This window comes from Dyadobacter sp. CECT 9275 (assembly GCF_907164905.1).
GTDB lineage: Bacteria > Bacteroidota > Bacteroidia > Cytophagales > Spirosomataceae > Dyadobacter > Dyadobacter helix.
Window position 1 is genome coordinate 979,384 of the sequence record NZ_CAJRAF010000001.1, and the last position, 57,671, is coordinate 1,037,054.

Below are 57,671 nucleotides of genomic sequence, written 5' to 3' on the forward strand. Positions count from 1 at the left end.
TGGGTGTGCCGTTTAACATTGCCAGTTATGCCCTGCTCACGATGATGATAGCCCAGGAATGTGAACTGGACCTTGGGGACTTCATCTGGACAGGAGGTGATACGCATATCTATCTTAACCATCTCGATCAGGTGGAGTTGCAGCTGAGCAGGGAGCCAAGGCCTCTTCCGGTAATGAAAATAAACGAGGCGGTAAAAAGTATCTTCGACTTTAAATTTGAGGATTTTGAATTGGTAAATTATAACCCATGGCCTGGAATTAAGGCGCCGGTGGCAGTTTAGTATTACAAAAAGGCTTTCTGCCTGACTATCCTATGAGTATCCAGTATGTGCTCGAAATAATCGGTACCTTCTCTTTTGCTATATCAGGTGCCCTTGCGGTGAGAGACCAGAAACACCAGGACTGGTTTAGTGCTACTTTTACGGCTTTTATATCCTCCATAGGAGGAGGAACGCTCCGCGATATTTTGCTCGATAGTTATCCGCTGGTGTGGGTAAGGGATATTGCGATTATTTATGCGATTGTTGCGGGAGTTATAACCACTTTTGTTTTCTACAGATATCTGATCAGGCTCAGGAAAACACTTTTCTTTTTCGATACCTGGGGAATTGCGCTTTTTACCATTGTAGGTACCGAAAAGGCTCTGCATCTGGGTGTACGGCCTGAAATAGCTGCTATTATGGGCGTTTTTTCTGCTGTGATGGGAGGGGTGATCCGGGATGTGATGACCAATGAAATCCCTATCATTTACCGGAAGGAAGTATATGCTACGGCCTGTCTGGCCGGTGCTTGCTGTTATCTTCTGCTGGATAAGGTGGGTGTTGAAAGAAATACCGCTTTTATAGCGGCTTCACTTGTGATTATAGTTCTGCGCATTTTGGCGGTACGCTATCAGTGGAGTGTTCCCAGGTTTTTTAGATAAAAGCGAGCGGGTTGTTTTAACATCTCCCGCCCGCTTTTAGTCTCTATTTCTTTTTCTTTCCTTTTGCTCCCGACACTGCCGGTTTGTCCGACGCTATTTTTGCCTGAAACTCGGCAATCCCTTTTTCAATCTGCCCTTTAAAAAAGCTGTAAGAGGCTTCTCCTGAAGAGGCTCCCAACGCAAGCGCTCTTTGCGCTACCGGCAAGGCTTCTGCATTTTTGCCAAGTTTACCCAATATCTGTGCTTTCAGCCACAAGTTAGAAAACGACTCTTTCAGGCCGATCGCTTTGTCGACCAGTGCAAGGGCTTGTGGCAAGTCCTTGCCTTTTGAAGCCAAATAACCCGCTGTACTTTGTAATACGGCTACATCCTCAGGTTTTTCAGCTACTGCTTTATTCAGGGCGGTTAGGGTCAGGTCCTGGGTGTTGACAAGCAACGGAACCGAAACAGAAACCGAAGACCATGAAAGGATGAAATTGGCGGTACTATCAGTAATATTTGAAAAACGGATATCGAACGTTTCGTTAAATTCCGCAGACTGAGGAGCCACTGAAATCCTGGCCACGTCATCTGCCTGTTTGTAAGTCTCAGTTCCCTGCGTATAATTTTTATTTAAAATTACAGTCCAGGCTCCTCCGGATGGAATAGATAAAAGTGCATATTTGCCGGCAGGAACGGTGCGCCCTCCAAAAATGAACTCGGTACTGGATTCAAAAGTGGTAGGCATATTGGCTCCTGTACGCCATAATTGATTATAGGGAGCGAGCAAGGAGTTGTCGCCGAAAACGGTTCTTCCTTTAAGACTGGGACGGGAATATTTTACAGTGAAATCGGTTACGCCGACGGTCTGCATAATACTGGCACCCGGGCTTAGCTGAGGCGTACGCTGTGCGATGGAGGTTACGGCTAGTCCGGTTATCAAAGCAATGGAAAACAGGTATTTTTTCATTTTGTGAAGTAATGAATTTGGGTTGTGTATTTAAACAGCAGTGAAATTAGAATGAAAATGTCAGATAGCCTACAATGAATAGAAACAGTTTGATTTCGATGCTCCTGGCGTACACGCCGACGGAAGGAGAGGAAGCGCGGATGTATGATGATACACTAGACTTTATTGTCAATCATGAATCCTGTTTCGAGCGGACACTTGCGGTGGGTCACGTTACGGCCTCGGGGTGGGTCGTCTCTCCCGGGCGCGACAAGGCACTATTGATGCATCACCGCAAGCTGGACCGCTGGTTTCAGCCCGGAGGGCATTGTGATGGAGACGCCGATGTAATGAGGGTGGCCGAAAAGGAAGTGAGGGAAGAAACGGGCCTGCTTTTTTTTAAGCTGGTCCGTCCCGCTGTCTTTGACTTGGATGTACATCAGATTCCTGCTAACCCGAAAGATCAGGCACATTACCATTACGATATCCGTTTTCTTTTCGAGGCCGATCCGGATGCATTGCTGGCCGTTAACGGCGAGGCTAAATCACTGGAATGGATTGCGCTGGATCAGATTGCCGGCTACAATAATTCTGAATCCATTATGAGGATGGTGAGGAAAAGCAGTTTGTAGTTTTGGTTGAATAGGGCAATGATGAGGCAGTGGGCGGTTTGCTGTTTAGACGTTTATTTTTTTACAAACCGGACCACGCGTATTGCTTTCCCGATACCAACTTCCAAAAGATAGAGTCCGCTGCCGGTTGCTGGTGTGCTAATGGTAGTTTCTTCTGTAAGGATCCCCTCGGACACGGACACCATAGTACCCGCTTGATCCCTTACTCTGAATGTTGCTCTTCTGCCTGTTAAAGTAACGGGTACTTTCAGTATGATGTTACCGGAAACCGGATTGGGAGCAATTATCATGGAGCCCAGAAGGTCTGGTTCGGTTCCGAGTAGAGTATAATCTTTTTGTATAACTTCTTCGGCGGCTACAATGCCTGGCACACCATAACCCAGAAAGAAATCCGGTTTAGGGGCTTGGTTTCCTGATTTTTTGAGGACATCAATAATCTGTCCTGCGTTTAGCGACGGATGGGCCTGCCAGAGAATGGCGGCCAGGCCAGCTATCTGAGGCGAAGCAAAGGAAGTGCCGCTTGCTGTAGATGCCGATCCGGTACCCAAATTATTGCCGACCACCGTTCCGGCTCCAACGGCAGCAACATCAGGTTTGATCAATCCGACGGCATTGGGACCTATGGAACTGAGAGGAGCATAACTTTTATCATAATTGCAAGCTCCCACAGTTAATACCGAATCTACATCTGCCGGTGCAGTGATATATCTCCATTGATTATTGCCTTCATTTCCGGCGGCATTTACCACCAATATCCCTGCGCGACAGGCAAACTTCGCTGCTCTTGAAATGATGGTGGTTTTACCATCCATGTCCTGATAGGTATGGTTGTAGGCAGGTGTATTAAATTCGTTTTCAAATTCAAAATATCCCAGCGACGTGTTGATGACATCAACCCCCAGGCTATCGGCCCTTTCTGCGGCGATAAGCCAGGTTACTTCTTCGTAAGGGGTTTCGGTAGCGTTGTTTTCGGTGCGGTACAGCACATAGGCCGCTTTGTAAGAAACACCCACCAAACTGCCTGGCTGATAGGCTGCCATGGTGGAAAGTACTGCGTTGCCGTGCCAGTGGTCGTCATAAACATCATTGTTTCTGGCAATAAAGTCATACGTCTCAATGACCCTTTTCTCATCATATAAATGTTTGAGATACCCAAGCTCGTTGCTACGATTAAAACCAGCATCGAATACCCCTATGAGCATGCCTTCTCCATGAAATCCCTTTTTGTGCAGTACATCTGCACCGAGCATCACCAGTTGGTTACGCATGGCGCCATAATCCAGGTCTTCGGTCGTTCCGAACTTGTTTGCGGAAGCCTTTATCCGGCCTACTCCAAGCGCATTGGCAGACGAAACAGGATTATTAAGCTCGGTGCTTTTATAAAAGGAAAGTTTTTTAATGCTCTCCAGCTGTGTATCGGATGCTTCAACGACGACGCCGTTAAACCAGCGTGAGGAGTAAATAACCTTTCCGCCCGTCTGATTCACAGCGGCAATGTAAGACGGGTTCACGGGCAGGTCATTAACCGTGACGGATATATTCTGTTTGGTACGCCTTAAAACGGCTCTTTCTGATAAAAATTCCAATGGTTTGGAAACTGAAAACGGCGTATTTGCTTTGTCTTTAAACAAGACAAAATAACGTGGATGTGCCTGGGCATAAATACCGGGGCTTTTCAGAATGAAAATTGAAATAGAGAAAAGTAAAACGTATTTTTTCATTTTCCGTAACTTTTAAGTGTGCTTATTTCTTCCCAACCCGAATTGATAATCCCTTTTCCTACGCAGTCCGGGGTATTGCAATATTGAACAAATGTCCTTTCTCTTCGGATCAGCCCAATTCCTTTGGCGAATACCTCCACATATCTGCGTTTAGATACTAATGTTGAATCGTTCTGCCTTACAATGGTAACCGTTTCGGGAAAATTTTCCTTTATCGTATGATACGCAATTCCAACGCCCGTGGTTTCAAAAAAACGTTCTCCTTTTGAATTATATTGGTTTCCATCCCAGACATTATGATCTGCAAGCGGAAATATCATCCTCACAATAATATCACCGTTTTCGTGTCCTAAAATCTCATCCGTAGTTTTCCATATTGTAGCAATGGAATCCGTATTCCATTGCTGGGCTTTTTGAGTTGCGAATTCAACTTTGTAAATGATCTGGCCGGTTACATCTTTGAAGGAATCGCCAATCATTTCGCGCTGAAGATACTGAATTGATTGCGGATCCTGTCCGATGGCATATATTTTTTTGGTGACATCAAATTCACCATATATTCCCGACTGAATTGGGAAGTACTCATAGCCAATCTGTGGAGCAGGGACTTTATTGGAAGTACAGCCTAACCCTAAAATAACGATTCCTGTAAATAAAATGGGTATAATCAATTTCATAAACAGTCGGGCTTTTGCAGGTTAAAAATAATACCGGATAATATTTAAAACGATCAGGCCAGCTCCCCTATTTCTTTCTTTTTACCTCCGAGATAAGGAGATTTCAGCAGGGTCTCGATACTGGTAAAGGGGACTGCGGTTTTCTGGTATCCGTAACTGTCCGCAAGGCACTGCGTTTTATTATCTCCCAAGGAAATGTCGATATCGTTCATCGTAAACTGCGAGGGATGCTCGTAACCGGCAGCATTCGTAATCTCGACAATTTCTTTTGAAAGTGTTTTTACATAATTATGAAAACGTTCACTTTTTAACGTCGGGTCAATACCGGCTTCCAGCCATTTGTTGTTTGTCGCAATTCCTGTGGGGCAGCGGTTGGTATGGCATGATTGGGCCTGTATGCAGCCGATAGCCAGCATGGCCTCCCGGGCTACATTAATGATATCCGCTCCCATGGCAAAAGCCATAATGGCCTGGTCGGGCAGGCCTAATTTCCCGGAGGCTATAAAAGTAATTTTGTCGCTAAGATTTCGCTTCTGAAATATTTTATAAACTGTGGTAAAGGCATGTACCAGTGGCAGGGCAACGTGGTCTGCAAAGGAAGGTGGCGCTGCACCGGTACCGCCCTCTCCTCCATCTATTGTTATGAAATCGGGCCCGGTTCCGGATTCTGCCATAAGGTCCGCGAGTTCTTCCCACATATCGGTTTTGCCAACCGCCGATTTAATACCCACTGGTAAGCCAGTAGCTTCTGCCATTTTTTCGATAAAAGTGATCATCCCCTTCACGTCCGAAAAGGCGCTGTGATAGGGAGGCGACACCACGTCTTTCCCCATCGGAACGTGGCGTATGGCTGCAATTTCAGCTGTGATTTTGCTGGCCGGCAATACGCCTCCTTTTCCTGGTTTGGCGCCCTGTGAAAGTTTAAGTTCGATCATCCTTACAAAAGGATTTTCTTCGCACATCCTGACGAGCTTTTCCATTACAAAATTTCCGTCGTCATCTCTCACACCGAAATAGGAAGTTCCCATGTTGAAAACCACATCCGCCCCGAATTTGTGGTAAGGCGAAAGCCCCCCTTCTCCGGTATTGTGATAATTACCAAACAGAAAAGATCCTTTATTTAACGATTCGATTGCCCGGGCCGAGAGAGAACCAAAGCTCATAGCACTCACATTCACCACGGAGCGAGGCTGAAAAGGCCGTTTCCGATGATGGTATGCACCAATGACCTTGGCGGAGGGGATGGTGTAATGCTCGGCACTGTTTCCGTTAACCGCATGATGGGGGTGTGTGGCTGGAAGCCTGAATGGTAGCATGGCGGGTTTTATAAAAACATAACCAGCCTGCTGAATATCCTGGTCTGTCCCAAAACCCTGGTAGTTATTTTCCTTTTTGGAAGAAGCATATATCCATGAACGCTGTCTGCGGTTGAAAGGAAGTTCTTCGCGATTGTTGGCAACAATATACTGCCTGAGTTCGGGACCTATCATTTCGATCATATATCTGAAATGTCCTACGATCGGGAAGTTGTGCAGAATCGTATGTTTCCTTTGTAAAATATCACGCAGGGCGATGAGTGCAAGCAAGAGTACCACGATGTACACCCATACAGGTATATAGGAAAGAATGGTAATCAAAATCATAGTTCCTTTTTTATGTTGACGACGTGTACTTAGAAATTCCCAGGATCATTACAAATTTTTCGTGATAAGGCACAGAACGTTATGTAATTACAAATCCTGTTGCCTAGTACATACCATACTGGCCTATTCCTGTTTAAATCATCCTTCACTCACCTCTTCCCAGGAGGTAACCTTGGCCAGGTCGTTCCAGTAACCTGGGTATGACTTCACCACCACTCCGGGTTCTTCAATAGTGATCGGATAAATCATTCCAACCGGGGCAAATGCCATAGCCATCCGGTGGTCATCATAGGTATGAATGGAAGGGATGGCGTCCGGCCTTTCCGCAACTTTTCTAACCTGGTAAAGATGATTCGTTTCAATTTCCACGAGCTCAGCTCCCAGTTTTTTCAGTTCCTGCTGCAAGGCAAAAATCCTGTCGGTTTCTTTGATCTTAAGACTTTCCACACCTGTCATCGACAGAGGGATATCTTTTAATGCGCAGCATACGGCAACGGTCTGCGCAAGGTCGGGACAATCGGTAAAGTCCCAGCTCAGGGAAGTTTGTGGAGATATCTTTTTGAGTTTTACACCTCTTTCCGTAAATGTACTTTCAACGCCAAGCACAGCCATGATTTCAGCGATGGCGCTGTCTCCTTGCAGGGAATCCTCCTTTAAGCCAAGTAGTTCCACTTCGGCGTCATCCGCCAGGGCCACAATGCTATACCAGTAGCTTGCCCCTGACCAGTCGGATTCTATGGCATAGGGCTTGGGCTGATACTGGTGCGGAGGAATATGAAGTGTATTGGTTTCCCAGGATGCTTCATAGGTAATTCCGAAGTAGGCCATTTGTTTCAGTGTCATTTCAATATAGGGTCGCGAACCCACCTCGCCTTCCAGCTTAATGGTTATTCCCGATGGGAGAGCAGGGGCAATCAGCAAAAGGGCCGAGATGTACTGGCTGCTCACATTTCCCTTGATACTCACCTCATTTTTGCCCGAGTAATTGAAACCACTTAATTTTAAGGGCGGGTATCCCTCATTTTTTTCGTAGGTAATATCAGCGCCCAGGATACGCAGCGCATCCACCAGGATACCAATCGGTCGCTCGCACATGCGAGGCGTGCCGGTCATTATTTTGTTCTGGCCGGTTACAGCAAAATACGCTGTTAAAAACCGCATGGTTGTTCCTGCGTCAATCACATCGGCGATGGTATCCTCTGAATGCAGCAAACGAAGCATTGTTTGGGAATCTCTGGCTTCAGATACATTCGAAAGTTCACTTTGGAAGCCGGTCAGTGCATTAATGATCAATGCCCGGTTACATTCACTTTTTGAAGCTGCGAGTTTGATTTCGGCACGAACAGGGTTTTGGGGCGGATGTACAAGAATGGATTTCACTGTAATAAATTCGTAATCTTTAAAATAAATAAATTGGGAGATCTGCGTTGGGGTTCAGGAGCTCCGGTTAATAAGTTTCCAAAACCTTGAGTTTATTTTTCCCGTTAATTTTGAGAGAAGAGAATGATAGTTTGTAACAGATGAAGCCGGCAGCTATAAACGCTCCTCCAACCGCAATGGAAGAAGCGTCGGTGGTGAATCTTTTGTTATCAATACCACGGTTGAAAAAATCTGCACCTATATAAATCAGTCCCGCCAGAGGCAGTAACGGCGCAGCTTGTGTAACAAAAGGGATTCTTCTGGATACTTTCAGAAGCCTTACCTCTTTTAGTGGTATTTCCTGATATTCGGTTCTGCCTACGGCATCATTAACCGTGACGATTGTAAAGGAGGAATCGGTGACGGAGGCAATGGTTTCATTAAAACGGATGGTTTCGTTTTTCATCCTGAACTTGATCTGATCACCAGGAAAAAACCGGTATCGGTGGAAACCTCCTATCGTAGGTGACGCATCTAATACAAGGTATTTCTGGCCTGGCTGCGAAATGATACGGTTGGCATTGCTATTTTTTTGAAAGAGTTCTTCGCTGGAAAGCGCCTTGGTTCGGTCGTAATGATCCTGGGCCAGAAGCGGGGATACCCTGAGAAGAAATAGGGTGGCAATTATCAGTACTTGTTTCATATCGGAAAAGAATACGTCAAAGATAGGGAATCATTCTTTAAACGGGCACAACTGATGTATTGTTGCTCCTTTTACTCTCTTCGTACGGATTCCCCGGGAAAGCCATTTTTCTCTTTTTTCCGCTGCTCACCGTTTCTGTCCCGATTCGGTGATATAGTGGCAGTGGTTAGCCCTCTGTTAAGCTTTATTGTAGGTGTAAATTGCTGTAAATCTGAGTCTTATTTTGTTTTGTAACTATTGTCTGCCCACTGGCTGTCCGGTAAAAAAATAAAGATCCGCTCTGAAGGAAACCGGAGCGGATCTTTATTTTTAATAATTTTCTAATGAAATCGTTTATGCTGCCGATCAAATATTTCAGGCGTTTTCAACAGCTGTTTTTGGCTTACGGCCACGTGGTTTGCCGGTATATGCGGGCTTTACAATAGAATCACTTAAATCAAGCTCGTATCCGTTTACACCATCCTCATAATCAAATGTGGATATTGTAAATGTGTATTTATTGTCGGCGAAATCAATTCCTCCTTTTTTAAGTATTATTGCTAATGGAATCACGTAACCTCTTCCGCTGCGGATTAATTCAAAAACTCCGCCTTCGTCCGATGAAGTGGGTATCAGGTATAGCGATTTTAGTTTTCTTTTACCTTCCTGGCTGCCAATTTTAAATTTGGTGGTTTCAGGATCCAGGCCGAGCTGTTCAAGGGTTTTTAACGGAAGAACCAATTTCCCTGTGCCGGAAATATAGCCTGTTGGCTTCGGTTGTTCTGCTACCTTTTCTGTTTTTTCACTGTTCTCTTCAGGAGAGAAAAATCTGATGGCTTTAATTTTCATAAAATATTAATGGGTTTTGATTGGGTTGCTTTTGACAAACTTACGAAATAATTATTGATTCAATAAAATAGAATTAGGATTTTAATATCTGCGCATATTAAAAAACTGTAAATCACTATATTTTAATATTTTAAATTAATGATATTTTAATTAGTTCAAACAAATAAGGAATACTTTTCGCGTAGCTATATTGCTCATAAAGTAGCATTTGATTCAGTAATCAAAAGAGGAGGTTTCCTGTTTTATTTTACCAATTATAATATCTATTTATGTTCCTCCACGGTTAATTATAATATATTATCAGAATATCTCTCACGGGTTTAATGGGGAATTAAAGATGTACATCGTTAAATGATCCTCGTTCTGTTGGAAGCATAATTTAATCGAGCAAACCGCAGGGAAGCAAAAAGGAAAAGTTATGAATGTTTATAATAGTTGTTAATTGGTTACATATTTTTTACTGCCGGTAATTATTCGGGATACGTAAAATAATGGTGGGAATATTATTTAAGCCAGAGGGCATAACAATCCCTGGCCCTGACTAATAACGTCGAGCCATTACATTTGAAGGTGGTTAAATCCGAAATGGGGAAATGCAGGTTTGGGACGATTGAGTGAGCTTCTTTTTTAGTCTTCCTTTTGATTTTCTTCTGGAACTTCCTCTCTGGATACTTTCATAGAAACTCCGCCGGAAACCAGCATTTTCATGATGTCCGTAGAAAGAGCATCTATCGGAGTAACATTGTCTTTGGGAACAATGTATAATTCGCCGGAAAGCGCGTAGGAGAATGGCATATAAACCGCCACATGATCTGCAATGTGAAGCTGGCTGAGATCCGACTGGGTTATGAATCCTATCTTTTTGATTCCCGTATCTTTATACATGGTCACCAAAACCGGCTGGTTGAATTTCTTTTTGTCACCAACAAAAGCAAGGATCAGGTCTTTGATGGAATAGTAGATCAGGCTGACCAGCGGGATGCGGCGCATGATACTTTCTGTAAATCTGAAAAAAGATTGCGGAACAATGGTGGAGAAGAAAAACCCCAGCAAAATAATCCCTCCCAGGATGATCAGTACCCCGAGGCCGGGAAGGTAAACTGTCTGCTGATCTGATATGGGAATATTGATCGGAATAATATTGTCCAGAAACTCAATGGCACTCCAGATAATCAGTAGGGTAACATACAATGGTGCCACCAGCACAAGCCCTCTGATGAAGTAACTGAGCAGCCTTTTTAGAAATCTGTTTCTGAGTTCCATTACTGATAGTGTGAAACTGGTATTGTTAAATTAATGCTGAGTAAACTTACGTATATGCTACGGATTTTTAACGGATTTGGTTCATAAATTGTGCAATAGATAAGAGTCTTTTTATAACAAATCGCATATCCTTTCCGTCAGATATTGTAAGCTGAGAATTGAATACGGATATTTGCACTTCTTCCGGTGCTGAATATAATTTAAAATGTAACCGGAGATAATCAATCAAAGGGAATTACTGACCATATATGTACCAGGCCGGATATTTAAAGGAATTTACAGAAAGTGTTTTTTTAGCCATCGGATGTAATCCGGCGGATGCCGAGTTGGCCGCCAGGGTTTTGATCAGTGCCGACTTGCGCGGGGTGGATTCTCATGGGATAGCGAGGCTGGCCGGGTATGTGAGGTTATACGATAACGGAAGGCTTAATCCGAACCCGGATATTAAAATTGTGTACGAGACACCAAGTACGGCCGTGGTGGACGGAGATAAGGGCCTGGGCCTGGTGGTAGCACCCAAGGCCATGGAAATAGCGATGGAAAAGGCCGAAAAGGTGGGCTCCGGCTGGGTTTCGGTCCGTAACTCCAACCATTTTGGAATTGCGGGCTATCATGCGATGCTGGCTCTGCAGAAAGATATGATCGGGTGGACGATGACGAACGCCGCCCCACTGGTAACCCCCACTTTTTCACTTGATAAAATGTTGGGTACTAATCCTATTGCCGTAGCTGTTCCTGCCAGTGAAGAGCCTCCGTTTGTGGCGGACTTTGCCTCTACGGCAGTGGCTTACGGGAAATTTGAAATACTTCAGCGAAAAGGATTGCCAGCGCCATTGGGGTGGGCCCAGGACGCGGATGGAAATGTAACAACGGATTCTAATACGGTTAAAAGCGGCGGTGGTTTGCTGCCGCTGGGCTCAGACCGGGAGCATGGCAGTCATAAAGGATACGGGCTCGGGGCAATTGTAGATATCTTTTCCGGGGTTTTATCCGGTGCTAATTTCGGGCCCTGGGTACCTCCGTTTGCAACTGCGGGCTTTATGTCGGCACAGGAAGGTGTGGGGCTGGGTACCGGGCATTTTCTTGGAGCTATGCGGGTGGATGGCTTCAGGCCCGCGGCAGATTTTAAAAGTGATATGGATAAATGGATCAGGGCTTTCCGAGGGGCACGTGCGGTGGAAGGACAGCAAGTACTTATTCCGGGTGATCCTGAACGGGAAATGGAAGAGATAAGATCAAAAGAGGGAATTGACTTACTTCAGCCCGTTGTTTTGTCGCTCAATGAGCTTGCGAAACGTTTCGGTATTGCCTTTAAACCAGAACTTTAAAGTAGGAAAACGGATAGATCCGGTATATAAAATTAAGATAGATAGTAATATACAGCAACTGGCTGGGAAACAAAAAACAGATTTTCATGTCTCGAAATTTCAAAATAGGAGTGTTTATCACCCTGGCGATCCTCACAACAACATTTACCTTTTATTTCTGGCAAATTTTCAAAACGCCTAATATCCAGGTGGACAAGCAAACAAGCTTTGCCTTGCTGATTCCCGAGGGAGGTACCTACGAACAAGTTTTGGATTCTCTCAATAAACATGATGTCATTACGGATCAGATATCTTTCCGGTTTCTGGCCAAGTTTCTCAAATATCCCGAGAAAGTGAAGGCCGGGCGTTACGTATTGAAGCCAAATACGAGCAACTACAATGCGATCAAAAAGCTGGTATCTGGAAGTCAGGATGCGGTAAAACTTACCTTTAATAACATCAGGCTGAAGGATGACCTGATCAGGAGAATCGGAAATAAATTTGAGTTTGGAGAAGATGCATTCCGTAAAGCACTAAACGATCCGGAGGTTTGCAGAAAATATGGCCTCGATACTTTAACCATCGTATCCATGTTTTTGCCAAATACCTATGAGGTTTTCTGGACCACCGGAACAGAAAAATTCCTGGACCGCATGCACAGCGAATACAAAAAGTACTGGAATGAACAACGTCTGGCCAAAGCTGCGGCCATTGGGCTGACGCCCGTGCAAGTCTCCGTTCTGGCGAGTATTGTGGAAGAAGAACAGGCCAGAAAGGTGGATGAAAGGCCAAAAGTAGCCGGCCTGTATATCAATCGCCTGCATGCCGGCATGCCATTACAGGCTGATCCGACCATAAAATTTGCATTACAGGATTTTGCCATAAAAAGGATACTGAACGATCAGCTCAGGATCAGCTCACCTTATAATACTTATGTGAACACGGGTTTGCCTCCTGGCCCTATTCGGGTGGCCGACTTCAAATCGCTGGATGCAGTTTTAGATTACGAAAAGCATGATTACATCTATATGTGTGCCAAGGCAGATCTGTCTGGATATCATGCATTTGCTACCAATTATGCGGATCATCTGAATAATGCCAGAATGTACCAGGCTGAGCTGAACCGTCTGAAAATCATGAAATAGCCTGCGCCTTAGGGTTCCAGAAGGCAGTTAAAAATCTGAATGAACATGTTTACATATGAAGTAAAGGGGATCAGGGTTCGTTATGCAGATACCGATCAGATGGGTTATGTGTATTACGGGAACTATGCCCGTTATTATGAAATTGGAAGGGTAGAGGCACTCCGAAGCCTGGGTTATCATTACAAAGCTATGGAGGACGAAGGTGTCATGATGCCGGTTTATGAAAACCGATCCAAATATCTCAAACCGGCTCGTTATGATGACGAACTGACGATTAAGGTCACTATTCCGAAGCTTCCCTCGGCCCGAGTTGTTTTTCAGTATGAGATCAGTAATCAGGAAGGCGTTCTACTGAATTCAGGGGAAACCACACTGGTGTTTCAGCGCCGCGACAACGGGAAACTTTGTTTTGCTCCGGAGCCATTACTGGAAAAACTAAGGTCCTACTATCACCAATAATTCCCGTTATGGTTGAAAACCTTTTGAAAAGCCGCCAGGTCAGGCAATTTATCCAATGGCTGAAACAAACCAGTTTTTTAAGAGGAACCGTATCCCTTTATGACATTCTGATCAACATTGTAAGGAGCAACAGAAAATTTGATATTGACCAGCGGGCATCGGCCGTGGCTTACAATTTCACGCTGGCGTCTTTTCCTGCCGTCATTTTCTTGTTTACCCTTATCCCGTACATACCGGTTGCCGATCTGGATAAGCAGATTATGGAATTGTTGCGGGATATCATTCCTCAGGGTATTTACAAAGAGGTGAATCATACCATACTGGATATTGTCAGCAGGCCCCGCAAGGGTATTCTTTCGCTGGGTTTTATTTTTGCGATGATTGCTTCCACCAATGGGATGATGTCCCTAATGAAATCATTTGATATGATATTCGGAGAAAGGACGGGACGCGGATTTTTGAAAACCAGGGCGGTAGCCACCATGCTGACGTTACTTCTGGTCGCAGTAATTTTTGTTTCCGTAATTTTGCTGGTGGTCGGCGATGCTGTCATGAGCTTCGTCAGTAACTGGAGCATCATTAAAGACAGCACACTGATCGTCATCCTGAATGTTTCGAGATATGCGGTCAGTTTTGGAGCGATGATGCTGGCAATTTCACTCATTTATCGTTTCGCTCCTACCAATGGACGGGATTTTTCCTTTGTGAACGCAGGGGCCATGGTTGCTACCATTCTCATACTTGTTTCAACTTTTGGTTTTTCTTTTTACCTGTCCAATTTCAGTTCCTATAATAAATTGTACGGTTCCATAGGCACGCTGATAGCGCTGATGATCTGGCTTTATTTGTTGGCCTTTCTGCTCATATTGGGCTTTGAGATCAATGCCAGCATCTCCACGGAGAAAAATAAGGTCAGAAAGGCGGCTCATTAAAGTACCGTATAATAAATTGGATGATACAACTGGATAGGTGTTCTCTAAATTTGTGACTACAGGTGTAGAACTTCGTATAAAAGATACGTCGTCAAATTGGCGCAACTGTGTTAACAGAGAACGAAAAATGAGTGAAGGAAGGCCCCTGGTCACCGTGATTCTGACAACCTATAATCAGGCTGAATTTGTAGGAGAAACACTGCTGTCCGTTATAGGTCAGTCATATCCCCATATACAGCTGATCATTATCGACAATGCAAGCCAGGATGGTACAGTGGCTAAAATAGAAGCCTTTTTGGAAGAGCATCCGGTAGCAGGTTTTACCCGGAATTCGTCCAACGCGGGTTTGTGCAAGGCGTTTAACACGGGCCTCGCATCCGCAGAGGGCAAATATGTCATAGATTTGTCAGGGGACGATATCATGCTTCCGGACCGTATTGAAAAACAGGTTGCGGCCTTTGAGAAACTGCCTGATCACTTCGTGGTTGTTTTTTCCAACGCGCGCTATCTAAGTGCTGCCGGGGAGGTACTCCATCATCATTATCAGACAGGAAAGGACGGGAAAGCCGTCGGTTTTGTGCCTCAAGGGGATGTTTATAAACAGGTACTTGAGAAATATTTCATCTGCACCCCCACCATGATGATGCGCACGCACATTCTCAGACAGATTGGCGGATATGACGAGACACTCAGTTTTGAGGATTTTGATTTCTGGGTGCGTACCTCGGTTAAATATTATTATCACTATGTTGATGAGGTACTGACCTACAAGCGGATCACGCCAAATTCACTGGGAACGCAGGTGATCTGCAAGGGCAGCGGAATACTTGATTCCTGTTATACCGTTTGTAATAAAGCCTACGATCTCAACCGTGACCAGGAGGAATTTGACCTTTTGGCGCACCGGATCCGGTCGTTCATCCGAAAGTGCTGGTACGCTCAGGAATTTGAACTCGCAATAAAATTCAGGAGACTGCTCAACTACATTGAAAATCCTGGTTTACAAACCGAACTGATCGTTTTTTTGTGCAGGCTGCATATACCGATCAATGGCCTGTATCGTTTTTATCTGAGAAACATTCAAAAAACAGGACATTCCCGAAAGGATTTGGCGTTTAGGTTTGTTAGTACAGAAAGTTAAATTTCTAATGTCAGCTGAATTTATCAGAATTTACCCGGAAAATCCGGACGAAAGAAGGCTTAGGCAGGTTGTAGAATGCCTGAAAGACGGAGGCCTGGTCATTTATCCCACCGATACGGTTTATGGCCTTGGCTGCGATATTTACAATACCCGGGCCGTTGAAAAAATTGCCAGGATCAAAGGAATAAAACCTCAGAAAAACGACTTCTCTTTCATTTGCTACGATCTCAGCCACATTGCCGATTACGCACGTGTGAGCAACAGTGCTTTTAAGGTGATGAAAAAGGTGCTTCCAGGACCCTATACCTTCATTCTGGACGCAACCAACAATGTTCCGAAACTGTTAAATACCAATAAAAAAACAGTCGGTATCCGGGTCCCGGATAATAATATTCCCAGGCTTATAGTCAAGCAGTTAGGCAACCCGATCGTAACAACTTCCATTAAAGACGATGATGAGGTTATCGAATATTCTACGGATCCGGAACTGATCTACGAAAAATTTCAACACCAGGTAGATATTGTCATTGACGGAGGGTACGGAGGGAATATCGGCTCAACAATTGTGCTTGCCAATTCGGACGAATTTGAGATCATCCGGGAGGGACTGGGTGATACAAGTGTTTTTCTCTGATACTTAAATTGTAATGATCGGAGTTGCGATTGCATTTAACTATTGAGGCTAAATAATTGTTATTAATTTTTTGATAATATCATAACCCTTCGCCATATTTGATAGTGACGGATACAATCAATGATACCGACAGGCTGAAAGAAGTGCAGATTGAGCTGCAGTATCTTCCCTGCCTGGAATACTTTGCCTGCCTCTTAAATTTTGACAGGATCTGGATAGATACGGAGGAGAGGTATATAAAGCAGACATACCGCAACCGGTGTAATGTACTGACTACGAATAAAATTGATACCCTAACTGTGCCTGTGATCAAGTATCAGCAGGGGGCACTGACCAAAGATATTAAAATTGACTACGGGCAGGATTGGGTGAGAAGGCACTGGGGATGTTTACAGTCGGCATACGGGCGATCTCCTTTTTTTGAATACTACTCAACGGAATTTGAAGCTGTATATGCCAGAAAACCGGCATATCTCGTGGACCTTAATTATGATTTATTGACAATTTGTCTTAGATTGGTAGGGGTAAAGAAAGAGATAAGGTACAAAATGTCAGGTGCGGAAATCAGTCCAATCGCTATTAAAAACGAAATTTCGGCCATAAACAATAAAAAAACAGGTGCTGGATACAAATACTATGTGCCAAAACCTTATTATCAGACCTTCGGGAACGATTTTGTGGAGAATCTCAGCATCGTTGATTTGATATTTAATACCGGGCCTGAATCGCGGCTTATATTATTAGAATCTCTGAAATGACAATCATGCTATTTTGAACAAACAGAGCCAAACTAGCGTTAAGCATATTAAGACACATTTTTTATTGCTGCACATGGAAGCAAAATTTTCGAATAGAGTGAAAGAAGTAATTTCCCTTAGCCGGGAAGAAGCTTTACGGCTTGGGCATGATTACATAGGTGCCGAACACTTGTTATTAGGAATGATACGTGAGGGCGATGGAATTGCAATAGGTTTGTTGAAGAAACTGGGTGTTTCATTGGACGACGTACGGCAGACCATAGAGCAGGCTACCAAAGGAGCTGCTACCAATAATGTTAAAAATCTTCAGAATATTCCTCTCACACGCCAGTCGGAGAAAGTTTTGAAAATTACATACCTGGAAGCAAAAATATTCAAAAGCCCTCTGATAGGAACGGAGCATTTGCTGCTGTCCATTCTTCGTGATGAAGATAACGTAGGTACCCAAATCTTACATAAGTTTAATGTTAACTACGAAGTCATTAAAGAGATGTTAGAATATCAATCATCAGGAACCCGGCCTAATATGGGCCCGGAAACGGAAGACGGAGATGATGAAGCCAGAGGCGGAATGTTTGGAGGAGGAAGTGGTTCTTCATCAGGAAAAGAATCTAAAGGTGCGGAAAAATCTCGTACCCCGGTTTTAGATAATTTTGGACGTGATTTGACCAAGATGGCGGAAGTCGGTAAACTTGATCCGATTGTTGGCCGCGAAAAGGAAATCGAACGTGTTGCGCAGATATTAAGCCGCAGGAAGAAAAATAACCCGATTTTGATCGGTGAGCCAGGGGTAGGTAAGACGGCAATTGCTGAAGGTCTTGCCTTGCGAATTGTTCAGAAAAAGGTATCCCGTGTCCTTTTTGGAAAACGGGTTGTTACACTTGACCTTGCTTCACTGGTAGCCGGTACCAAATACCGAGGTCAGTTTGAAGAACGTATGAAAGCAGTCATGAACGAGCTGGAAAAATCTCCGGATGTTATCCTTTTCATTGACGAGCTGCATACGATTGTAGGTGCAGGTGGTGCTTCGGGTTCCCTTGACGCTTCCAATATGTTCAAGCCGGCTTTGTCACGCGGAGAAATCCAGTGTATAGGTGCCACCACGTTGGATGAGTATCGCCAGTATATCGAAAAAGACGGTGCATTGGCACGTCGTTTCCAGATGGTTATGGTAGATGCTACTTCTATTGAAGAAACCGTTCAGATCCTTAACAATATCAAGGATAAGTACGAAGATCATCACCACGTTAACTATACACCGGAGGCATTGAGTTCGGCGGTAAAACTGTCGGAACGTTACATTACGGATCGCTTCCTTCCCGACAAGGCTATTGATGTGATGGATGAAGTAGGTGCCCGCGTGCACATCAGCAACATCACGGTGCCAGAGGATATTCTCATGCTGGAGGAGCAGATTGAGAATATCAAACAGGAGAAAAACCGCGTTGTTAAAAGCCAGAAATATGAAGAGGCAGCGCAACTCCGGGATCGTGAAAAGAAATTGATCGATCAGTTGGAACGCGCTAAAATTGCATGGGAGGAAGAAACCAAGCAAAAACGATATACGGTTACAGAACAGAATGTTGCCGAGGTCGTAGCGATGATGACGGGCATTCCCGTTACCAATGTTTCTCTTGACGAGGGCAAGAAGCTACTGAATATGGCCGATGAGCTCAAAAGCAGGGTGATAGGCCAGAATCCGCCGATTGAGAAACTGGTGAAGGCGATTCAAAGAACAAGGGTTGGGTTAAAGGATCCTAAAAAGCCGATAGGTTCATTCATATTCCTGGGACCTACTGGTGTGGGTAAAACCGAACTGGCAAAAGTACTTGCTACCTATCTTTTTGATAAGGACGATGCCCTTGTCAGAATTGATATGAGTGAATACATGGAGAAATTCAGTGTGTCAAGGCTGGTGGGGGCTCCTCCGGGATATGTAGGATACGAAGAAGGAGGTCAGCTGACCGAAAAGATCCGCAGAAAGCCTTACAGTGTCGTTCTACTGGATGAGATCGAAAAAGCGCACCCGGATGTATTCAATATCCTGTTACAAGTCCTTGACGACGGTATATTGACAGATGGTTTAGGCCGTCGAGTGGATTTTCGGAATACCATCATCATCATGACTTCCAATATTGGAGCGCGTGATTTGAAAGATTTTGGAACCGGCATAGGTTTCTCAACAAGAGCCAAAGCCGACAATCAGGATGAAATCATGAAAGGTACCATCCAAAGTGCCCTTCGGAAAGCATTCTCACCTGAATTTTTGAACCGCCTGGATGATGTGATCGTGTTCAATTCTCTGCAGAGAGAAGATCTTCACCAAATCATTGATATCTCATTGGGCAAGTTGTTCAGCAGAGTGAAAGGCTTGGGTTACGATATCGAACTGACGATTGCGGCGAAGGACTTTCTGTCAGAGAAAGGATATGATCCCCAATACGGCGCCCGTCCTCTGAACAGAGCCATCCAGAAATATCTTGAAGATCCCGTAGCAGAAGAAATTCTGAAGGGTGATCTGAGAGAAGGAGATGTGCTGGTGGCTGATCATCAGGAAAAGGGAGAGGAACTTGTCATCTCAGTGCGTAAAAAGGAGGAAGAGCTGGCGAATTAGTCAGACTATAAATAAATAAGCATTAAAGGGCAAACTTCGTAAGAGGTTTGTCTTTTTTTGTTGTAGTATTTATCGGTGGGATTCTACGGCAGTCTGTTACTCTGAAATCCATTGTTCGTCTAAGGGGGGTATTATATTTTACACTCACTTATAATCTCTGGATCATGCCGGTCAATATTCTCAATCAGGTAAAAAACTATCTCAGCTCTTCGGTTATTGATGAAATTTCATTATTTCTAAATGAAAAACCGGCTAATGTTCAACTGGCCTTTGATAAGATATTCCCGGCCCTGTTGGGCGGAGTCTTGAAAAAATCATCGGATACCTCTGGCGCGGAACAAATACAGAAAGTACTTCACAATCAGGACGAGTCGGTCTGGCTTAATAACCTTGCTGCCGTTTTGAAAGACTCGGTGGAATTCAAACGCTTTATGTCATTGGGTTCTCAGTTTGTACCTATGCTCATTGGTCGGAAAAGCAATGGTGTTATCCGTACCGTTGCTGCCATGTGCGGTATCAGAAAATCATCAGCGGTATCATTGCTAAGTCTGGGAGCCTCCGTACTTCTGGGCGTTTTAGGCAAGAATTACAAGACAAGAGGGATGGAACTTGCAGGGCTTATAGGGTTAGTAATGAGCCAGAGGAATTTTGTACTGGCGGGGTTATCTGAGGGGTTGGGCCATGTTATGAAATTTACCAGCCTGGGAGATTTTAAGGGGTCGCAGCGGGAAACATACCGGAGTGGTGTGGCGTATTATCCCAGCCATAGTTCTTCCAAAATGTTAGTCTGGGTACTGGGTGCCTTTCTAGTGGTAAGTATGATCTTATTTTTGCAAACCTGTGGAAATCGCTTCTAACCCCGAACTATACGGTTTTGGCTGGATCCTGATAAATTAATATAATGATTTGCGCTATATTTAGGAAAGATTTAACAATTTTAAGAGTTTATACTTGCAAAATCTGTTCAACTATTCAACCAAAACCGGTCCTATGAGATTTCGTTTATTTGTTATTTTCCTGATGATATCTCACAATTCTTTTGTTTCCGTGGCTCAGAAACTCTCAGCAGGTCCGCAGGTACTGACGTTCCATTCAGATTCCGACGATACCGAACAGCCCTATGGCCTATATATTCCGCAAAATTATGATGCTTCTAAAAAATACCCGCTGGTAGTAATGTTGCACGGGGCCGGGTCCAATCACAGGCTGGCATTAAGAAGGATTTTTGGCAAAAGTAATGTAGGAGATGAAACGGATGTGGAAGCTTCGCGTTATTTCCCTAAGTGGGATGATGTCGATTACGTGGTTGTGACACCCTATGCCCGCGGTACAGCCGGATACCAGGGTATTCCTGAACAAGATGTATATGACGTCCTGGCCGATGCCCGCAGGCGGTTTAATATTGACGAAAACAGGATTTACCTCACCGGGTTATCCATGGGAGGCGGAGGGACACTTTGGATAGGCCTCACCCGGCCAGACATTTGGGCGGCGATTGCTCCTGTTTGCCCGGCACCCCCTCCCGGAACCTTTGGACTTGCCGCCAACTCCTTAAATTTTCCGGTTCATTTTTTTCATGGCGATGCGGATCCAACGGTTCCGGTGGAAGGAACAAGAAAATGGGTGTCTCATTTGCAGGATATCGGCGTAGAGGTGAGTTACAAAGAGTTTGTAGATGTAAAGCATGATAGCTGGGTTAGTGCGTATGACGCTGGCTTTATATTCGAATGGTTTAAGCCGGTTGTGAGGAATCCTTTTCCCGACAAGGTTAATTTTGTAAGTAACAGATACAAGTATAACAAAGCCTATTGGGTGACCTTTGACCGTTTAAGCCAGGATAAGTATGCTGAAATAGAAGCGAAGTTTGAGGGACCCAATCGGCTCACGATCTCGACAAAGGACCTGGACGGTTTTACACTCAGGTTAAAGGGGCATCCAAAATTTATTGACGGGAAGTCTGTGGAGCTTAAACTGGATGGTACCGCGCTGATTTCCGCAGGCGACAGTCTTATCTCGTTTTCAAGAACGGCAAAAGGCTGGTCACTAAAAAGTAGAGATGTCAGAAATACGGGATTGCAGAAAGAAAAGGGTGCCGAGGGACCCATATTTGACGCCTTCTCTTCCCGCCATATCTATGTCTACGGTACGGCGGATAATCCTGACGAAACCGAACGCAAAGCCCGGATAGCCATTGCCAACCAAGCGGCCAACTGGTCGTATTACCGTGGGGACTTTCTGGGGCGTGTGATGTTTTTTCCACGGGTTCTGGCTGACAAAGATTTAAGGCCAAGTGATCTGGAGGAATCCAATCTGATTCTTTTTGGAACAAAAGAAACCAATAGTGTCATTGCCAGGCATGCTGCTGTTTTACCCATACATTTGAATAGTTCAGCCAAGGACTACGGGCTTTTTTTTATTTTCCCGTCGAATGGCCGTTATCTGGTCATTAGTTCGGGCTTGCCCTGGTGGATGGGCGCAAAGGATTTGGGCCATCCTTTTGTGCCGGTTAATCATCGAAAACTAGCGGAATTGAAAGATTTTATTCTATTCAAAGAATCTCCTGAACAGATTGTAAGTGATGGATATTTTAACTCAAACTGGAAATTGCCTGATCACTCAAGGGAGGCTATGCAGCAGTCCGGTATCATAACCGTGGCGAAGTAATCAACTCATTTAAACCGAACCAATGAATGAAAAACATCGATCAAATATCCCGCAAATCGTTTATTAAAGCGAGTGTTGCGGCACTGGCCATGCCTTTCGTTTCAAAGCTTAATATGGAGACAAAAGCGGCCTCGAAGATAGGCTTGCAGTTGTATACGCTGCGTGACGACATTGCGAAAGATATGGAAGGCACACTTAGAAAAGTAGCAGCCATAGGTTATAAAGAGATAGAACTTTATGGTTACTCCGACGGTAAGTTTTTTGGTAAAAGGGCCAAGGAACTAAGAAGTTTTCTTAAAAGTATTGGTCTCAACCCTATTAGCGGGCATTATGGCGCAGGTGTTGAAAATAGGAAGGCTATAGGAACTTTAAGTAATAGCTGGCAGCAGGCCGTGGATGATGCCGCAGAACTTGGACAGAAATATGTGAACTGCGCATATCTTACACCCAAAGAAAGAACATTGGATGGATATAAAAGTTATGTAGAGCTATTCAATAGGGCAGGTGAGGTAGCTAAAAAAGCGGGACTTCAGTTCGGGTATCATAATCACGATTTTGAATTCATGAATTTGGAAGGAATCGTGCCTTACGATATTATAGCCGGGCAAACGGACCCGAGCCTGGTGAAACTGGAACTCGATCTTTACTGGGTGGTGAAGGCGGGGATTAATCCTGTGGACTTGTTTAGGAAGTATCCGGGGCGTTTCCCGCTGTGGCATGTGAAAGATATGGAAAAAGGCCCTGAAAAATCCTATGCAGAAGTTGGAACAGGAAGTATCGATTTTGGTAAGATATTCGCGGAACGTAAGCTATCAGGTATGACACATTTTTTTGTAGAGCAGGATGTTGCAAAAATACCTGCTCTACAGGCAATTCAGATCAGTTACGACAACCTGATAAAGATGAAGGTGTAACCCGTATGAAAATATTATTGACTGCTAAAACGAAAAGACCCGGTCGCATAGCTGCCGGGTCTTCTACATTATGCAGATAAAAAAATTATTTCACTAACTGAAGCTTTAGCTCATTGAGGCGGCTTCTGAGGGATGCATCCACCTGGCGATCATTCACACGGAGCAAATACCCGCCGATCAGGCTTTCATCCAGTTTTTCTTCCAGTTCCACGGTTTTGCCTGTTGCAGACGCAACGATATCCGTGAACTGTTTTCTGAGTTCTTCATTAAGCGGAGTGGTTGTAGTCACAGTCGCTTTCTGAATACCCTGAAGATTATTATAAGCAATCAGAAACTCGTCTGCTATTGAATCCAGTATCGCCTCTCTGTTCTTTTTGGTGATAATGGTAAAAATTGCATAGGTCACCGGGTTCACTCTGGCTTCGAAAATAGATTTAAGGATACCCAATTTTTTTTCGTGACGAACCACCGGGCTTTTCAGGGCCAGCATCAAACCACGATTGTTATCGACCGTATCTTTAAATAATTTCATATCTTCATACACCGCCTCAAGAACATTCTGTTCCCTGGCAAGCTCTATGAGCGACTTGGCATATCTGGAAGCAACAATACTTACTGACATCTTAAATCAATTTTAGTAACTGTAAGGAAAGAATTAATTCAAACGGGCTGCGGAAGCTAAATCTGCAACCAGTTTTTCCTGAGCTTCTTTGTCTTTCAATTCCCTTTTCAGCACCTTTTCAGCAATTTCAATAGACAAAACAGCTACTTCGTTACGTATTTTGGCAACGGCAACCTGCTGTTCGTTACGGATTGTTTCACGAGCGCTGTCGATTATTTTCTGAGCCTCAGCGGCTGCTTTGTTTTTCGACTCGGCAATGGTACGATCAGCGGCATCTTTAGCATCTCTCAGGATACTGTCACGAACTGCATTTGCTTCAGCAATAAGTTTCTCGTTGTCTGATTTAAGCTGAGCCATTTCTGCCCTTGTTCTTTCGGCAAGATCTAACGCACCCTGTATTTCATTTTCCCGCGCTTTCAAACCACTGATAATTGGTTTCCAGGCAAACTTGGCAAGGATGAAAACGACGAGTAAAAATACTACCAGCATCCAGAAAATAAGACCTGGGTTCGGAGTAAGCAATGACATATAGTTAGATGAGTTTTAAGGTTTTAAATTTTTTATAGCGAAGATAAGATTTACTTCCGCGATGCTCTTTTTTTATTAAAATCCGTGAAAGCCTAATGCTTTCACGGGAGTTTTTTTGCCAAACCCCTGACCTAATGTCAGCGGAATATAGCTTCTACGGGGATTAAACCCGTGATACCATTAAAGCTTGAACGAAATAAGCAGACAGATAACCGCCGCGAATAACGCTACCGCTTCGATAAGAGCAGCAATGATAAGCATGGCAGTCTGGATAGCACCTGCAGCTTCTGGCTGACGAGCGATACCTTCCATTGCACTTCCACCAATCTTACCAATACCAAGACCAGCACCGATAGCAGCAAGACCAGCACCGATAGCAGCACCGAATACCGCAAGACCTGCACCACCTTGTTCGGTAGCCTGAAGCAAAATTTGAAGCAACATAATTGTATAAGATTTAATTATAATTAATAAAAAAAGAGAATGAAAAATCAATGTCCATGGTCGGCATGGTGATGCTCTTCAATAGCACTGCCGATGTACATGGATGATAAAAGTGTAAAGATAAAAGCCTGAATAAATGCAACCATTATCTCAATGAAGTTCAGAAACAAAGCGAACGCTGAAATAACCGGGGCAATCATGAAACTTTTGAATATGAAAATCAGGCCAAAAAGACTAAGCAGGATAATATGTCCGGCAGTAATGTTGGCAAACAACCGCACCATTAAAGAAAATGGTTTCATGAAAACACCGACGATCTCAACAGGTATCATAACCGGCAAGAGTGCCACAGGTACGCCGGTAGGGCGGAAAAGGTGCATGTAATAGTGTTTATTGGCATTAATATGCACAATAATAAATGTGATGACTGCTAGCGTGAGCGTCACAGCTATATTGCCCGTTACGTTGGCTGACCCCGGAAGAAGGCCCAGTATGTTATTTACCAGAATGAAAAAGAACAGCGTGAGCAGATAGGGCAAATACTTTTCGTAATTGGGACCGACATTAGGCTTAACGACATCGTCCCTGATGAACAGGATAACAACCTCCATGGCCGACTGAAAACCTTTGGGGGCTTTGCCTTTGGACTTTTTATAGGCCGATCCGATATTCACAAAAATAAGTACCAGGATAATTGCACTCAGCATCATGGAAGCTACGTTTTTCGTGATGGAAAAATCGTAAACAACCCTGCTTTCGTCCACGGGCACAATTTGTTCCGAATCACCATGAACGAGGTGGTACTCTTTGTATTCATGGTGGTCGTTATGGAAATTAGAAGAGGAAAAAACTTCCAGACCTCTGTCTGCCGAGTAAAGAATGACAGGAAGTGGAATTACCACACCATGTGTCATTTCCCATTCGTGCGAATCGGCAATGTGGTGCATGATCATTTCACCAATATTGAACTCCTCCTCATGTTTTTCAAGGTTATGTTCAATTTTGTGCTCAGCCTGGTTGATGCCTTCTGCGACATTATGGGAGTCGTGCTGTGCAGGCTCGTCGGCATACAATGGTGCAGAAAAAATGCTTGATGCTGCTACCAGTGCGGTGGTTATAAACAGTCGTAAAGGGGTATACATAAATGCTTGAAATACTATGCTTTGTCAATCGCGGCGCAAGTTACAATACAAACCATATATTTCAAAGCCAGTGTAAAATAAATAGAGTGCAAAAAAGTTGATAACGAATATAAATGAGTCAGTTAGCCCGTTATATAAAAATAACGCAATAAAAATTATACTGAGAATTAGCCTTCCTACAATTGTTGTAAGATAAAAACTGACAAATTTTTTGCTGTTATCACGCAGGCCGTATTCCATCAGCCGGTGAATGAGAAATGAGACACCGAGGAAAAATGCCAGAATGTACCATATCTGATAATGTATCCAGGCTGGGTTGAAAAAGTGTTGTACTAAAAATAATACAATTCCGATTGAAATTGTGGCGTACACGGTTCGCAACATATAATCTTTTGTAAAATTAGACTTTGGGCATGTTTCTGATAAGTAAATACAGGGAAGCCCCAATAGAGGCAAGCGAAAGTACAAGCGTCCAGACCGGTGTCCCGTTTTGCTGCCATAGGTCTATCCGATAGCCGGCATAAGTGAAAACGAGGATGGTACCCAGCATTTGCATGGCCATTCCCGAATATTTCAGAATATTGGATGAGCGTTTCGGAAAGCCATCCGGGTTGTTGCTGCGGGGTTCCTTCATGTGCGTCTTTCGAAAATATAGGTAAAGTTGCGTCTATTTTTGTAAATGGCGTTATCTTCGATACGTATTTGAAAAAAATACCGTTTTAGGGATACCCGGCGAAAAATCAAATTTAAAATCCCCGTCAGTGATCAGTCGAAGCCTATCATATTTTCTGTCTGTAATTTACGTCCTCTTAATTACCTGTTGTTTTAGTGCTTGTTCACAATACAGCAGCAGGCCCGGCGCAGTTACCTTTCATAACGTATCGTCGCGGTACAACGCTTATTTTATAGCAGAGCAGGATTTGAACGAGGCTGAGTTCACGATGAAAAAAGCTTACCGTGAGGATTACAACCAACTGGTACCGATCCTGTATCCAATGGACTCTGTCCTTTCACAATCGGTAAAACCCCAGCTCCTTGATGCCATTAAAAAGGCGTCCATCGTGGCAGAAAAACATCAGAATAGCAAATGGCTGGACAACAGTTACATCATTTTAGGGAAATCGAGGCTTTATCTGGGAGAATGGGCGGATGGTCTGGAGGCACTTCGTTATGTGTACGCCAACGGCAAGGATGAGAGTGATAAAAATGATGCACTTATTTTGTTAATGCGTGCCTATATCATTAAAAAGGATTTTTCGAATGCCCTGGGTGTAGCCGAGTACCTGAGTGGGCAGGCCATGAAAAAGGCTTCTATCAAAAACTTTTACCTTACCAAAGCCTATCTGCACCAGCAAAATGGAGAGTACCTCACCTCCGTTGCTATTCTGGAAGAGACTTTCCCGCTTCTGGAGAAATCGCCGGAAACAGCCCGGATTCATTTTGCGGCTGCGCAGATGTATGACAAAATGGGGCAATATGCTTTGGCCAACAAACATTATAAGAGTGTGAGCCGGAACAAACCCGGATATGACCTTGGGTTTTATTCATCCATGAATTCTCTTCAGAACCGTGTTTTTTTAAATCCCAAAACAGATCTTTCTTCCATTGGCTTCAATAAAATGCTTCGGGATCGTAAGAATGAAGACCTGAAAGACAGGATTTATTTTACTATGGGGCTGCTGGCCGAACACAGGAAGGAAATACCTAAGGCATTGGATTACTTGCAAAAGGCGGTTGCATCCGGCGGGAAAAATCAAGTCCAAAAGGCCTATACGTATCTTCAGCTGGCCCGTATTAATTACGAATCCCTCGAAAGGTTTGACCTCTCAAAAGCTTATTACGATAGTGCGCTGACTGTACTTCCGAGTGAAGTTCCTGAGTACCGGTTAGTTTCGGATAGAAAGAAAGCATTAGATGCCTTTGTAACACAGTTTAACATTGTGTACGCTGAGGACAGCCTTCAGAAACTGGCGCAGTTGAATCCGGCTGCTCTGGATAACCGGATTGATCAGATCATAGAAGAGAAAGAGAGAGCCCGGATTGAGCAGGAAAAAAAAGCAAAGGCTGATCTGGCCAAAGCGAAGAACACCGGTTCACCGATCGCTTTGGCTCCGTCGGGACCTATTGGTATCGGAAATGAACGGCGGTGGGAGCTTTACGATGCTGCTCTTGTGAATCAGGGTAAGATTGAGTTCCGCCGGACCTGGGGGAACCGGGTTCTTGAAGATAACTGGAGAAGAAGTACTAAACAGGCTCAGGTAATTGCTGCTAATAACCCTGTAGCTGTTGATTCGGTTGCTAAAAGCGAGCCTGTTGAAGAAGTAATGACCAAAGGCAGCCCGGCGTGGATGGCTTTGCATGAAACTTTAAAGAAAAATATCCCGCTCACCGAAGCGCAGCTGCTCGATTCCCGGAAAAGAAAAGAAGATGCGCTGTATAATCTTGGTAAAATTTACAGGTTTGACCTCAAGGAACCTGTGCCCTCGGTAGCAACTTTCAAGCGGTTGTTAAATGAATTTCCGAATACTCAGTATAAAGATGAAATTTACTATCTTCTATACCTTACACTGGAAGATACCTCTCCTGATAAGCTAACGTGGCGTTCCAAACTGCTCAATGAGTTCCCCAATTCGACATACGCCCGGCTGGTCAGTGATAAAGCTGCGGAGAGCAGAGAAGCGGCCGGGGCCAATAACCCGCTGAAGGCCTACGAGGATGCTTATATGCTTTATTCAAAAGGGGAATTTAACAAGGCACTGGAAGATGTTGAGAAAAATTTACCGGCATACAAAGGAAGTATCATGGAAGACAAATTTGCCCTTCTGAGAGTTTTTATGATAGGTAAAGTACGCGGTAAGGAAGCTTATACCCAGGCTATTGGAGAGTTTATCCGGCTTTACCCGAATAGTATATACTTGCCACGCCTCAAGGAAATGCAGGAACTCGGCACATTATCGGCCGGAAAGAGATAATGCCTGTAAATTGTATTTTTGTTTTTTAATTTAGAAAAGTCGCCCCACATATGTTTGAATTGCAACCAGGAAAATACCGTCGCAGTATTCTCCGATTATGGCGGTTTGCCGGAATCGGACTGGGATTGATTATTTTATATCTGATAGCTGTAAGCTATAATTTCCTGTGGCTTTTCGGCGGAATGCCGGACCTGAAAACACTGGAGAATCCTAAAAGTGAGCTTGCTTCCGAGCTAATATCTGAAGATGGTAAATCTCTGGGTAAATACTTTTTCGAAAACCGTACACCTATTGATATTGGGCAGGTCTCTCCCAACCTGATTGAAGCGCTTGTAGCCACTGAGGATGCCCGTTTTGTAAATCATTCGGGAATAGATGCCAGAAGCTTGCTGCGGGTTGTAAAGGGTCTGATTTCTGCAAATTCCAGTTCAGGAGGTGGTAGCACACTTACGCAGCAGGTTGCCAAAAACCTCTTCAATACCCGTTCTGAGGAATATGAAGGACTTTTGGGTAAAATTCCGCTGGTCCGGATCGTGATCGCGAAAACAAAGGAATGGATGCTTGCTGTGATATTGGAACGGAAATATACCAAGCAGGAGATCATGCAGATGTATCTGAACACGGTATCTTTTGGGAACAATACTTATGGCATCAAAGTAGCGGCTAAAACCTATTTCAACCGGGAAGCATCCGATCTCACGGTCAATGAGGCTGCCCTGCTTGTGGGGATGCTGCAGAACCCTACCTTGTACAATCCGCTCAGATTTCCGACCAACGCACTTAACCGCAGAAATACTGTATTGGCCCAAATGGTTAAATACGAATATCTGCCGGAAGACAAATTCGAAGATTATAAGTCAAAACCGCTGGGCCTTAATTTTACGGTGGATAGCCATAATACGGGGTTGGCGCCCTATTTCCGTGAGTCGATGCGGGGGTATCTCAAAAGCTGGGTGAAATTATATAATGAGGAGCATGGCCGAAACTTTGACCTCTACACCAGCGGACTCAGAATTTACACTACCATTGACTCTCGTATGCAACAGTATCAGGAAGAGGCTGTTACGCAGCACATGAAGGAACAGCAACGCCTTTTTGACGAGCATTGGAAAGGGAGAAACCCTTGGGTTTTTGACAATGGGAAAGAAATGCCTGGTTTTATTGACAGGGCGGTCAGAAGCTCCGCGCATTTTATTGCTCTCAAAAACGAGGTAGGAGAAGAAGAAGCATGGAAAGTAATGAGAAGGCCTTATCAGATGAAGGTTTTTTCCTGGGATGGAGAAAAAACGGTTACCATGAGCCCCATAGATTCCATCAAGTACTATAAAAGATTGTTGCGGATCGGTATGATGTCAATGGATCCCCGCAATGGGCGTGTGAAGGCGTGGGTAGGTGGTATTAATTTTAAATACCTTAAATATGATCACGTTAAACAAGGAAAGAGACAGCCCGGATCAACATTCAAGCCTTTTGTTTACCTTTCAGCGCTGGACAAAAACTTTCTTACTCCCTGTGATCATTTAACCGATGCGCCTGTTTATTTCGGGCCGGAGGAAGGCGCTTATGGTGGATGGACGCCGAAAAACTCTAATAACAAATACTCCTATCAGAGCTTATCATTGAGACAGGCTTTGGGGAAATCTGTAAATACCATCAGTGCTCAGATCATGAAAATGGTTAAACCGAAGGCCGTTGTGGAGTATGCGCACAAGCTTGGTATTACTACTCCGTTAAAAGAGGTTCCATCACTTTGCCTCGGTATCAGTGAAGTTTCGGTGTATGATATGGTGGGAGCATACTGCTCGTTTGCAAATGGGGGGCATCGTGCTGAACCCATGACCATACTGAAGATCGAAGATAGGGATGGTAATCTTTTGCAGGAGTTTTATCCAAAGCAGAACCAGGAGATCAGTGCCAATATGGCGTATGACATGCTGTATCTGATGCGAGGTGCCGTGGAAGACCCGGGTGGTACTGCGGGCAGGTTGAGGCAGTATGGCGTGACGGAGGGAAATGAAATTGCTGCGAAAACTGGTACTACTTCCAATTATTCGGATGGATGGTTTATGGGAATGACGCAAAACCTGGTGTCGGGAGTTTGGGTGGGAGGTGAAGACCGGAGCATACACTTTCGTACCATGGCGCTGGGGCAGGGGGGGCGTATCGCTATGCCTGCCTGGGGGCTTTTCATGCAAAAGGTTTATAATGACCCGACACTTCAGCAATATCGCAAAGGACCGTTTAACAAACCTGAAAATTATATCCGCGACTGCGGCAAGGTTCAGTCGGACAGCACAGATACTTACATACCTCCTTCCCGTTCCGATGACGAGGGGGTTTTATTTTAATACAAAATCAGTTACCCAACTCACAGGTGAACTTACTTATTGCTCCAGATAAATTTAGAGGATCCCTGGATGCCGCTGAAGTCATAGAGGCGGCATCCGAAGGTGCTTTAGCTGCTTTGCCTTCCATACGTATTTCTTCCGTGCCATTGGCCGATGGTGGCGAGGGTACGATGGAGATACTGACCCAACAGGCTCAGGGGGAATACGTTTCGGTTGGAGTGCAGGATCCGTTGGGGCGGGCAATTGTGGCCAGTTATGGTTTTTCTGCCATTACGGAAACCGCATTTATCGAAATGGCGGCTGCATCTGGTCTCAGTCTGCTTCGCAAAAGTGAGCAGGATCCTATGCGTACGAGCACTTTTGGTACAGGCCAGCTTATTCTGGATGCATTGGATAAAAAGGCTAAAAAGATTTTATTGGGAATAGGAGGCAGCGCTACTACGGACGGGGGGATAGGAATGGCGGCCGCCTTGGGTTATCAATTCCTGGATGAAAACGGGCAGATACTTGACCCTGTAGGAGCTGCTTTGAATAAGATAAAAAAATTTGATACTACGCAGGTTGACAGGAGAATTTTCGATACATCCTTTGTAATAGCGTGCGACGTTACCAATCCGTTATATGGCAAGAGCGGCGCAGCTTTTGTATATGGGCCGCAGAAAGGAGCTGGCCCGGAAACGGTTGTTGTTCTGGATAACGGGCTGATAAATCTTGCGGAAGTGGCCTGTACAACCTTCGGGAACGACGTGAGTAATTTCCCGGGAGCAGGAGCAGCCGGAGGTTTGGGAGCAGGATGTATGTGGTTTCTGAGGGGTGTTTTAAGAGAAGGGGTCGGGATAGTGATGGAACAATGTGATATGGCCACTCTGATACAACAGGCAGACCTGGTCATAACCGGGGAAGGGAAGGTGGATGAACAAACCCTTCAGGGAAAAGTAGTGAAAGGCCTCGCTGCTTTGTGCCAGCAGCATGAAGTCCCGCTTGCGGTACTTTGCGGTACCCTGTTGATATCCCCCGAGCAAGCCCGAGATGCCGGGATCACCTATGCATTATCAGTTATTAACCGACCAATGGACCTTGACACCGCGCAAAATGAAGCCCATGCGCTGGTAAGGGACGCAACTTTTCATTTGGTTAGTTTGTTTTCTACTATCAGTGGAAAATAAAAGGATTGTGAAACAGGTATCTAATTCGCGCGGCAAAACGCTCGGCAATCTATTATTTCTTCCCGGTCAATCATTCTGAAAAATTAAGAAAGTGCCTGAATTTAATTATAAAGATGAGTTAGTAAAAATTCCTCTTGATCCGGGGGTTTACCGATATTTTGATGAAAAGGGAGAGGTCATATATGTTGGTAAGGCAAAAAGTCTAAGAAACAGAGTTTCCAGTTATTTCCTGAAATCCAATCAGCACGACCGTAAGACAAAGCGTTTGGTAAGCCAGATCAACCGTATCGAATATACAATCGTACTGAGTGAGTGGGATGCGCTGTTATTGGAGAACCAGCTTATTAAACAGCTTCAGCCCAAATTCAATATTCTTCTTAAGGATGATAAGACCTATCCCTTCATCTGCATTACCGATGAACTTTTCCCGCAGGTATATGTAACGCGCAATCTGGACAGGAAGAAGGGGACCTATTATGGCCCGTTTGCCAATCTGAGGTCGATGCACACCTTGCTGGATATGTTCAAAGCCTTGTATACTATCCGGTCGTGCCAGTTGCCTCTTACAAAGCCAAATATCGAAGCAGGGAAGTTTAAGGTATGTCTGGAATACCATATCGGCAATTGTAAGGGCCCTTGCGAGGGCCTTCAGTCGGCAGAGGATTACAATGTGGAAATTGATCTGGTACATCATATCCTCAAAGGAAATTTGTCTTTTCCACAACAGTACTTTAAAGATAAAATGCTGAAGGCTGCGGAAGAAATGGCTTTTGAACAGGCGCATTCCTGGAAAACGAAGATTGAGCATCTGTCTAATTTTCAAAGCAAAGCAACGGTTATTAATCCCCGCATCGGTAATGTGGATGTGCTGACGATCGTGTCGGATGAGGAGTCGGCTTATCTCAACTTCATGAAAATTAAAGAGGGGTATATGATCGCCACACAAACTTTTGAGGTTAAGAAAAAACTGGATGAAAGCGATACCGAAATCCTGACGATGATGATCGTTGAAATGAGGGAAACCTATGGAAATGATGCCAAAGAACTGATTTCCAATCTTAAGCCTGATCTGGACATGAAGCTGGATATTGTAGTGCCGCAGATTGGTGATAAAAAGAAACTTCTGGATATGTCCATGAAAAATGTGATGCATTTCAGGCGTGAAAAGGCGGAGCGCAGAGAAGTAGAGGCATCAGCAACTTCATCGAAGAAAGACAGGATTTTGATCCGGCTAAAATCAGACCTCCAGCTTAAGACCCTGCCCAGGCACATCGAGTGTTTTGATAACTCCAACATTCAGGGTACCAACCCCGTGGCGGCTATGGTTTGTTTCAAAGATGGAAAACCGTCCAAAAAGGACTATCGCCATTTTAATATCAAAACCGTTATTGGACCCAATGACTTTGCCTCTATGAATGAGGTGGTGGGGCGGAGATACCTCCGGATGATAGCGGAAAATCAGCCATTGCCGGATCTTATTGTTGTGGATGGAGGCAAGGGGCAGCTTGGTGCCGCCTGTGACGCGCTGAAAGACCTTGGCCTTTACGGACAGGTACCTATTATAGGTATTGCCAAGAGGCTGGAAGAAATCTATTTCCCGGAAGATTCTCTACCGCTCTATATTGACAAAAAGTCTGAATCCCTGAAGCTTATCCAGCAGATACGGGATGAAGCCCACCGTTTTGGTATTACTTTTCACCGGGATAAAAGGAGCAAAAGCAGCCTGATCAGCGAACTTGAAGGGGTCGAAGGGATTGGCAAAATTACCGCAACCAAATTACTGAAGTACTTTGGCTCTGTGAAGGCAATACGTGAAAGTTCGGTAGAGAAACTCACGGAAGTGGTGGGCGCTGCAATGGCGGCTAAACTGCGTGCATATTTTGACACAATGGCAAACTAGGGATTTTTGCCTATGTTTTTTCCGGCTACAAATCCGGTTGTCCAGGCATTCTGAAAATTAAAACCTCCTGTTATACCGTCTACATCCAGTACTTCTCCTGCGAAAAACAGGCCTGGGACAACTTTGCTTTCCAAGGTTTGAGGGTCAATATCATCAAGAGCAATACCTCCGCATGTCACGAATTCTTCCTTAAAGGTAGTCTTGCCCTTTACTTCAAACAGACTATTCGTCAGTAACTCAACCAGCCGGTTCAGAGCCTTGGTACTGGCATCCACCCATCGGAGTGTTTCAGTTATCCCGGATTTTTCAACAAATTCTTTCCACAGTCTTGCTGGAATACCGAATCTGGCATGGGAGGCAATCTGTTGCTTAGGAGTCTGAATTTTTTCGTTGAGTAAATAATCCCTTACCTTTTGTTCGTTAAGGTCTGGCAGCCAGTTGATGCGGCATGTAAAGTGATACTGCTTTTCGGCCAGATATCTTGCCCCCCAGGACGAAAGCTTTAAAACCGCTGGTCCGCTGAAACCCCAGTGTGTGATCAGCAACGGGCCACGCCATTCCAGCTTTGTGCCCGAAATTCTCACCAGGCAATCCGTTATGGAAACACCGGCAAGATGTGGCAGGCCGTTTTCGGGAACATTAAAAGTGAATAAGGAAGGGAGAGGTGCTATGATTTTATGACGATGCTCGCTCAGCCAGTCGAACCCCGTGATCCGGGGATAACCGCCACATGCGACCAGAATTTTCTGCGCCTCGATCATTTCACCGGAATCCGTTTTGATCAGGAAACTGGATAGCCCATTCACAGGAGAAAGGGAAAAAGAATCAACTCCAGTACTGGTTCGGACTTCAATACCGGCTTTCTTCGCTTCCCGAAGCAGGCATTCTATGATGGTATGAGAGGAATCTGTAACCGGGAACATACGCCCGTCTGGCTCGGTTTTGAGTTTTACCCCTCGCTGTTCGTACCATTTTACCGTGTCTGATGCGTCAAACTGGGTAAATAGTTTTCGTAAGAGTTTTTCCCCACGGGGATAATTTTTGACAAAAAAACGCATGTCAGACGGATCGTACGTGACGTTACAGCGGCCGCCTCCGGAAATACGGACTTTATTAAGTACCGATCGGTTTTTTTCAAGAATTGTAATTTTGACATTCGGGTATGTCTCAGCTGTAGTAATTGCTGCCATAAAGCCCGCGGCCCCCCCGCCAATGATTACAATATGCATAGTCTGAATCTGAGGATAATTTTACAAAAATGATCACTTAGGCAGGATAACTGCAAATTGTTTTTACATCTTCCTCAGATAATGGTCATTTTCCTTTTCGATCAGCAAAAAATTTCGAGCGCTGAGCCTTTGTTGATTTTTGGTAATTGTGCTTTTACTCAAGCATTTGAAGGAAGAAGCCGCAAGTAATGCAAGGAGAGGCCGGATCGGGTAATAAAGTTTGAAATGGAGTGACGATTATTTTTTAACTTTGTACCTCACTCGAAACGCACTAAAAGAATTTCATTATGAAGTACCAGCTTACATCGCAACAAATTGCATCCAAGGTTGCCGGAGAAACAGTTATACTCAACTACGCTAAAGGTTCCTATTATGGTTTGGATGAAGTTGGTGTTTTGGTCTGGGATAATCTGGAAAGAGGCCCTCAGACTTTGGATTCGCTCTGCGAGGCGGTTACCGCAGAATATGAAATTGATGGCGATACCTGCCGAAACGATGTAGCGCTGCTGTTAAAGGAGTTGGTGGAAGAGAGCCTTGTAAAAGAAACTGAATAGCTCTTTGGGAAAGTTATCTAGGTACTGGAATCGGTGGGTAGCACTGTCAGTTTTTGGGAAGCTTACGTTTCTGAAAGCAGTAGCTGTTTTACTTGTTGTCAAAACAGGCCTGACGTTTTTACCTTTCGGGACGTTCAGAAAGATATTTGCCTGGTTTTCCAGGCCTTCGGGGATCTCCGGGTATTCAGACGCGCAGATAGATGAGGTGGTGTGGAGCGTGAAAACTGCTGCGAATTTGTTGCCGGTAACTTTACTTTGCCTGCCGCGTGCACTGGCTGCAAAATACCTGTTGAAAAACGAGGCCTCGTTAACGTTACAGATCGGGGTGGAAATCAATAGTCAAAAAGCTTTCGAGGCGCATGCCTGGGTTGAAAAAAATGGGCTGATCATCATAGGTGACTGGCCCGAATCCGTATCATATCATCGCCTCTGGGCTTGGGAATGATACTCGTCCAAAACATTCAGATGTATTTTTATAGAGCTTTCGGACTAAACATACACGCACAAATAGAATTACCGGAATTATCTCCTTCGGATAACTTGGCGCCGGTTGATCTCATGATTGAAATCGGGCAGGTCATTTTGCCCAAAACCAGGAAAACCAGGATATACAGAAGAGGGATCCGGGCTGATTTTGGTTCTGACGACCAACAAAATATTTTTTTACACTGGGAGGGAGTCGCCGACTATCAGGCTATTGACGGACACAAACTATTGATAGCCCCAGCCACAGAAGACAAAAATTTACTCAGTCTTTTTACCGTTAGCGAAGCGCTGGGGCTGATCCTGTTTCAGAGAGGCTTGTTTTTACTTCATGCAAGTGCTGTAAAGGTAGGGGACAGGGCTTGGTGTTTTATGGGTAACCCTGGGGCTGGGAAATCAACAACCGCCGCGGCATTCCTGAAAAGCGGGCATCGATTACTAAGCGATGATCTTACGGCCATTACGTTTGATAAGGACGGACAGGCTTTTATAGTTCCGGCTTATCCTCAGTTAAAAATTTGGGACAATACCGTTTCTGGATTAAACTATGATCCTAAAACTCTGGAACCGGTAAGTGAAGGTGTCAACAAGTATTCCTTTCAGCCCAGAACGCATTTTTCGCATGAACCTGTCAGGCTTGGGCATATAATCTTTTTGCATAAGGCCAAAAACAAGCCTGCAAAAGAAGAGTTGGGCCCAGCGAAGGTACCAATAGAGTTGTTAAAGAATTTTCCATTACCTGCTGGAATTCTAAAGGGAAATCTATTGAAGAATCACTTCTTGCAAAGCTTCCAGTGTGCCCGGTCGGCGAGGCTCTGGAGCAAAAGAAGGCCGAAATCATTTGACGATCTGGAGTCATGGGCCAAGTCTCCTGATACCTTCTAGGCAATGGCAAAGGATAAAGCGCTCTCCCGTGAACTAGCTTTTCTGACAGCCGTATGTCTGGATATCCCTCCAGACCCGGACAGGTACCCGGCAGATATGAACCGGTTGAAAAAAATGGCACGCTGGCACGGTCTCCGGCCTCTGGTGCTGGACTACATCATCCGGCATAAAATTGATATTCCCTTTATTGAGGAGCTCAAAGCGGATTGCCGGGATACTGCATTTTTCAATCTCATTATGGTCAGGGAACTGACTTCCTTGCAGGAGCTCATGTCCAGGAAAGGGGTAGATTGTTACGCTTACAAAGGTAGCTTCTGGTCCGACTGGCTTTATGACGATATTTCCCTACGCGAGTACGGCGACATCGATTTACTCGTACCGGAAAAGTCGGTGATGGATTGTCTGCGCAGCATCACGCTAGAGGCAGGCTATAAACCTGATGATTACCGTACGTATCTTCTTGATAGGCAAAATACCAGAAACGCTTTTTTTAGAACGGATTACCATATCCCGATGATAAAGGCACAAGGGGAGTATCCTATTACGCTGGAAGTTCACTGGCGCAATGCATACCCCCGTTTGTCTTTTGAGTTCCCATCCTCTGAATGGCGGAGATACTCAAAAAGTTACCGGATAAGGGATTCGGTTATCAGAGGCTTTACCAATGAATACCAGTTGCTCCTCCTGCTTGTCCATCATTCAGGAAAAGAAGAGTGGGAAAAACTAAAATATATTGCAGATTTTGCAAGGTATATGAAAAAGTATGGGGCGGATACAGATTGGCCGCTTGTTTTCGAACTGGCAAAGCGAAAGGGGATTTACTGGCTTCTTCAATCCGGATTTGAAATATTGCAAGCGCTTGGGCTGGAATGGCGGGCAGAGTGGCCAGCCATAGACCAGAGAGGAGCGTGGGAGCTGCCTGGTAAATTGGTTGATCATTGGGAGGCTATGCCTCCTCAAAAAGCAAATTCAACCTGGGCATACTTTAAAAATGGGATCCGTTCACGTGATGGGTTTTACCACAGGCGAAAAGTACTTCAGGCGCATCTGAAATACTTCTCGGAATGGTCATTGTTGTGGCAAAAAACAAAATGGTATGGCAAAAACGGGGCTTAACGTAATTGCACGCGGATGGTTCCCGTTATGGCTTGTCCCGGCCCCAATATATTGAGTCCTTGTGAGTTGTTGAAGGAATCCACATTTCCAGTCAGCGCTTCAATGGCTACACAATCTCTAGCTGGCGGTGTGTAAACAACCAGAAAGTTAAATTTTCCCTCGCCTGTTTCCTGTTCAATGTGCAGGGTAACATCCTGATTATCTGACCTTAGTTCCGTTGTTGCTATTTGCTGGTTGCTTTTTACAACAAAACAATTATCAAGTACTTTCCGGAAAAGCGGTGTGGATCCCTGAAATGGGTAGGCTGATGTTCCCGTTGGAATCTGATTATCATCAAAATCCACGATGGTATCCGACGGAATATTGATTTTCCAGGCATCGGCATCTTCGTTTCCGAGCTCAAAATACGGATGCCACCCAAACATAACCGGACATGGCTGTGCTCCGGCATTCATGGCTTCATAGGTTAGGGAGAATGTGCCCTCTGTACTGAGGCTGTACAGTACAGAAAACTGAACATTAAAAGGATATCCCTCGGGTTGGTCAAGATGATAGCTTAGTTTAATAGCGGCACCTTCGGAGGAAATAGACTGTTCGGTCAGTTGAAACTGATTTTTTCTGACAAGCCCGTGAATGGCATTTTTATTTCCCGTTTCATTTTTTGCCAACTGATATTCTTTTCCAAGAAATTTATATTTACCGTCGGGGATACGGCTTGCAAAGGGGAATAAGAGTTCGCTGGCGCTTTGTGTATCATCTTTCAGGGACTGTGGCGTAGGGGGTGTTTTAAGCAGTGAAAACAAGGTAACTCCTTTTCGTAAAGATAGCTGCCTCACAATGCCTCCCAGTTCGGGAACCACCACAAACCTGTTGCCCGTGGAAGGTTGCTGGATCACATATTCAGTTAAATCTCCAAACTGTTGTCTGAGAATTTCAAAAGCCATATTGCTGTTTTTCATTAAAAGATGATACGAAAAGTAAAAATAAAACCGGACAGAATGAACTGTCCGGTTTCAAAAGATATTATTCCGGTTCCTTATGAAGGAGAAACGTCTTTGCTTTCAGCCACCATTTCTTCATCCTTTACCTCATTCTCGTGCTCTTTCACAACTTCTTCATGAATGGCTGCTTCTTCATTGGAACGCCTGTTGATATAAGCCTGATAGCTTGTTTCCCGTTCGTGGGGGCGTTTTCCAATTAATTTTTCCAGGTCACTTTGGAACAGGATTTCTTTTTCAAGTAATTCTTTCGCAAGTATTTCCAGTGATTCTCTTTTCTCGAACAACAGTTTTTTTACAAACTGGTATGCCTCATCGATCAGCTTACGTACTTCTTCGTCAATCGCCTGTGAAGTTGATTCAGAATAGGGTTTGGTAAAAGAATAATCGCTTTGCTTTGAGTCATAGTAAGATACATTCCCAATCCTGTCGTTCATTCCGTACATGGTAACCATGCTATACGCCACTTTGGTAACGCGTTCAAGGTCACTCAATGCACCAGTGGATATCTTTCCGAAAACCACGTCTTCCGCGGCACGTCCTCCCAGCGTCATACACATTTCGTCAAAAAGCTGTTCAGTTCTGTACAGATACTGTTCTCTTGGAAGATACTGCGCATATCCTAATGCCGCAACACCACGGGGAACAATGGATACCTTCACCAAGGGATCAGCGTGTTCAAGGAACCATCCTGCCACCGCATGACCGGCTTCATGGTATGCCACAATTTCTTTTTCTTCCGGAGAGATCAGTTTATTTTTCTTTTCCAGACCGCCTATTACACGGTCCATTGCATCCTGGAAATCCTGCATGGTAACTTCCTCTCGATCCCGGCGAGCTGCAATAAGGGCTGCTTCGTTACATACGTTGGCAATCTCCGCTCCGGCAAAACCCGGTGTCTGTGATGAAAGCTTCTGAATATTAACGTCAGAAGAAAGCTTCAGCGGTTTTAAATGCACTTTGAAAATTGCTTCTCGGCCAATAACATCCGGTTTGTCGACTGATATCTGGCGGTCAAAACGCCCGGGACGTAATAGTGCGGGATCGAGTACATCAGGACGGTTGGTAGCTGCAACAATGATAATACCTGAATCTGTTGCAAAACCATCCATTTCGACCAAAAGTGAGTTCAGCGTATTTTCACGTTCGTCGTTTGAGCCTGGCATGGCACCTCGTCCGCGTGAGCGCCCAACGGCGTCAATCTCATCAATAAAGATAATACAGGGTGCTTTTTCTTTTGCCTGTTTGAAAAGGTCCCGGACACGTGCCGCACCCACCCCTACAAACATCTCTACAAAATCCGAACCTGAAAGAGAAAAGAAAGGTACCCCTGCCTCACCAGCTACGGCTTTTGCCAGAAGCGTTTTACCTGTTCCCGGAGGGCCAACCAGCAAAGCACCTTTTGGAATTTTGGCGCCTAGTTTTTTGAACTTATCGGGGCTTTGAAGATACTCGACAATTTCCTTGATTTCCTCTTTTGCCTCGTCAAGGCCAGCTACATCGTTAAAAGTAATTTTTACTTTGTTTTCAGCGTCAAATAACGTAGCCCTTGAACGGCCAATGTTGAAGATCTGTCCGCCCGGGCCTACTCCGCCTGACATACGTCCCAGAATGAAATACATCACAAGGATCATGACAATGAAAAATCCCCAGGTTCCCAGAAAACTGGTCCAGTCGTTGCGGGTATCTACAACAAATGTTACTTTGTCGTCATCCGGCACACCTTCCTGCATTTTATCAAGATCTTTCTTGAAAGTTTCTGCCGAGGTTACCTGAAACTGGTAATGTGAGGGGGATTCGCCGCCGAAATAATTATTTTCTTTTGAAATTACTTTGTATTTATCAAGTTTCAGGGCTTCGGGTTTCAGTGTTACTTCGACCGTTTTGTCATTTACAATCGTTACCCTTTCCACTTCTTTTTCGGAAACCATTTTCTCGAATCTTTTTTGAGTAGTTTCGCGGACAGTTGAGGTTCGGTTCAGGTAAGTTATCCCTAATATCGTGGCTATAAGGGCAGCTATAATCCAACCCTGATAGCCCTTTTGCGGACTTTTTGGGTTTAATGGCCCTCGTTTGTTATCGTTTTCAGACATTCTTATGAAAAAATTAAGAGGAAATTTAATAAACAACGTTACGCAGCGGGCTAATGTTCACCTGCTGCGATGATTTATGCCATGGAGTCTTCCAGGTATGTCACTTCGGCATCGCCCCAGAGTTCTTCAAGGTCATAGTGTTTGCGGCGTTCTTTATTAAAAATGTGCGCTACTACGTCCACATAGTCAATCAGTATCCATTCGCCATTTGCTTTGCCTTCTTTTTGCCAGGGTTCAGTTTTTGAATATTTATATACTTCATCTTCAACCGAATTAGCCAAAGCGTCTATTTGTGTGTCGGAATTACCCGAACATATTACAAAAAAATCGGTAATTGAATTTTTGACCTTGCGCAGGTCCATAATCGTTATATCAGATCCTTTTTTTTCTGCCATTCCCTTTGCCACCAGCTCGGAGAGTTCTTTTGAAGATAGTTCTTTATTTTTGCGTTCTTTCATGCGTAGTTGATTCCCATTTCTATAAACCCTAAAGTAAAGCAAAAAAATTGTACAACTCTATACAGGATACGGTAATTATTGGTAAAAAAGTGATATATCTGCCAAGTTGTCATTCAACAAACGACATAGCGGCTGAATTAGTACGCGGCGGAATGTTTAGTGAAGGCACGGTTGTCATTACTGACGAGCAAACAAAAGGCCGGGGGCAAAGAGGTTCGGTATGGTTGTCTCCGCCGGGTGAAAATCTTACTTTTTCTTTAATAATCACTCCGGAGCAAGTTCTTATAGCCGAGCAGTTTGTCATCAGCCAGGCGGTTGCGCTTGGGGTAAGTTCTTACCTCAAAGCAAGGGGACTGGATGCCAAAATCAAATGGCCTAACGATATTTATATAGGCCAAAAGAAGGTTTGTGGTACGCTGATAGAAAATTCTATTCAGGGGAACAGTATCGTGTCTTCGGTCATTGGCATTGGTGTTAATATTAACCAGCGAAATTTTGGGGATATGAGGATAACCTCAATAGGGCAATGTCTGGATAGACAATTATCTCTGAAAGAGGAATTTGGTGAGCTGGTCAGGCACCTGGACAGAGTTTATGTAAGGCTCAGATCCGGCGACTTTGACAGTATCCGTTCGGAATATCTCAGTCACTTATTCGGATACCGGGAAAAGCGGTACTTCCGTCTCCAAGCCGGAATTGTAGAAGGTACTCTTACCGGAATTACTGCCATGGGCAGGTTGTGCCTGCTGGTAGATGGGGAGACGGAAATACGCGAAATGGATATCAAGGAAATAGAGTGGATATGGGATTAACCCCATTTGCCAAGCACCGCCATTACAACTGCACAAATTCCCAGTCCCAGTGATTCTCTTGCCAGTTCTATATTGAGGCTGCGCATCTGAGCTTCACCAAAAAATATTCCTTCAAAAGCAGGGGGCCATTGTAGAATTGCGGCTACCAGATATCCGGCTGTCATGCTGTAAAAAACCCAGCTGGGCCACAGTTCTCTGATGCTCATATAGCAGGCAAGTGCCGCTATGCTGTAAGTGAAGATCCAGATCCCGGAATCGGGGTCGTTGAACTGGAAATAGGAGAAAAGGACGAATATTAGTCCAAATACAATCTTAAATAGCTTCATTTTACAGGGGCTTATGGGTTATTAGATCAGATAGTACTACCCAAAGTAAAAGAATTTTATCAGAAGGAAATATAATGTATGACGAATATCATGTGAATTGTATTTTACAGATGGTCATATTTTTTCGTGCTAAGCGCTCATCTGGAAACCATGTCCAGCCTGTCCATTGAGGTGACCTCAATGGATAAAAACCCAAACTCATTTACAACAGTTCCTTTAATGCGGTAGAGGCCACGGCCGGAAAATTTATACCGCACAGCAACCGGCGGAAAATGAACGGTGTCAAGAAACTGGCCTTCTATATCAATAAAAGTGCCAAATTGCATGGTTTCTCCTTTTGATGTGCGCGTGTTCTTCACGGTTATCATGTACCCATATACTACTACTGGCTGGTCAATGTACAGATGAAGGTTACTGGCTACGGTACTGGAGGGTATAGGATATTTTGAAAGTTCAAACGGGCTGCAAAGTGGAAATCCCAGGAGTTCGATCTGATCATAGGCGTCGTCCACAGGCGAAGTGTGGAAGACCGGCAGCTCAAAGTCTTTTACTTCTGTGTGGAATAACCGTTTCTGGGGTGCCTTCATCGTTTTGTTGAGCCAGAAGTGGGCTTTCCAGAGCAAAGTTTTTTTATCAATACCGGTAAACCTGAATGCATCGATCCGGATCAGAATGGTGAGCTGCTCAATCGATATGGCAACACGGTCCAGGAAGTTATTCAGTGACGTGAATTCACCTTCCTGCTGACGAGCCGCTAGAATTTTAGCAATGGTTTTTTCTTCGATCTCGTTTAGGAACTGCATTCCCAGATAAATGTCTTTTCCTTTAATAATCGTCTGGGCCTCGCTGTGGTTGATGCAGGGCGCGAAAATATTTCCTCCCAGCATTCTGGCCTCATGTACGTATAACTCAGGGGCGTAAAAACCTCCACCGTTATTCAGAACCGCAACCATGTACTCCAGCGGGTAATAGGCTTTTAAGAAAAGAGTCTGGTAACTTTCAATGGCATAGGAAGCTGAATGCCCCTTGGCGAAAGCATACCCTGCAAAGCTGGCTATCTGGTTCCAGATAGCCAGTGCCGTTTTTTTTTCGTATCCCCTGCTTGCACAGTTTATGAAATACTTGGCTTTGACCTGCTCGAACTCGTCGCGGCCACGGAATTTTCCGCTCATTCCGCGCCTGATCACATCTGCTTCTCCCAATGTTAGTCCGGCAAAATAATGGGCGACTTTAATGACGTCTTCCTGATATACCATAATGCCATAGGTTTCCCGCATCAGTTTCAGCAGAATCGGATGGGCGTCTTTCATTCTTTCAGGATTCTGATGCCGTAATATATATTCGCGCATCATACCGCTTTTGGCTACGCCGGGCCTGATGATGGAGCTTGCAGCAACCAGGCCCAGGTAGTTGTCCACTTCCAGTTTTTTGAGCAGCATACGCATGGCAGGTGATTCCACATAAAAGCAGCCAATACACTGCGCTTGTTTAATGAGCTCATTGATCTTGTGGTCGGCCTTGAATTTTTTTACATCGTCAATATCAATCGCGGGCTCATCCGGCCTGTTGTACCGGATGATTTCCAGCGTCTCCTTTATTTTTGCCAAACCCCTCTGGCCCAGTATATCATATTTGTTAAGACCTACATCTTCCGCAATAACCATATCAAATTGAGTGGTAGGGAAACCTTTCGGAGGGAGATCCGTCGCTGTGAAGTAATTGATGGGCCGTTCGGAAATGAGGATACCGCCGGCATGAATGCTGAGATGATTGGGCTGGTTATTTTCCTGTAAATACCCGGCATATTTGATCACCAGACCTGATAACTGGTCCAGCTTCTTTGGGTCATACTTCCCGTCACTCAGCGCATCAATTTCGTAAGCAGGCAAGCCAAATACCTTACCCAGCTCCCTCACTGCCGCACTGTGCTGGAATGTACTATAAGTAGCCAGAAGAGCTACCTGGCCGTTTGTGCCAAATTTGTCAAAAATATACCTGGTAACATCTTCCCTGTCCCGCCAGGAGAAATCAATATCAAAATCCGGCGGGTTTTTCCGGTGCAGATTCATGAACCGTTCGAAATACAGATCGAGTTCTATGGGGTCAACATTGGTGATATTCAGCAGATAGGCCACAATACTGTTTGCGCCGCTTCCTCGCCCCACATAGTAGTACCCTTGCCGGCGTGCGTACTCTACAATGTCGTGGTTGACGAGAAAAAAAGGGATATAGTTTTGTTTTTCGATCAGGTCAAGTTCCGTTCCGATCCTGTCGAAAACCGCATCAGTAACCGCATCGCCATAACGCCGCCCGATACCCTGGTAACTCAGCTGCCGGATGCGGTCGTAGTCTTCTTTCTTACTTTTGGTGAACACCTGCAGATTCTGGTGCTGTCTGTCATCCCCAAAGCTGAAATGAATATTACATTCATCTGTGAGCTTATTAGTATTTGAGAGTATAGTACCGAAGTTTTTAAAATGATTTTCCAGTATTTCCTGCGGTAGTATCTGTTCTGTTTCTTCCGCCGTGTCAAAAGTGCTTAACTTACTGAGCATTGTATTTTCATCAACAGCCCTCAATAACCGGTGGGTATTAAAGTCTTTCTTATTACGAAAACTCACTGGCTGCATGATAACAAGTTTGTCTTCCATTTTGGCTAGAGGGGAAAAGCGGGCTCTGCTAAGGTCCTTTACCGAGATACCTATGTACTCATCAGGGCGGAACCCGGTTTTGCGGGTTGCCGCTAATTTCTCGATAGGGTAAATAAAAATGACGTTTTCAAGGAAAGGAGCCTGGTCCGGGAAGTCTGTTTTTTCGTGCAGATGTTTTGATAAGTATGCATTTAATGCCTGAAACCCCATATTGTTCTTTGCCAGGCCTACGTATTGCTGCCGGATGCCATTACGAAAATCGATGCCAACAATGGGCTTTACCCCATATTTAGAAGAAGTTCTTATAAAATTCAGGCAGCCGGATGTATTGTTGATGTCCGTCAGGGCCGCGCAGTTGTATCCGTTTTGCATGCTGAGCTGGAGCAGTTGCTCCTCCGGGATCATTCCGTAGCGGAGGCTGAAATATGAGTGGCAGTTGAGTAACATGATGTTCTGGAATATAAACCTTATAATTACTTTGACATTAGGCTAAACTCAAGTAGGCATAATTATACCCTCGGCAGTTTTGGAAAAATAAGGTATTAAGCATTCCGGTGCGCGGGAATAATCGGAGGTTCTCCGTTAAAGGGGTTTCCCATACTTGCTATATTGGGAATTCCCAAAGTGGTACCCCAGCTCAGAATGGAATTTCCACGCTTGTCTGTCCCGTAACGGTTCCGGATATAATCCATCGCCTGATAGAGGTTCAGCCTTTCTTCCGAGTCGTCGAACAGATTGATCTGGTAATTGCCGGTAACCAGGTCGCTGAAATTTACCCCCACAAGCCTCACCATCATCCGGCGGTTGTAAAGCTGGTCGAAGAGCCGTTCAACCTGAGGGATCAGGATGTGATCGGCAGAGGTGTAAGGTATTTTTAATTGGCGGGAAAAAGTATTAAAATCGGAATAACGGATCTTGACAGAGATGCAGGATGTCAGCTTGTTCCCTGTCCTGAGCTGGTAAGCCAGGTTTTCGGCCATTGCCCTGATCATTTCACGCATGCGGTGCACGTCGCCAGTGTCCTTTCCAAACGTCCGTTCGTTGGAGATAGACTTGCGCTCATGAAAAGGGATAATGGGGGAGTCGTCTCTGCCGTTCGCTTTGTTCCATAGCACAATACCATTTTTGCCTAAAACCTTGCCCATCATCTCCATGGGCATGTCCTGGATGGTCTTCACATACTTTATTCCCAGGTTATAAAGCAGCTGGCTGGTTTTGTCACCCACCATCGGTATTTTCTGGACGGGCATAGGAGCCAGGAAAGCTTTTTCTTCGCCTTGTATGATCCTTTTTTCGTTGTCTGGTTTTGCTTCCCCGGTAGCCACCTTTGAAACCAGCTTGTTGACAGACAGGCCATAGGAAATAGGCAATCCGGTCTCGCGCTTGATGCGCTGCCGGAGCTCGGAAGCCATGAGCTGACAATTGAAAAACTTATCCATGCCTGATAAATCGGCATAAAATTCGTCAATGCTTGCTTTTTCAAAAACAGGCACACTTTCCCGGATAATCTCGGTAACATTCTTTGATTCCTTGGAATAGACACCCGCTTCCCCGCGTATCACAACGGCCTCGGGGCAAAGGTTACGCGCCATTTTCATAGGCATACCCGAATGAACCCCGTAACCTCGGGTTTCATAGCTGCAGGCTGCCACTACACCACGGTCACCTACGCCGCCAACCAGAACGGGCTTCCCGTTAAGAAGAGGGTTATTCTTTCGCTCAACTGATACAAAAAAGGTGTCCAGGTCAAAATGCAATATGGTTCTGTCCATGGCGATTTGGAATTTTTACAAATTTATGGATTTATTCCAAATGTATGGAGAATATCCATGAGTTGCCAAGGATTTATTCCAAAAAAAATGTAGGTTTGTTGTATTGAAGAATTTGGCACAGATTATTTTCTATAATTGATGACCAGTTAAACTCATCGTATATGCCGATCGAAGCAGAATTCAAGCGTTTCAAACAAATCAGAGAGGAGCTAAATTTCACGCAGTCCGCTTTTGCTGAGCAGATTGGAGCAGGCGTTACAACAGCTGACATAGAACGAGGGCGTACCAGAATACCCGGGCAGGTGGTGAAGGAACTTTTAAAGCAGTACAATATCAATCCGCTGTGGCTGTTCGGAGAGAGTGAGCAGAAATATCTGAATCCAGGGAAAGTATCGACAGGGCCTAGCGTTATTACGATTGACAACACCGGCAAAGAGAATATTGTGCTGGTAAGTGCCAAGGCGGCGGCCGGATACCCGCATAATATCGGCGATGCCCGGTGGTTTGAATCTCTCCCCGCGTTTACGATCCCGTTACCGGAATACCGGAATGCATCCTTCAGAGGATTTCAGGTGGATGGTGATAGTATGATGCCTGTATTACATTCGGGGGAATGGATTGTGAGCAGGGCCGTTGACGACTGGGAGAACCTCAGTGCCAAGCGTATGTATGTGATTATCACTGCGGATAGTATTTTGGTTAAAAAAATAAGAAAGGACAAAGGAAGTACCTACATAAATCTTATTTCAATTAACCCGGAATATGATCCTATCCGTCTGGATCGCAGTGAGATCCGCGAATTATGGCAGGTGAACAGTAAGATTACTTTTGATCTGGAAGCCGACATGCAGGATGTATCCTTGCAAAACATACATCAGCAAATGAAGGAATTAAAAGAGGAAGTGCGGAAATTGGCGAGATAAGAGAAAGAAAGCGGATTTTTCCTTAGGCATAGGGATTCTGTTTGCCTGCGATGAGCTTGGATTTCAGCTCCTGCAGCTCCTCCCATTTTCCAAACCTGGCCAGGCTGGCCTGCGTAGGCCACGAGCTCGGGTCCTGTATCTGGAAGCGCGGTCCCGCATTTTTCAGTATGGAGGTTATCCGGATGGGTGAAGTATCCGCAAGTTTGGTATAGGTATAAATCCCCTCCTTGTTAAGGAGTTCTTCTATTTTTGGACCAATTCCTTCTATTACTTTCAGGTCATCCGATTTGATATCTACCGGTTCGGGCTTTGGGTACACTGTTTTGGCTACATGGCCCACTGCCGGAGGCCTTACCGTAGTGGCAGGAAGCTTGATATGTAACTCCTTACAGGCTTTCAGCTCTTCCCTTTTGGAAGTAATTTCCTCTTTAATTCTTCTGATTTTTATAAACAGCACAAGCCTCGAAAGCAGATATCCTGCTACGGATACCAGGATAAGAACAGCGGCTATTTCAATTATAGCGACCCATTGTGGTGGCAGGCTGGTTTGAAAAAGTGCCATAATTTAGATGAGTTATGAGGGTGATAGCAAGCAAAATTAAGTCAGGATTTTATATTTTTAAGGAGTTCTTCCTGTAATTCGCGGAGATCGTCCCACTTATTAGCGGCGGCAAGTCCTGCCTGCTGCTGCCACATGACTATATCCCTTATTTGATAATTTTCATTCCATTTGGAAAGTTCCTGTTTCAAACGCAGCGGCTGAAAGTGGTGCAGCTGCCGGTAGGTATAAATACCGGTTTGGTTCAATTGCTGCTGATGCTCTTCCTGTATACCGTTTATTTTTGTGAGGTCATCTTTTTCAATCGGCAGATGAGGTTCCGCAGGCAGGGGCTCACTGCTCGTTTCGCCTGTATCTCTGAGCATGTCGTTCTGGAACTTGGACCTTATATTAAGACAATTATCAAGGTCGTATTCCAGTTTTGAGAGTATTCCGGCCCATTCATTCATTGCTTTTTTATGGCCTGTCTGCCCGATAGCAAATCCTAACAGCAAAGCAATTGTTATCATCAGCCCATACTGCAGGAGAATATCAGGATTCTGAGGTATATGGATCTCGAACATGGATAAAGTTAATTTACTGAACAACTAATGTAACACGGCGGTTAGCTCTTTTACCCTGAATTGTATTGTTTGGTAATTTTGGCTCTGTTTCTCCTTTTCCTCTTGCTATGATCTGTGAGCCATCCATGCCCATGGCCATCAATTTCATTTTAACCGAATAGGCTCTCTTTTTTGATAACTGCATATTCCATTCTGCACTGTCCTCGTTGTCAGTATGCCCAGTCAGGATTAATTTTTGACCGGCATGGGATCCTAGGTATTTTTTTGCTTCCATCAGGAAAGTCTCATTTTCCTTCGTTTTAATATAGTCCGCACTGGCATATGGAAAGTAAAGGTCAATCGGCTTAAAAATACTCTCGAATTTCTGGTCTTCTGCCAGATCCTTTTCCGTGAGCAATAGTCTTTTTTTAATCCGAAACGAGATCGCACCACGCAGAGAGTCGCCGGAGACCGCCAGTGTATCCTTTTCAATTCCGGATATAGCAAGGAGGGAGTCGGCAATGCCATTGGTTAAAAACAGCTTTTTTACCGTAGCGGCCCTTGCGAGTCCAAGATTCGAAAAGGAAGAATCATCGTTTCTTTCCATTGGCAGGTACTTTCCTGTTATTTCCAGTTTTTTGTCAGGATTTGAAATGAGGATTTGTTTGAGAGAATCGATAAGAAAATGAGCGGAGGTATAATCGGTAGGGGAAGCATCCGATAAGCGGAATATAAAGTCGTTTTCAGTAAAGAACCTTTTCTTGCTGTGGCCGGTAGCCGGGGGGCTTGGCAGTGAGGAGTCGGTATATCCGGGTGTACTCAGGCCGAATGACGGTAAAAGTTGCGCGTCACAAAGCTGCCTGATATGGCAAACATGCCAGTAGGTTGATCCTGCGATCCAAAATATCAGCAACGTCCATAAAAGCGCTTTGTTCTTTTCCATAGCTTACAGGCCAGATTTTTTCCTCAGACTCAGTTAAAAGTATTTGGTCACTTAAATATAACTACCTGTAATGCAATCCTCATGAGCTAACAGGAAAAGAGCCACCTGTTTGTTCTGCACAGGTGGCTCTTTTGTTTATCGGTTCATGGAGATCAGGAATTCTTCATTGTTCCTGGTACCTTTCATGTGTTCGAGCAGGAAGTCCATTGATTCCATCGGGTTCATGTCCGACATGTGTTTCCTCAGGATCCATACTTTTTTCAGCGTTTCTTTATCCAGCAGCAGATCTTCCCGGCGTGTACCCGACGCCATTACGTCGATAGCGGGGAATACGCGCTTGTTGCTCAGCTTGCGGTCAAGCTGAAGTTCCATGTTACCGGTACCTTTGAATTCCTCAAAAATCACTTCGTCCATTTTTGAACCCGTATCAATCAACGCAGTAGCAATGATCGTGAGCGAGCCGCCGTTTTCAACATTTCGGGCCGCACCAAAAAAACGTTTGGGTTTGTGTAACGCATTAGCATCCACACCCCCGGAAAGTATCTTTCCTGATGAAGGAACAACGGTATTATATGCTCTTGCCAGACGGGTGATGGAGTCGAGTAAAATGACTACGTCGTGGCCGCACTCAACCATCCTTTTTGCCTTTTCAAGTACAATACTTGCCACTTTCACGTGGCGGTCAGCCTGCTCGTCAAAGGTGGAAGCGATTACCTCCGCACGAACGCTCCGCTGCATATCTGTTACTTCTTCCGGACGTTCATCGATCAGTAAAATCAAAAGAAATACTTCGGGATGGTTACGGGTAATGGCATTTGCTATTTCTTTCAGCAATACTGTTTTCCCTGTTTTGGGTTGTGCCACAATCATGCCACGCTGGCCCTTGCCAATAGGGGCAAAGAGATCCAGTATCCTGGTAGAATACTGATCGGGGCGTGAGCTTAGCTTAAGACATTCATCGGGGAAAAGAGGAGTCAGGTACTCAAAAGGAATCCGGTCTCTTATTTCTTCGGTTGTCTTACCATTTACAGTCTCCACACGAAGAAGAGCAAAATATTTTTCGCCTTCCTTAGGAGGACGGATCTGTCCTTTTACGGTGTCACCCGTTTTAAGCCCGAAAAGTTTTATTTGTGAGGGTGATACGTAAATGTCGTCGGGGCTGGCCAGATAGTTGTAATCTGCTGATCTGAGAAAGCCATATCCGCCATCCTGCATAATTTCAAGCACACCCTCGTTGAGGATAAGGCCGTCAAATTCACGGACGTAGTTGTTGTAATTTTTTTTTATTTTGGAAGAAGGATCCTCACGTTGTGCCTGATTCTGAGGCTGTGGACGTTCGGCTGGTTCTTGTACAGGACGAAAGGGTTTCTCTTCTGTTTCCTGGGATTGCGGAGTATCTGCTGCTCCTTCGGTTGCTTCATCAGTCAGAACAGAAGGCGTTTCGGTGATTTCATTCTGCAGGTCGGCCACAGGAGGTAACTCTTCCCGGCCCAGGTCGTCCAGTGTGTCACCTTCGGAACCCATATCCGGAATGATTTCGAGGTTACGGGGGCGTGTATCAAAAAGAGGTGCGGGAGCTTGCGGTCTTGTTTCCTTTTTTTGTTTGGGGCCACGCGGAGGTGTTTTGCTGACAGGTTGCGGTATACTGGGGGTATCTGCCACAACCGGGCGCCTCGCTCTTTTTTTCTTCGGTTCATCACTGGCAGTATCCGTTTCTGCCGGATCCGGTGTTTCTGATACGACGTTGGCTGTGGTAGCTTGAGTTTCCTGTTGGGATACTATTCTATTTATTAATTCTTTCTTTTGAATTTTGTTTAAGTCGGAGATACCCAGGCTTGCCGCTATCTCTTTCAGCTCTGATAGAAGCTTAATGTTCAATTCATCGGTTGTAAGCATACAGAAAATAGAAGGTAAGATGATTTCTTACCGGATGAGTTTTTTGGATGTGAATGTAAATTGTTAAAATCTCGAGAACTGAAGCCCCGAATTCATGTGACGGTCATTGATGTATGTATATGTATTTTTAAAATCTGAATTTCCGTCCAAGAGTGCCGGAATGATTTGGAAGATCAACTTAGAGCGTTTGCAATATTAAAATTAACGAAATGGTGATGGGTGTAAAATACTTAAAGAGTGTGATATATTTTTGATAACGCAGATAGCTACCTCTGAAATCTGAAAAATAAACCTGGGGGGAAATTCGGGTGAGTATCGTCGGACGAAGATATGATATACTTAAAAAGAAAACAAATAAATATCCTAATATTTTCTTTAAAAACAGGTAAACATTTAAAATGTGGCGGATGGTTCCATCAATGGGTATAAATTTAACATAAATTAATCCGTTTCAGGGGACTGAGTTTTCAGTGACGTTAGTTTTTATCCGATTAAAACCGGAGTTTTGCAGCATTATGAACATCGTCATCGACTGTGGGAACACATATTCCAAAATGGGCTGGTTTGAAGATGGTAGGATAGTTGACCATCGGCGGGGTTTGCTGCTCGGTGAGGTCGTAGATCTAATCAGAAATAACCTGCCTGACAGGATTATGTTTTCTTCGGTAAGTCTTACTGCCGAAGAATTTGTAAAAAATTTGGGAGTTGAGGTACCCGTAATGAACTTATCCCCGGAAACGCCATTGCCGGTACGTAAGGATTATTTTACCCCTCATACATTGGGTGCAGACAGAATTGCGGCTGCTGTTGGGGCTAACTGGCTGTATCCGGGTGAAGATATCATCGTGATTGATATGGGTACATGTATTACATACGACTGGATTGATAAAAATGCGGTATTCCAGGGAGGACTTATTTCGCCAGGCGTAAAAATGCGATTTAACGCTGTTCATACGTTTACAAAACGGTTACCGCTGCTGGAACCTCAAAAGGAGCCAGTGTTTGTTGGGAAAAGTACAAAGGAAGCTATTGAAAGCGGGATCATGAATGGTGTGCTGGCAGAAATGCAGGGAATTATAGACAGGTACCGACACAATTCGGGCGCAATGCGCGTACTTATATGCGGCGGGGATGCCTCTTTCTTTGAAAGTAGCCTGAAACCACCCATCTTTGCAGTACCGGAACTAGTTTTAATCGGTTTGAACAGAATTTTAACATATAATGTCTCTTAAAAATAGGTTTAGATTATTAACATTGACAATTACCTTAGGTTGGAATTGTTGGTTTGCTATTCATTCAGATGCCCAGGGATTGGGCAATTCACCTTATTCTTCTTTGGGTATCGGTGAATTTTATGGAGAATCTTTTTCAGATAATTCGGGAATGGGCCAGTCCGGTGTAAGTGTGGGAAATGGCTTTCAAATCAATAACCTTAACCCTGCTCTTTGGGTCAGGAACAGGTTTACAACGCTTGATTTCGGATTAATCGGTCAATATAAAAAAATTGATTCGGGAAAAAACAGGCAGACCAACGTCGGTGGGAACCTGGCCTATGTGGCATTGTCCTTTCCGATCAGCACCAAATGGAATGTGGGTGTAAGCCTGAAACCCTACAGTTTTGTGGATTTCGAAAATGAATACGCCAGGATTGTTCCAGGTACCCCTTATTACGCTTATTATATCACCAGCGGAAAGGGCGGAATCAATAAAGCTTCGCTCAATAATGCGGTCCAGATCGGCAAATATTTAAGCTTGGGTATTGAGGCAACTTACTTTTTTGGCAATATAAGAAGAGGCTCGGAAGTACAAATTCCGTTACCTTTTGGGGAGGGTGGAAATTATATGGTTGGTCTCAATGAACGTACAACAGTTTCTGATTTTTCCTTTCGTGGAGGTGCGGCTGTGCGCATCCCGATAAAAAAGGATAACAAGCTGTTCCTTAACGTAGGGGGAACCTATAGCCTGGGATCTCAGCTTGCCTCAACGCAGACGGTTTCTTTTGAACTCACCCAAGGCGGTAGTAATGTAGTTGCACCTGATACCCTGGACAATAACCTGGGCGGGTCAATGACCTTACCGACCCAATACCAGGCTGGGCTAAGCCTTGAATGGCCCTATAAACTGATCTTGTCGGCTGATTTTAACCACCAGGGATGGAGCGGTTACAAAAGTTTTTCTAACTCCAACGATGGGCTGCGCAGTATTAACAGGATCAATTTAGGGGCGGAGTACCTGCCTAATATTTCATCACTCAGTTATTTCAATCTGGTGCGTTACAGAATCGGGTTCAGTACCGGGCCAACGCCCTATGTTGTGAATGGAACAGGTATTAATGATACCAATGTGAGCCTGGGCCTAACATTCCCGATGGGCGGGCGTTTTTCTAATTATATATCGGTAGCCTTTTTGGCCGGACAACGCGGAACGGGCGGCGCGGGGATGATCAAGGAACGTTATGGACGCGTCATATTAGGTTTGACACTGATGGACCGGTGGTTCCAGAAGCAAAAGCTTGAGTAAAATCAATTGGTTTTTAATGAAATTCTTTGTGCTTCAAGGTGATGGTCTGGGATATGTTCGCAGGTTTTATCTGTTGCTGATTCCTGTACACATCCTGCTTTTGACTTCATGTGAAGAAAAAAAGAATAAGGTGGGCGCACTTTATGAAGGGCCGGTTGAGGTGGTCAACAACGTTGAGGTTTTGTATAGCGAGCAGGGATATCTAAAAGTTCAGATGCGGACGCCGGAACAGCTCAGATACCGCAACGATGATAAGGTCTTTCCCGACACCGTTAATATTAATTTTTACGATCCGACCGGAGCACTGATTACCAGGCTTCGGGCTGACTCCGGGCATTATGAAAAAAATGCAGATGTTTTTGTTGTAAAGGGGAAGGTCAGGGTCGTAAAATCTCTCACAAAGGAGGTGCTTACCACCTCGGAACTACGGTGGAGTCCAAGAACTCAAAAGGTTTTTACGGATAAACCGCTGTCTGTACGAAACGAACTGACCAAAGAAATCACGAATGCTGTGGGAATGGATGCCGAGCAGGATTTTTCGCGGATTGTGTTCAGAAAGGGGACGGGGATTTATCGCTTCTCAGGTCCCTGATTTTTTTTACAGGGCAGTTTCTGAGCGCCTCGGCTACTGTTTCAATGGAGGTATACACAGAGTCATTCCCCCATTTGGTTTTCACATAGGTAATAATTTCAGCGATTTCAAGTTCGGTCAGTTTCTTACTGGCAGGCATAGGGCGCCTGGTCGCAAGGGTGTCTGAGGTGGTTAATACGGTTCCATTTTTGATCAGACAAGCCATTTTTGCTGCGTCACTGGTTTGGCTGGAGGCAGTCAGTGAAGGATAAAGATTAGCCATCCCCTTCCCATCGTCCTGGTGACAGTTGGCGCAATTCGTAGTGTAAAGTTGGTAACCTTCCACATAATACTGCTCTTTCTTTAATTCCTCAGCACTCTGGCAACTGACCAAACCTAAAAGAAAAAGAAAGTAAACCGGTAATCTTTTCATATAAGGGGCCCTGCTACTTTTTATATTCTTCAAGGAGGATGCGGATGTCACCAATTAATTTCTGTGTACCTTCTTCCGTTGTGCCATCATAGGTACCACGTACATGCCGGTCCTTATCCACTAAAATAAAAGCGCCGCTATGGATATACCCGCCCTCGGCAGTTTTATCTTCATTGGCTACAATCATATAGCTTTTCTGACCTATTTCATATATTTTTTCTTTCGGCCCTGTCAGAAACTGCCATTGGTTTCCTTCTGCACCCAGGTCTTTGGCATACTGACGGAGTACCTGCGGGGTATCATGGTCGGGGTCAATACTATGGGAAACGATCATCACCTGCGGATTATCCCTGAACTCCTTGAATACCTTAAGCATCTGCTTTTTCATGACCGGGCAAATGGTCGGACAGGTTGTAAAGAAAAAGTCGGCAATGTAAATTTTGTCCTTCACCAAAGCTTCTGTAACGGTATCTCCATTTTGGTTTAAAAATTTGAAGGGGGGGATGGTATGGTAAATGGTATCTACAACTTCTTTTCCATCCACTGTTTTGGTAACCCAATCTCTTTCCCCGTAAATAGGCAATTTTTTACTTTCTGTCTGGCATGATATGGAAAGGAATGCAATAACAGTACCGATCAGGTAAATACTATGGATTTTGTTCAGGCAAAAATTCATGATGTTTTAATCTAAATATAATTTGGCTTCGTCTATGCTTTTCTTACTGAGGTCTTTAACGGAAAGAATTTTCTTTTTCTCATTTTCAAAATAGGAAATGGCTTCCTGGGAGTTGAGTTTTTTGGCTGAATCTCCCTTATACTCATGCATCCAGTTCATCATCAGGTTGTAGGATTCGTCCAGGCTGCTACTCAGTTCCATTACTTTCGTCCGATCCTGAGCCATATCGTTCCCGCTGATTCCTTCATTCTGAAGGCTGTCCAGGGTCTTTAACTTTTTGGTGAGCTGTGATTTAAGCGCCATAATGTCTTCCATGCGCGGCATTACTTCATCGTGTATGGCGAGCACCTCACCTTCCAGTTCAACCACCTTATCGGCATCTTTGCTGCAGGCCCACATGCAGGCCAGTATTCCGGTTAATAGCAATAGTTTTTTCATAATTACGGTCACTTAAGGAGGTTAAAACGGTGTATCAAATGAAACTAATCCTTTAAAATCATTTCCCTTGCATTGGAAATTACGGACTCCGACGGGTTGTTACCACCGATCATCTGCGCAATTTCCATTACTCTTTCGTCAGTGGAGAGCCTCCGGACCTTACTCACCGTTTTATCGGAAGAATGATCCTTATAAACAAAATAATGTGCGTTTCCGCTGCTTGCTATCTGATGCAGGTGTGTGATGGCAATAATCTGGTGATTATGTGCCATGCTTTGCATCATTTTGCCCATTTTTTTTGCTATTTCACCGGAAACGCCGGTATCTATTTCATCAAAAATAATAGTTGGCAGCTTTCTTTTATCCGCCAGGATATACTTAATTACCAGCATCAGTCTTGAAAATTCACCTCCGGAGGCGACCTGCT

At 44.6% G+C, this 57,671-nt stretch carries 55 protein-coding genes (2 of these 55 only partly in view); 27 read left to right on the forward strand and 28 right to left on the reverse strand.

What is annotated here, in order from left to right:
* Window positions 1–281, forward strand: partial view of a thymidylate synthase gene (locus KOE27_RS03975; protein WP_215237543.1) — the 3' end only. The gene continues 541 nt to the left of window position 1, outside the view; the window shows 281 of its 822 coding nt (coding positions 542–822); its start codon lies off the left edge, out of view; its stop codon occupies window positions 279–281.
* A 32-nt stretch (window positions 282–313) separates the two neighbouring features.
* On the forward strand, window positions 314–922 hold the full coding sequence (locus tag KOE27_RS03980; RefSeq protein ID WP_215237544.1) for a trimeric intracellular cation channel family protein: 609 nt from the start codon (window positions 314–316) through the stop codon (window positions 920–922).
* 43 nt (window positions 923–965) lie between these two features.
* On the opposite strand, the gene KOE27_RS03985 is transcribed toward KOE27_RS03980, so the two are convergent.
* Window positions 966–1,871, reverse strand: coding sequence for a DUF2911 domain-containing protein (locus KOE27_RS03985; RefSeq protein ID WP_215237545.1), 906 nt, complete (start codon window positions 1,869–1,871; stop codon window positions 966–968).
* 74 nt (window positions 1,872–1,945) lie between these two features.
* Here KOE27_RS03985 and KOE27_RS03990 point away from each other — a divergent pair, with 74 nt between their 5' ends.
* Window positions 1,946–2,482, forward strand: a complete 537-nt coding sequence (locus KOE27_RS03990; RefSeq protein ID WP_215237546.1) for an NUDIX hydrolase — start codon at window positions 1,946–1,948, stop codon at window positions 2,480–2,482.
* A gap of 53 nt (window positions 2,483–2,535) precedes the next feature.
* Here KOE27_RS03990 and KOE27_RS03995 read toward each other — a convergent pair whose 3' ends face one another.
* The 7 genes from KOE27_RS03995 to KOE27_RS04025 all read right to left on the reverse strand — a co-directional run bounded on the left by KOE27_RS03995 (window position 2,536) and on the right by KOE27_RS04025 (window position 10,676).
* Complete coding sequence (locus tag KOE27_RS03995) at window positions 2,536–4,203, reverse strand: S8 family peptidase (protein WP_215237547.1); 1,668 nt, start codon at window positions 4,201–4,203, stop codon at window positions 2,536–2,538.
* The gene (locus KOE27_RS04000) at window positions 4,200–4,880 is read right to left on the reverse strand and encodes a hypothetical protein (protein WP_215237548.1); all 681 of its coding nucleotides are present in this window, start codon (window positions 4,878–4,880) and stop codon (window positions 4,200–4,202) included. Before KOE27_RS04000 ends, KOE27_RS03995 begins: the two co-directional genes overlap by 4 nt.
* Window positions 4,881–4,933: 53 nt before the next feature.
* Window positions 4,934–6,523 (reverse strand): FMN-binding glutamate synthase family protein, encoded by a 1,590-nt coding sequence (locus KOE27_RS04005; protein ID WP_215237549.1) that lies wholly within the window; start codon window positions 6,521–6,523, stop codon window positions 4,934–4,936.
* A gap of 138 nt (window positions 6,524–6,661) precedes the next feature.
* Window positions 6,662–7,903 carry a 3-phosphoshikimate 1-carboxyvinyltransferase gene (locus KOE27_RS04010; protein WP_215237550.1) on the reverse strand — a complete coding sequence of 414 codons (1,242 nt, stop codon included), beginning with the start codon at window positions 7,901–7,903 and terminating at the stop codon, window positions 6,662–6,664.
* Between the two features lie 67 nt (window positions 7,904–7,970).
* Window positions 7,971–8,585 (reverse strand): hypothetical protein, encoded by a 615-nt coding sequence (locus tag KOE27_RS04015; protein WP_215237551.1) that lies wholly within the window; start codon window positions 8,583–8,585, stop codon window positions 7,971–7,973.
* A gap of 354 nt (window positions 8,586–8,939) precedes the next feature.
* The gene (locus tag KOE27_RS04020; RefSeq protein ID WP_215237552.1) at window positions 8,940–9,413 is read right to left on the reverse strand and encodes a hypothetical protein; all 474 of its coding nucleotides are present in this window, start codon (window positions 9,411–9,413) and stop codon (window positions 8,940–8,942) included.
* Window positions 9,414–10,040: 627 nt separating this feature from the next.
* Window positions 10,041–10,676, reverse strand: a complete 636-nt coding sequence (locus tag KOE27_RS04025) for a DUF502 domain-containing protein (protein WP_215237553.1) — start codon at window positions 10,674–10,676, stop codon at window positions 10,041–10,043.
* 248 nt (window positions 10,677–10,924) lie between these two features.
* On the opposite strand from KOE27_RS04025, the gene KOE27_RS04030 reads away from it, so the two are divergent.
* The 11 genes from KOE27_RS04030 to KOE27_RS04080 all read left to right on the forward strand — a co-directional run bounded on the left by KOE27_RS04030 (window position 10,925) and on the right by KOE27_RS04080 (window position 23,244).
* Window positions 10,925–12,004, forward strand: coding sequence for an Ldh family oxidoreductase (locus KOE27_RS04030; RefSeq protein ID WP_215237554.1), 1,080 nt, complete (start codon window positions 10,925–10,927; stop codon window positions 12,002–12,004).
* An 86-nt stretch (window positions 12,005–12,090) separates the two neighbouring features.
* Window positions 12,091–13,128, forward strand: coding sequence for an endolytic transglycosylase MltG (mltG, locus tag KOE27_RS04035; RefSeq protein ID WP_215237555.1), 1,038 nt, complete (start codon window positions 12,091–12,093; stop codon window positions 13,126–13,128).
* 45 nt (window positions 13,129–13,173) lie between these two features.
* Window positions 13,174–13,587: an acyl-CoA thioesterase gene (locus KOE27_RS04040; RefSeq protein WP_215237556.1), complete on the forward strand. Its 414-nt coding sequence runs from the start codon at window positions 13,174–13,176 to the stop codon at window positions 13,585–13,587.
* An 8-nt stretch (window positions 13,588–13,595) separates the two neighbouring features.
* Window positions 13,596–14,519, forward strand: coding sequence for a YihY/virulence factor BrkB family protein (locus tag KOE27_RS04045; protein ID WP_215237557.1), 924 nt, complete (start codon window positions 13,596–13,598; stop codon window positions 14,517–14,519).
* 127 nt (window positions 14,520–14,646) lie between these two features.
* Window positions 14,647–15,660 (forward strand): glycosyltransferase, encoded by a 1,014-nt coding sequence (locus tag KOE27_RS04050; protein WP_215237558.1) that lies wholly within the window; start codon window positions 14,647–14,649, stop codon window positions 15,658–15,660.
* A gap of 7 nt (window positions 15,661–15,667) precedes the next feature.
* Window positions 15,668–16,294: an L-threonylcarbamoyladenylate synthase gene (locus tag KOE27_RS04055; protein ID WP_215237559.1), complete on the forward strand. Its 627-nt coding sequence runs from the start codon at window positions 15,668–15,670 to the stop codon at window positions 16,292–16,294.
* Window positions 16,295–16,398: 104 nt separating this feature from the next.
* Complete coding sequence (locus KOE27_RS04060; RefSeq protein ID WP_229252630.1) at window positions 16,399–17,052, forward strand: WbqC family protein; 654 nt, start codon at window positions 16,399–16,401, stop codon at window positions 17,050–17,052.
* 73 nt (window positions 17,053–17,125) lie between these two features.
* Window positions 17,126–19,666: an ATP-dependent Clp protease ATP-binding subunit gene (locus tag KOE27_RS04065; RefSeq protein ID WP_215237561.1), complete on the forward strand. Its 2,541-nt coding sequence runs from the start codon at window positions 17,126–17,128 to the stop codon at window positions 19,664–19,666.
* 164 nt (window positions 19,667–19,830) lie between these two features.
* Entirely contained in the window at window positions 19,831–20,523 is a 693-nt protein-coding gene (locus tag KOE27_RS04070) for a DUF937 domain-containing protein (RefSeq protein ID WP_215237562.1), read from the forward strand.
* Window positions 20,524–20,656: 133 nt separating this feature from the next.
* Window positions 20,657–22,330 (forward strand): carboxylesterase family protein, encoded by a 1,674-nt coding sequence (locus tag KOE27_RS04075; RefSeq protein WP_215237563.1) that lies wholly within the window; start codon window positions 20,657–20,659, stop codon window positions 22,328–22,330.
* Window positions 22,331–22,356: 26 nt separating this feature from the next.
* Entirely contained in the window at window positions 22,357–23,244 is an 888-nt protein-coding gene (locus KOE27_RS04080) for a sugar phosphate isomerase/epimerase family protein (protein ID WP_215237564.1), read from the forward strand.
* Between the two features lie 85 nt (window positions 23,245–23,329).
* Here KOE27_RS04080 and atpH read toward each other — a convergent pair whose 3' ends face one another.
* The 5 genes from atpH to KOE27_RS04105 all read right to left on the reverse strand — a co-directional run bounded on the left by atpH (window position 23,330) and on the right by KOE27_RS04105 (window position 26,614).
* The gene (gene atpH / locus KOE27_RS04085) at window positions 23,330–23,866 is read right to left on the reverse strand and encodes an ATP synthase F1 subunit delta (RefSeq protein ID WP_215237565.1); all 537 of its coding nucleotides are present in this window, start codon (window positions 23,864–23,866) and stop codon (window positions 23,330–23,332) included.
* A gap of 33 nt (window positions 23,867–23,899) precedes the next feature.
* On the reverse strand, window positions 23,900–24,394 hold the full coding sequence (gene atpF, locus KOE27_RS04090; RefSeq protein WP_229252631.1) for a F0F1 ATP synthase subunit B: 495 nt from the start codon (window positions 24,392–24,394) through the stop codon (window positions 23,900–23,902).
* A gap of 180 nt (window positions 24,395–24,574) precedes the next feature.
* Window positions 24,575–24,838 (reverse strand): ATP synthase F0 subunit C, encoded by a 264-nt coding sequence (gene atpE / locus KOE27_RS04095; RefSeq protein ID WP_090335138.1) that lies wholly within the window; start codon window positions 24,836–24,838, stop codon window positions 24,575–24,577.
* Window positions 24,839–24,885: 47 nt separating this feature from the next.
* Window positions 24,886–25,980 (reverse strand): F0F1 ATP synthase subunit A, encoded by a 1,095-nt coding sequence (gene atpB / locus KOE27_RS04100; protein ID WP_215237566.1) that lies wholly within the window; start codon window positions 25,978–25,980, stop codon window positions 24,886–24,888.
* A 400-nt stretch (window positions 25,981–26,380) separates the two neighbouring features.
* Window positions 26,381–26,614: an AtpZ/AtpI family protein gene (locus tag KOE27_RS04105; protein WP_215237567.1), complete on the reverse strand. Its 234-nt coding sequence runs from the start codon at window positions 26,612–26,614 to the stop codon at window positions 26,381–26,383.
* Window positions 26,615–26,741: 127 nt separating this feature from the next.
* Between KOE27_RS04105 and porW the strand changes: the two genes are divergently transcribed.
* The 4 genes from porW (at window position 26,742) to uvrC (ending at window position 34,366) form a co-directional block, all read left to right on the forward strand.
* Window positions 26,742–28,952 carry a type IX secretion system periplasmic lipoprotein PorW/SprE gene (gene porW / locus KOE27_RS04110; RefSeq protein ID WP_215237568.1) on the forward strand — a complete coding sequence of 737 codons (2,211 nt, stop codon included), beginning with the start codon at window positions 26,742–26,744 and terminating at the stop codon, window positions 28,950–28,952.
* Between the two features lie 50 nt (window positions 28,953–29,002).
* Window positions 29,003–31,300 (forward strand): penicillin-binding protein 1A, encoded by a 2,298-nt coding sequence (locus tag KOE27_RS04115; RefSeq protein ID WP_215237569.1) that lies wholly within the window; start codon window positions 29,003–29,005, stop codon window positions 31,298–31,300.
* 26 nt (window positions 31,301–31,326) lie between these two features.
* Window positions 31,327–32,466 carry a glycerate kinase gene (locus tag KOE27_RS04120; protein ID WP_215237570.1) on the forward strand — a complete coding sequence of 380 codons (1,140 nt, stop codon included), beginning with the start codon at window positions 31,327–31,329 and terminating at the stop codon, window positions 32,464–32,466.
* A 91-nt stretch (window positions 32,467–32,557) separates the two neighbouring features.
* Window positions 32,558–34,366: an excinuclease ABC subunit UvrC gene (gene uvrC / locus KOE27_RS04125; RefSeq protein ID WP_215237571.1), complete on the forward strand. Its 1,809-nt coding sequence runs from the start codon at window positions 32,558–32,560 to the stop codon at window positions 34,364–34,366.
* On the opposite strand, the gene KOE27_RS04130 is transcribed toward uvrC, so the two are convergent.
* Window positions 34,363–35,595 carry a BaiN/RdsA family NAD(P)/FAD-dependent oxidoreductase gene (locus tag KOE27_RS04130; protein WP_215237572.1) on the reverse strand — a complete coding sequence of 411 codons (1,233 nt, stop codon included), beginning with the start codon at window positions 35,593–35,595 and terminating at the stop codon, window positions 34,363–34,365. The genes uvrC and KOE27_RS04130 overlap by 4 nt on opposite strands.
* Before the next feature lie 287 nt (window positions 35,596–35,882).
* On the opposite strand from KOE27_RS04130, the gene KOE27_RS04135 reads away from it, so the two are divergent.
* From KOE27_RS04135 to KOE27_RS04150, 4 genes are read left to right on the forward strand one after another with little or no spacing between them, the layout of a single operon-like run.
* On the forward strand, window positions 35,883–36,149 hold the full coding sequence (locus KOE27_RS04135) for a PqqD family protein (RefSeq protein ID WP_215237573.1): 267 nt from the start codon (window positions 35,883–35,885) through the stop codon (window positions 36,147–36,149).
* A gap of 4 nt (window positions 36,150–36,153) precedes the next feature.
* Window positions 36,154–36,594: a lasso peptide biosynthesis B2 protein gene (locus KOE27_RS04140; protein ID WP_215237574.1), complete on the forward strand. Its 441-nt coding sequence runs from the start codon at window positions 36,154–36,156 to the stop codon at window positions 36,592–36,594.
* A gap of 20 nt (window positions 36,595–36,614) precedes the next feature.
* A complete protein-coding gene (locus tag KOE27_RS04145; protein ID WP_229252633.1) occupies window positions 36,615–37,517 on the forward strand; it encodes a phosphoenolpyruvate carboxykinase (ATP) in 903 nt (300 codons plus the stop codon).
* A gap of 3 nt (window positions 37,518–37,520) precedes the next feature.
* A complete protein-coding gene (locus KOE27_RS04150; RefSeq protein ID WP_215237576.1) occupies window positions 37,521–38,633 on the forward strand; it encodes a nucleotidyltransferase domain-containing protein in 1,113 nt (370 codons plus the stop codon).
* Here KOE27_RS04150 and KOE27_RS04155 read toward each other — a convergent pair.
* The 3 genes from KOE27_RS04155 to rsfS form a co-directional block, all read right to left on the reverse strand.
* Entirely contained in the window at window positions 38,630–39,577 is a 948-nt protein-coding gene (locus tag KOE27_RS04155; protein ID WP_215237577.1) for an aldose 1-epimerase, read from the reverse strand. The two genes, KOE27_RS04150 and KOE27_RS04155, sit on opposite strands and share 4 nt — an antisense overlap.
* Before the next feature lie 92 nt (window positions 39,578–39,669).
* Window positions 39,670–41,724 (reverse strand): ATP-dependent zinc metalloprotease FtsH, encoded by a 2,055-nt coding sequence (gene ftsH, locus KOE27_RS04160; protein ID WP_215237578.1) that lies wholly within the window; start codon window positions 41,722–41,724, stop codon window positions 39,670–39,672.
* A 74-nt stretch (window positions 41,725–41,798) separates the two neighbouring features.
* Window positions 41,799–42,182, reverse strand: coding sequence for a ribosome silencing factor (rsfS, locus tag KOE27_RS04165; RefSeq protein WP_215237579.1), 384 nt, complete (start codon window positions 42,180–42,182; stop codon window positions 41,799–41,801).
* A gap of 47 nt (window positions 42,183–42,229) precedes the next feature.
* Here rsfS and KOE27_RS04170 point away from each other — a divergent pair, with 47 nt between their 5' ends.
* The gene (locus tag KOE27_RS04170; protein ID WP_215237580.1) at window positions 42,230–42,994 is read left to right on the forward strand and encodes a biotin--[acetyl-CoA-carboxylase] ligase; all 765 of its coding nucleotides are present in this window, start codon (window positions 42,230–42,232) and stop codon (window positions 42,992–42,994) included.
* Here the strand turns inward: KOE27_RS04170 and KOE27_RS04175 are convergent.
* From KOE27_RS04175 to dinB, 3 genes are all read right to left on the reverse strand, one after another.
* Entirely contained in the window at window positions 42,991–43,320 is a 330-nt protein-coding gene (locus tag KOE27_RS04175; protein WP_215237581.1) for a transmembrane 220 family protein, read from the reverse strand. The genes KOE27_RS04170 and KOE27_RS04175 overlap by 4 nt on opposite strands.
* A gap of 137 nt (window positions 43,321–43,457) precedes the next feature.
* Window positions 43,458–46,418, reverse strand: a complete 2,961-nt coding sequence (locus KOE27_RS04180; protein ID WP_215237582.1) for a DNA polymerase III subunit alpha — start codon at window positions 46,416–46,418, stop codon at window positions 43,458–43,460.
* Between the two features lie 95 nt (window positions 46,419–46,513).
* The gene (dinB, locus tag KOE27_RS04185; protein WP_215237583.1) at window positions 46,514–47,743 is read right to left on the reverse strand and encodes a DNA polymerase IV; all 1,230 of its coding nucleotides are present in this window, start codon (window positions 47,741–47,743) and stop codon (window positions 46,514–46,516) included.
* A gap of 161 nt (window positions 47,744–47,904) precedes the next feature.
* On the opposite strand from dinB, the gene KOE27_RS04190 reads away from it, so the two are divergent.
* Window positions 47,905–48,666 (forward strand): XRE family transcriptional regulator, encoded by a 762-nt coding sequence (locus tag KOE27_RS04190; protein ID WP_215237584.1) that lies wholly within the window; start codon window positions 47,905–47,907, stop codon window positions 48,664–48,666.
* 22 nt (window positions 48,667–48,688) lie between these two features.
* Here the strand turns inward: KOE27_RS04190 and KOE27_RS04195 are convergent, their stop codons facing one another.
* The 4 genes from KOE27_RS04195 to rho form a co-directional block, all read right to left on the reverse strand.
* On the reverse strand, window positions 48,689–49,228 hold the full coding sequence (locus KOE27_RS04195) for a hypothetical protein (protein ID WP_215237585.1): 540 nt from the start codon (window positions 49,226–49,228) through the stop codon (window positions 48,689–48,691).
* Window positions 49,229–49,269: 41 nt separating this feature from the next.
* On the reverse strand, window positions 49,270–49,788 hold the full coding sequence (locus KOE27_RS04200; RefSeq protein WP_215237586.1) for a hypothetical protein: 519 nt from the start codon (window positions 49,786–49,788) through the stop codon (window positions 49,270–49,272).
* A gap of 13 nt (window positions 49,789–49,801) precedes the next feature.
* Window positions 49,802–50,710 (reverse strand): OmpA family protein, encoded by a 909-nt coding sequence (locus KOE27_RS04205; RefSeq protein ID WP_215237587.1) that lies wholly within the window; start codon window positions 50,708–50,710, stop codon window positions 49,802–49,804.
* A gap of 135 nt (window positions 50,711–50,845) precedes the next feature.
* A complete protein-coding gene (gene rho, locus KOE27_RS04210; protein ID WP_215237588.1) occupies window positions 50,846–52,606 on the reverse strand; it encodes a transcription termination factor Rho in 1,761 nt (586 codons plus the stop codon).
* A gap of 515 nt (window positions 52,607–53,121) precedes the next feature.
* On the opposite strand from rho, the gene KOE27_RS04215 reads away from it, so the two are divergent.
* The 3 genes from KOE27_RS04215 to lptC are packed head-to-tail and all read left to right on the forward strand — an operon-like array spanning window position 53,122 to window position 55,718.
* Window positions 53,122–53,838 (forward strand): type III pantothenate kinase, encoded by a 717-nt coding sequence (locus KOE27_RS04215; RefSeq protein WP_215237589.1) that lies wholly within the window; start codon window positions 53,122–53,124, stop codon window positions 53,836–53,838.
* Window positions 53,839–53,860: 22 nt separating this feature from the next.
* On the forward strand, window positions 53,861–55,126 hold the full coding sequence (locus KOE27_RS04220) for a hypothetical protein (protein WP_229252634.1): 1,266 nt from the start codon (window positions 53,861–53,863) through the stop codon (window positions 55,124–55,126).
* 16 nt (window positions 55,127–55,142) lie between these two features.
* Complete coding sequence (gene lptC, locus KOE27_RS04225; protein ID WP_229252635.1) at window positions 55,143–55,718, forward strand: LPS export ABC transporter periplasmic protein LptC; 576 nt, start codon at window positions 55,143–55,145, stop codon at window positions 55,716–55,718.
* On the opposite strand, the gene KOE27_RS04230 is transcribed toward lptC, so the two are convergent.
* The 4 genes in view from KOE27_RS04230 to recN are tightly spaced (at most 44 nt apart) and all read right to left on the reverse strand, a layout consistent with a single transcriptional unit that may run on beyond the window.
* Window positions 55,678–56,130: a c-type cytochrome gene (locus KOE27_RS04230; RefSeq protein ID WP_215237590.1), complete on the reverse strand. Its 453-nt coding sequence runs from the start codon at window positions 56,128–56,130 to the stop codon at window positions 55,678–55,680. The two genes, lptC and KOE27_RS04230, sit on opposite strands and share 41 nt — an antisense overlap.
* 13 nt (window positions 56,131–56,143) lie before the next feature.
* Entirely contained in the window at window positions 56,144–56,806 is a 663-nt protein-coding gene (locus KOE27_RS04235; protein ID WP_215237591.1) for an SCO family protein, read from the reverse strand.
* Window positions 56,807–56,812: 6 nt separating this feature from the next.
* The gene (locus tag KOE27_RS04240; RefSeq protein WP_215237592.1) at window positions 56,813–57,244 is read right to left on the reverse strand and encodes a viral A-type inclusion protein; all 432 of its coding nucleotides are present in this window, start codon (window positions 57,242–57,244) and stop codon (window positions 56,813–56,815) included.
* 44 nt (window positions 57,245–57,288) lie between these two features.
* Window positions 57,289–57,671 carry the 3' portion of a DNA repair protein RecN gene (gene recN, locus KOE27_RS04245; protein ID WP_215237593.1) on the reverse strand. Its footprint extends 1,273 nt past the window's final position, so the window shows 383 of its 1,656 coding nt (coding positions 1,274–1,656); the start codon falls outside the window, past its right edge; it ends in the stop codon at window positions 57,289–57,291.

Bases quoted from the DNA above. Each gene is read 5' to 3' on its own strand.
- KOE27_RS03980 (WP_215237544.1), top strand. From the start codon at position 314: ATGAGTATCCAGTATGTGCTCGAAATAATCGGTACCTTCTCTTTTGCT.
- KOE27_RS03985 (WP_215237545.1), bottom strand. From the start codon at position 1,871: ATGAAAAAATACCTGTTTTCCATTGCTTTGATAACCGGACTAGCCGTA.
- KOE27_RS03990 (WP_215237546.1), top strand. From the start codon at position 1,946: ATGAATAGAAACAGTTTGATTTCGATGCTCCTGGCGTACACGCCGACG.
- KOE27_RS03995 (WP_215237547.1), bottom strand. From the start codon at position 4,203: ATGAAAAAATACGTTTTACTTTTCTCTATTTCAATTTTCATTCTGAAA.
- KOE27_RS04000 (WP_215237548.1), bottom strand. From the start codon at position 4,880: ATGAAATTGATTATACCCATTTTATTTACAGGAATCGTTATTTTAGGG.
- KOE27_RS04005 (WP_215237549.1), bottom strand. From the start codon at position 6,523: ATGATTTTGATTACCATTCTTTCCTATATACCTGTATGGGTGTACATC.
- KOE27_RS04015 (WP_215237551.1), bottom strand. From the start codon at position 8,585: ATGAAACAAGTACTGATAATTGCCACCCTATTTCTTCTCAGGGTATCC.
- KOE27_RS04020 (WP_215237552.1), bottom strand. From the start codon at position 9,413: ATGAAAATTAAAGCCATCAGATTTTTCTCTCCTGAAGAGAACAGTGAA.
- KOE27_RS04025 (WP_215237553.1), bottom strand. From the start codon at position 10,676: ATGGAACTCAGAAACAGATTTCTAAAAAGGCTGCTCAGTTACTTCATC.
- KOE27_RS04030 (WP_215237554.1), top strand. From the start codon at position 10,925: ATGTACCAGGCCGGATATTTAAAGGAATTTACAGAAAGTGTTTTTTTA.
- mltG (WP_215237555.1), top strand. From the start codon at position 12,091: ATGTCTCGAAATTTCAAAATAGGAGTGTTTATCACCCTGGCGATCCTC.
- KOE27_RS04040 (WP_215237556.1), top strand. From the start codon at position 13,174: ATGTTTACATATGAAGTAAAGGGGATCAGGGTTCGTTATGCAGATACC.
- KOE27_RS04045 (WP_215237557.1), top strand. From the start codon at position 13,596: ATGGTTGAAAACCTTTTGAAAAGCCGCCAGGTCAGGCAATTTATCCAA.
- KOE27_RS04050 (WP_215237558.1), top strand. From the start codon at position 14,647: ATGAGTGAAGGAAGGCCCCTGGTCACCGTGATTCTGACAACCTATAAT.
- KOE27_RS04055 (WP_215237559.1), top strand. From the start codon at position 15,668: ATGTCAGCTGAATTTATCAGAATTTACCCGGAAAATCCGGACGAAAGA.
- KOE27_RS04065 (WP_215237561.1), top strand. From the start codon at position 17,126: ATGGAAGCAAAATTTTCGAATAGAGTGAAAGAAGTAATTTCCCTTAGC.
- KOE27_RS04070 (WP_215237562.1), top strand. From the start codon at position 19,831: ATGCCGGTCAATATTCTCAATCAGGTAAAAAACTATCTCAGCTCTTCG.
- KOE27_RS04075 (WP_215237563.1), top strand. From the start codon at position 20,657: ATGAGATTTCGTTTATTTGTTATTTTCCTGATGATATCTCACAATTCT.
- KOE27_RS04080 (WP_215237564.1), top strand. From the start codon at position 22,357: ATGAAAAACATCGATCAAATATCCCGCAAATCGTTTATTAAAGCGAGT.
- atpH (WP_215237565.1), bottom strand. From the start codon at position 23,866: ATGTCAGTAAGTATTGTTGCTTCCAGATATGCCAAGTCGCTCATAGAG.
- atpF (WP_229252631.1), bottom strand. From the start codon at position 24,394: ATGTCATTGCTTACTCCGAACCCAGGTCTTATTTTCTGGATGCTGGTA.
- atpE (WP_090335138.1), bottom strand. From the start codon at position 24,838: ATGTTGCTTCAAATTTTGCTTCAGGCTACCGAACAAGGTGGTGCAGGT.
- atpB (WP_215237566.1), bottom strand. From the start codon at position 25,980: ATGTATACCCCTTTACGACTGTTTATAACCACCGCACTGGTAGCAGCA.
- KOE27_RS04105 (WP_215237567.1), bottom strand. From the start codon at position 26,614: ATGAAGGAACCCCGCAGCAACAACCCGGATGGCTTTCCGAAACGCTCA.
- KOE27_RS04115 (WP_215237569.1), top strand. From the start codon at position 29,003: ATGTTTGAATTGCAACCAGGAAAATACCGTCGCAGTATTCTCCGATTA.
- KOE27_RS04130 (WP_215237572.1), bottom strand. From the start codon at position 35,595: ATGCATATTGTAATCATTGGCGGGGGGGCCGCGGGCTTTATGGCAGCA.
- KOE27_RS04135 (WP_215237573.1), top strand. From the start codon at position 35,883: ATGAAGTACCAGCTTACATCGCAACAAATTGCATCCAAGGTTGCCGGA.
- KOE27_RS04145 (WP_229252633.1), top strand. From the start codon at position 36,615: ATGTATTTTTATAGAGCTTTCGGACTAAACATACACGCACAAATAGAA.
- KOE27_RS04150 (WP_215237576.1), top strand. From the start codon at position 37,521: ATGGCAAAGGATAAAGCGCTCTCCCGTGAACTAGCTTTTCTGACAGCC.
- KOE27_RS04155 (WP_215237577.1), bottom strand. From the start codon at position 39,577: ATGGCTTTTGAAATTCTCAGACAACAGTTTGGAGATTTAACTGAATAT.
- ftsH (WP_215237578.1), bottom strand. From the start codon at position 41,724: ATGTCTGAAAACGATAACAAACGAGGGCCATTAAACCCAAAAAGTCCG.
- rsfS (WP_215237579.1), bottom strand. From the start codon at position 42,182: ATGAAAGAACGCAAAAATAAAGAACTATCTTCAAAAGAACTCTCCGAG.
- KOE27_RS04175 (WP_215237581.1), bottom strand. From the start codon at position 43,320: ATGAAGCTATTTAAGATTGTATTTGGACTAATATTCGTCCTTTTCTCC.
- KOE27_RS04180 (WP_215237582.1), bottom strand. From the start codon at position 46,418: ATGTTACTCAACTGCCACTCATATTTCAGCCTCCGCTACGGAATGATC.
- dinB (WP_215237583.1), bottom strand. From the start codon at position 47,743: ATGGACAGAACCATATTGCATTTTGACCTGGACACCTTTTTTGTATCA.
- KOE27_RS04190 (WP_215237584.1), top strand. From the start codon at position 47,905: ATGCCGATCGAAGCAGAATTCAAGCGTTTCAAACAAATCAGAGAGGAG.
- KOE27_RS04195 (WP_215237585.1), bottom strand. From the start codon at position 49,228: ATGGCACTTTTTCAAACCAGCCTGCCACCACAATGGGTCGCTATAATT.
- KOE27_RS04200 (WP_215237586.1), bottom strand. From the start codon at position 49,788: ATGTTCGAGATCCATATACCTCAGAATCCTGATATTCTCCTGCAGTAT.
- KOE27_RS04205 (WP_215237587.1), bottom strand. From the start codon at position 50,710: ATGGAAAAGAACAAAGCGCTTTTATGGACGTTGCTGATATTTTGGATC.
- rho (WP_215237588.1), bottom strand. From the start codon at position 52,606: ATGCTTACAACCGATGAATTGAACATTAAGCTTCTATCAGAGCTGAAA.
- KOE27_RS04215 (WP_215237589.1), top strand. From the start codon at position 53,122: ATGAACATCGTCATCGACTGTGGGAACACATATTCCAAAATGGGCTGG.
- lptC (WP_229252635.1), top strand. From the start codon at position 55,143: ATGAAATTCTTTGTGCTTCAAGGTGATGGTCTGGGATATGTTCGCAGG.
- KOE27_RS04230 (WP_215237590.1), bottom strand. From the start codon at position 56,130: ATGAAAAGATTACCGGTTTACTTTCTTTTTCTTTTAGGTTTGGTCAGT.
- KOE27_RS04235 (WP_215237591.1), bottom strand. From the start codon at position 56,806: ATGAATTTTTGCCTGAACAAAATCCATAGTATTTACCTGATCGGTACT.
- KOE27_RS04240 (WP_215237592.1), bottom strand. From the start codon at position 57,244: ATGAAAAAACTATTGCTATTAACCGGAATACTGGCCTGCATGTGGGCC.